The following is a 55,181-nucleotide window of genomic DNA, read 5'->3' as shown; positions in this document are numbered from 1 at the left end:
AACGGCTACGACCCGGACGGGACGGAGTTCTTCGCCGCGGCCTTCGGGGTCTATCCGCACCTGAACATCGCCGACGCGCATTTCTCGGTGATCCGCAACGGCGTCCAGTACTGCCTCCATGCCAGCCGCGTGTTGCATATGGAGCGCATGGACCTCACCTGCGGCCCGATCCGCATCGAGGTCCTCGAGCCGCTGCAGAAGCTGAAGGTGACGGTGGAGCCGTCCAACGGCTTCGCCGCCGAGATCGTCTTCGAGGGCCGCAGCTTCCCGGTCGAGGAGCCGCGCTTCATCCGCCGCAACGGCCCCCGCGCCTTCATGGACTACACCCGCCTGACCCAGAACGTGCGGGCCACGGGCTGGATCGAGATCGACGGGGCGCGCCGGGATCTGGCCGCGGGCACGGTCGGCACCCGGGACCGCTCCTGGGGCGTGCGTCCGGTCGGGGCGCCCGACCCGCAACCCGCCGTGCCGCAGACCATCGGCGGCTTCTTCTGGCAGTGGACCCCGCTCAACTTCGCCGACCGCAGCGTGTTCTTCCACATCAATGCCGACCCGGACGGCAAGGCCTGGAACACCCGGGCGGTGATCGCTCCGGACGGCGCGGGCCCCGACGGCTTCCACGAGACCGAGCACGCGGTGATGGAGGACGTCTCGCTGATCGCCGGGACCCGCCATGCCCGCGGCGGGACCTTGAACGTGCCCCTGGCCCAGGGCTCGGCCAGCATCCGGTTCGAGCCGTTCCTGACCTTCCTGATGCGCGGCATCGGCTATGGCCACCCCGCCTGGCGGCATGGCGGCTACAAGGGTGAACTGGTGGTGGAGCGCGAGGACATCGACCTGGCCACCGTCAACATGGCCGCGCCGGAGAACATCCACATCCAGGCGCTAAGCCGCGTGACCATGAACCTGCCAGGTGAGGCTCAGCAGTCGGGCATGGGCGTGTTCGAACAGCTCATCGCCGGCCCCTACCGGCCCTACGGCCTGGGATAGGGCGGCCTAGAACGACAACCTCAGGGCCGACTGCAGGACCGTCTGGTCCTGGTCGGGCGCCACCCCGCCATAGATGCGCGAGGGCCGGTCGGAGCTGACGTGCAGTCCCTCGAACAGCAGGTCGGCGCGGGGCGAGAGCCTGTGCCGCCAGGCCGCGGTCAGGGCCCAGCCGGTCTCGTCGTTGTTGTCGATGGCCTGCAGGGTGCGGTCGTTGGTCTCGAACCCATCGACGCGCAGGGTCAGGGCGTGGTCGCCAAACCGGCGGACCGCCGAGACATGGGCCGAGGCGTAGCCCATGTCGATCCAGCGGTGCCGCGCCTGGTAGCGGAAGCCCATCAGGGTCTCGCCGCGCAGGACCTGGGCGCGAAGCGTGGTGACCTCGTCCAGGGACCAGACCAGGCCAAGCGTTGTGAACCGCGTCTCCCAGGCCCATTGCAGGGCCTCCACCGAGGTCCGGTCGCCGGCGTTGTCGTAGTAGAAGGCCGAGACTTCGATCGGGACGGGCGGACGCCAGGCCAGGCGGCCGTAATAGCCGGCGCGGTTGTCCAGTTCGCCGACCGGCGTGGAGATCGGCGCCTGGCGCGTGCGCATGAAGGGGCTCAGCGCCGGCAGCGGGAAATCGGTCGAGGCGCCGGTCCGCACGCCATGCAGCGCCCAGCCGCGAAAGCTGAGCAGGGTCCCAGAGGTGTCGTTGGCCCCGAAGGCCGCCGCCGTCGCCGAAACCTCGTGGTCGCCGAGCGCGCGGGTGGCGGTGAGCTCCAGCCCCGCGACCTTCACCTCCTCGCCGATCCAGCTTCCGATGGCCGAGGCGCTCAGCACGTCGGGGGTGGTCCAGCCGACCCCCTCATGCTCCTGGCTGACCGGCGGATAGAAGAGGCCGGCCCGGGCCGAAAACCGCGCCAGGCGGTTGGGCGCCGCCCGCCAGGTCAGATAGGCCTCTCCCAGATCAAAGGCGGGGTCGACGTCGGGCTGCACCTGGGCGCTCACCACGGCGGCGAGCGAGAAGGAAAGCCGGGGCTTCCACTGGATCAGGGCCTGGGACAGATCCGGCCGCGCGGCCCAGTCCGACCCGCCGCCCGAGGCGCCGGTCTTGCCGAAGCCGCCGTCGAGCCAGGACCGCTCGCCGTCCGCCGCGGCCAGCCGCAGCTCCACCAGTCCGGAAAAGGTTTCTGGAGACAACAGGTCGGGCGCGGCCCGCGCCGGACCGGCGCCGAGCGCGAGGAAGAGCGCCGCCAGGCCCGCCCGTCGGATGGACACATTCACCCCCGTCAGCCGTAGCTGCGTTCCGTGTCCCGATCCTCGTTGAGAAACATCAAGAGTTCGTTGAACGGCATGGGTTTGGCGATCAGATAGCCTTGCACATTGTCGCACCCCATCGCCGCCAACAGCTGGAAGGCGTTGGCGGTCTCGACGCCCTCGGCGGTGACCTTCAGGCCCAGACTGTGGGCCAGGTCGATGGTTGAGCGGACGATCAGGGCGTCGCGCTGGCTCTCGGTCAGGTCAGTGATCAGCGAGCGGTCGATCTTCAGTTCGTGACCCTTGATCTGCTTCAGATAGGCCAGGGACGACAGGCCCGATCCGAAGTCGTCTATGGAGATGTTGATGCCCGCCGCGCGGAAGCGGTCGAGGATCTCCAGCGCCATGTCGGGGTTCTCGATGACCGCGGTCTCGGTGATCTCGAAGCACAGCTTGCCGCTCGCCTCGCCCACGGTGCGGTCGACGAAGTCGGCGAAGTCGGTGTCGCCCAGCAGGCGGCCGGAGATGTTGACCGACATCTCCACCTCATGGCCCGCGCGGCGCATCTTGGTCTGGTCGGCGATGGCCTGCTTCAGCACCCAGTCGGTGAGGGTGCGGATATGGCCGGTCTCCTCGGCCATGGGGATGAACAGGTCCGGCCGCAGCATCCCCCGCGTCGGGTGACGCCAACGCACCAGGGCCTCGACGCCGTTCACGCCGCGGGTCCGCAGGTCGTACTTCGGCTGGTGATAGAGTTCGATGTGACCCGACCGCAGGGCCCAGAGCATGCCGCTCATCAGGGCCAGGTTCGACGAGGGGTCGCCATAGGCCTCGGCGTCGAAGAAGGCGAGCTTCCTGCGGGCGGCTCGGGCCTGGTCCAGGCCGATATTGGCACGCTCGATGGCCGCACCGCCAGGCTCGCCCGGCGTGAAGGCCGAGAGCCCCACCGTGAGGGCCACGTCGATGGCGTCGCCGCCGATCTGCAGCGGCTGCTCCAGCTCGCGCAACAGCCGGGCCATCCTGGTCTGGGCCGCGTCGTCGTCGGCCGCCTCGAAGACCATGCCCAGGACGTCGGTGGAGATCCGCGCCACGAAGGCCTGGGGCTGCAGGCCGGCCAGCCGTTCGCCGACCTCGCGGATCGCCTGGGCGGCCAGGGCGTAGCCGATGGCGCCGCGCACGTGGGCGAAGCGGTCGACCCCCAGCAGCGCCGCATAGAGGCCGCCGCCGTCGGTCGCCGCCAGCCCCGCGATCGCCTGCTCCAGGGAGAGGCGGTTGGGCAGGTGGGTCTCGGGGTCGTGCAGGGCCAGGTGGGTGATCCGCCGCTCGCGCTCGCGGATCTCTGTGGCCATGACGTTGAAGCTCTCGGCCAGGTGGCCGATCTCATCCTGGCTCTCGACCGCCACCTGGCCGTACTGGCCTTCGCGCAGGCGGTTGGCCGCGGCGGCCAGGGCCGAGATCGGACGGGTGACGCTGCGCGCCAGGGCCCAGCTTCCCGCCACCACCAGCACCAGGCCCAGCAGGCCGACCCCAGCGATAGTCGCCAGCAGGGGCTTATAGGGCGCCAGCGCCCGGGCCAGCGGATAGCTGAGCACGAGCACGGCGCCCTCTTTGTCGGTAAGATTGGCTATGCCGGTGAGCGCGGGCAGCGATTTGACGAGCGCCAGGGAAGCGCCCTGCGGCGCGTCGAGCGTGCGCGGCGCCTTGGTCTTGGCGGCGAGGGCGCCGTCGATGAACCCGCCAAGCCTGACCTGTTCCGCGCGACCGCCGGCCAGCTCGGAACTCCAGCCCTTGCCGTCGCGGTGCAGGACGCTGGCGTCCAACGGGATGGCCGACAGCTTCTCCAGGGCCGACATCTCGCGCTGGTCCAGGCGAGCGGCGAACACCACCCAGCCCATCAGGTCGGGCGACAGGATCGGCGCGGCGATCATCTGGTAGGGCGTGCCGTCCAGCACGAAGACGCCGCTGGGCTTTTCCTGCGCGTACATGGCCTCGACCAGGGCGTCGGCGTTCGGCTGTAGGGTCGCGGGTTTGGCGGCGGTGATCGTCCCGTCGACGCCCACGATGAAGGCCAGGTCGATCTGCAGCCTCTGGCGCAGGTTCTCCATGGCCGAGACGATGGTGGCGTCGTCGCCGGTGGCCACCGCCTCGCGGAACCCGAAGTCCCGCGACAGCAGCGCCGCGCCCTGCTGGAGTTGTTCGGATCGCAGCGACCAGATGCGGTCGAACACCGTTCCCGAGGCGGTCAGCTCGTCGCGCACCTGGCGCTGGGCCGCGCCGTTGATGGCCGAATAGGCCGCGCCGGACACCAACAGCAGCGCCATGCCGAACAGCGCGGCATAGAGCACGGTCAGCTTGGTGCGCAGACGCCGGAAGCCGGTCAGCCGCCGGGCGATGGGCTCGATCCAGACCATGTCAGTACGGCCCGTGCCGCATCGGCGGGGCGCGCAGGTCGACCACCAGGGCCTGGCGCGCGACGCCGGCGGCCGGGATCGCGATGGTCCGCACGGTCTCGTTCCGCGCGCCTTTCAGATAGGGATGCCAGACGGTCAGGATGGCGGGTCCGGCCGGAAGGCCGGCCAGCACGGCGGCGCCGGCGGCGTCGGTCTTCACCGCATGGGCGGTGTCGACCACCCGGATGAAGGCCGACATGGCGTCATGGATGTTGCAGCCGACAGCCACCACGCCGGCCTTGTCGAAGCGGACACGGCGGCTCTGGTCGCGGCCGTACAGCTTCAGCTCGAACGGCTTGGCGGCCGAGAACGAATAGACGTGGTGCAGCACCGGATCGAAGTTGGGAAAGGCCACGTCGGCCCCCACCGGCACGATCAGGACGAAGGGCTGGAACTGCATGCCCTGCTGCGCCATGCGGTAGGACCCGGCCGACCTCGGCGCGGGGCTTCCGCCCTGGGGCGTGACCATCACCACCGCATCCGTCACCGGCTTGCCGGACGAGGTCTTCAGGCTGACAGCCAGGTCGCCGGCCAGGGCGGGCGTCGCGGCCAGCAGCCCGGCGATAAGGGCCGCGAGAATGCGCATGGCCCGGAATCTAAGGCGAGGGTGTGAACCCCCGGTAAAGCATACCTGCAAGCGCCTTCAGGGGATTGGGGTTGCGTCGGATGGCGCGGGCTTGGCACACTGGCGGGATTGAAGAACGTCCCGGCGCGGTTACGCGCCACATTTGAGAGTTTCAGACTTTGACCATTTCCCCGACCGTGGCGGTCCCCGCCGCGTCCACCGACCACCTCGCCTCGGTGGAGGCACTCATCCAGGGCCTGGCCAGCGTCGGCTATATCGCCTCGCGCCGCATCGCCACCGCCCTCTACATGGCCGTCCACCTGCAGAAGCCCATCCTGGTCGAAGGCTCGGCCGGAGTCGGCAAGACCGAACTGGCGCTGTCGACGGCCACCCTGCTCGGCCTGCCGCTGATCCGCATGCAGTGCTACGAGGGCCTGGACGAGTCCAAGGCCCTGTACGAGTGGAAGTACGGCAAGCAGCTCCTCTACACCCAGATCCTCAAGGACCGGATGGGCGAACAGCTCTCCGACGCCAAGGACATGGACGACGCCATGGACCGGCTGCACGGCATGGGCGACCTGTTCTTTTCCGAGCCCTTCCTGGAGCCGCGCCCGCTGATGAAGGCGCTGCGCGAGGACGACGGCTGCGTCCTGCTGATCGACGAGATCGACAAGTCGGATGAGGCCTTCGAGGCCTTCCTGCTGGAGGTCCTGTCGGCCTATCAGGTCTCCATCCCCGAGCTAGGGGTGATGAAGGCCAAGACTCCGCCGCTGGTGTTCCTGACCTCCAACAATGTCCGCGACCTGGGCGATGCGCTCAAGCGCCGCTGCCTGCACCTGCACATCCCCCTGCCCGACGCGGCCCTGGAGCGGCGGATCGTCGCCAGCCGGGTTCCCGACATCGAAGCCACGCTCACCGCCGAGCTGGTGGCCTTCGTCCAGTCCCTGCGCACGCTGGACCTGCGCAAGTCACCCTCGATCTCCGAGACCGTCGACTGGGCCCGCGCTCTGATCCTGCTCAACGCCTCCAGCCTGGATGGCGAGGTGGTGCGCGACACGCTCAACGTCCTGCTCAAGTTCGAACAGGACATCGCCGCGGTGGAGCCGCAGATCGTCGAGTTGATCCGCCGCCCGGTGGGCTAGGGCCATGCAGGACGCCATGGAGGACTTCTTCCGGGCCCTGCGGGCCGCGGATGTGAAAGTCTCGCCGGCCGAGGCCATCGACGCCCACCGCACGGTGGCCGCCGTCGGCTTCTCCGACCGAGAGCTGTTCAAGGACGCCCTGTGCGCGACCCTGGCCAAGACCTCGGACGAGGTGGTCCGGTTCGACGACGTGTTCGACACCTTCTTCGCCCGCGACGCGCTCACCCCGGCCGAGCCGCCGCCCGAGCGCGGCGACGGCGACCCGATGGAAGGACTGCCGCCGGAGGCCGCAGAGTCCGATCTCACCCGCATGATCATGGAGGGCGACGCCACGGGCCTGGCCCAGGCCATGGAGGAGGCCGCCGAACGCGCCCAGGTCTCGCAGATCCGCCTGACCACCCAGCGCTCGCGCATGAGCCGCCGGTTGCTGGAGGAGATGGGCCTGGCCGAGATCGAGTCGATCATCTCCGCCGCGCGGCGTCTGGAAGGCGGGGGCGATGCGGCCGACCGGCTCGAGGCGGGCAAGCGCCGCCTGGCCGCCGAGGCCCAGCGCTATGTGGAGCGCCAGCACAGCCTTTACGCCTCGGGCTCGGGGCGGATGCTGCGCGAGGAGCTGCTGGCGCGGAAGGCGCTGAACGCCGAGGGCGGCATCGATCCTGTCGACCAGGCCATGATGCAGGCCCTGGTCAAGAAGATGGCCAAGCGCCTGGCCGACCGCTATTCGCGCCGCCGCAACCGGGCCCGCAAGGGCCACATGGACATCCGCAAGACCCTGCGGAAATCCATGCCCTACGGCGGCATGCCCTTCGAGATTCTCTGGAAGACCCAGAAGATCGACAAGCCGTCCATCGTCTGCATCTGCGACGTCTCCAAGTCGGTGGCCGCGGCGGCGCAGTTCCTGCTGACCTTCCTCTATTCGCTGAACGAGGTGGTCGACCGGCTGGAGGCCTACGCCTTCTCAGGCCGCCTGATCAGCGTCAACGACATCCTCGACGACGAGCATGTGGACGTGGCGATCTTCGAGGTGCTGAAGCGCATCGGCTTCCAGCAGACCGACTACGGCAAGTCGCTGGAGGACTTCTGCGAGAACCACCTGGACCATGTCGACCGCCACACCACGGTGATCTTCCTGGGCGACGGCCGGTCTAACTACGCCGACCCGCGCATGGACTTGATGGCCACGATCCACAAGCGCGCCCGGTCGGTGATCTGGCTCAATCCCGAGCCCGAGAGCTACTGGAGCCAGGGCGACAGCGTCATGCACCGCTACGAGCGCTTCTGCCACGTCGCCAAGACCTGCAACACGCTGGGCCAGCTGGAACGGATCATCGAGGACGTGCTGCGGACCTACGTGCCGCACTGACACCTACCAGCTGTCGATCCAGCGCAGCTTCTTCTCGGTCCGCACCGGGACGGGTGGCAGGGCCTTGAGGCCCGAGACGACCCAGCGGCGCGTGTCGGCGGGGTCGATGACGTCGTCCAGCGACGGGCTGGTTGCCTGGGACATGGCCTTGCCCCGCGCATAGGCCGCGGCGACCATCTCGTCGAACTTGGCCTTGCGGGCGGCGGGGTCGGCGATGGCCGCCAGTTCGTTGCGGTAGCCGAGCTTGACCGATCCCTCCAGGCCCATGCCGCCGAATTCGCCGGTGGGCCAGGCGACGCAGAACATCGCGGCCTGGTAGCTGCCGCCGGTCATGGCGATGGCGCCCAGGCCGTAGCTCTTGCGCAGGATCACCGAGAACAGCGGCACGGTCAGGTTGGCCCCGATCACGAACAGCCGCGAGCAGTGGCGGATCAGGCCGGTCTTTTCCGCCTCCGGTCCGACCATGTTGCCAGGCGTATCCGACAGCGACAGGACCGGGATGTCGAAGGCCTCGCAGAGCTGCAGGAAGCGCGCGGCCTTGTCCGAGGCGTCGGCGTCGATGGCCCCGCCGATGTGGTGGGGGTTGTTGGCGAATACGCCCACCGGACGGCCCTCGATGCGGATGAAGGCGGTGACCATGGCCAAGCCGAACTTGGGTCGCAACTCCAGCACCGAACCCGTGTCGGCGATCAGCTCGATCACCTTGCGGATGTCGTAGACCCGCAGGCGGTTTTCGGGGATCGAGCGACGCAGCAGGCGTTGGTCGGCGCACGACCACTCCGCCAACGGGCCCTGGAAATACGAGATGTACTGCTTGGCCAGGCGCACGGCGTCGGCCTCGTCCTCGGCCAGGACGTCGATGGTGCCATTGGCCTGCATGACCTTGATCGGCCCGATCTCCTCGGGCCGGAACACCCCCAGGCCGCCGCCCTCCACCATGGCCGGGCCGCCCATGCCGAGCGCCGAGTCCTTGGTGGCGATGATCACGTCGCAGCAGCCGAGGATGGCGGCGTTGCCGGCGAAGCAGCGTCCGGAACTGATCCCCACCAGCGGCACGGCGCCCGAGAGCCGGCCCCAGAACTCGAAGCCGCGGACGAAGCCGCCGCCCTCGGTGTCGCCCGGCCGCCCGCCGCCGCCCTCGGTGAAGAACACCGTCGGCACCCGCCAGCGCAGGGCGATCTCGCTCATCCGGTCGAGCTTCTCGTGATTGTGCCCGCCCTGGGTGCCGGCCAGGACGGTGTAGTCATAGGCCATGACCGCGACCCGGGCCTTGTCCTCGGCGAACATCGCACCGTTGACCGAACCCAGGCCCATGATCATGCCGTCGGCGGGGGTCTGGGCGATCAGTTCGTCCAGGGTGTTGCGGCGACGGCGCGCGGCCACCACCAGCGACCCGTATTCGGTGAAGCTGCCAGGATCGAGCAGGTCCTCGACGTTCTCCCGCGTGGTCCGCTGGTTGGTCTTGCGGCGGCGGGCCGTGGCCTCCGGGCGGGCGGCGTCCAGGGTCCGCGCGTGACGATCCAGCACCTCGGCAAGGTCGGGGCGGATGAAATCGAGGTCGATCTCCTCCTCCTCCACCCGGCCGCCGCCCTCCATCTCCACCGGCTCCAGGAAGGCCAGGGGGTGGTCCTCGAACACCGTGTCGCCCTCGGCCACCGTGATCTCGCGCACCACGCCGGAGACGTCGGCGGCGATGACGTGCTCCATCTTCATGGCTTCCATGACGAACAGCGGCTGGCCGGCCAGGACCGTGTCGCCCACCGCCACCGACAGGCTGATCACCGTGCCCTGCAGAGGCGCGCGCAGGGCCTGGGTTCCCTCCGGCCCCTCAAGGTCTTCCTCGTCATCCTCGATGGCGGTCTCGGCCTTGCCGTGGTGCAGCACCGCCAGGGGGTCGCTGGCGTCGACAGCCGCCCCAGCGCGTTTGGCGGGGCCGCCCGCCGCGGCGGTCTCGAAATAGAGCCTGGGCGCCTCGGCCGCAGCGGCGAGCTCGCCCATGGCCTCCTCGATGAAGCGGGTGTGGACGTCGCCGGCGGTCACCGACGGATGGGCCAGCAGCCCTTGCAGGAAGCCGATATTGGTGGCCGCGCCGACGATCTTGAATTCCGACAGCGCCCGCCGCGCCTTGGCCGCGGCGACCGGCAGGCCGCCGGAGCCTGCGTGTACGATCAGCTTAGCCAGCAGCGAGTCGAACCGCGCACTGGTGCGGTAGCCGGCATAGCCGAACCCGTCGACGCGGACCCCCGGACCCGAGGGCGGCTCGAACGCCGTGAGCAGCCCGCCCGATGGCTTGGCCGAACCGTCGGGCGACATGGTCTCCAGGTTCACCCGCGCCTGGACGGCGATCCCGCGCGGCCTGGGGACCTCGGCCTGGGTGAGGTTCAGGTCAGCCAGGGAGCGCCCGCGCGCGACCTCGATCTGTATACGGACGAGGTCGAGGCCTGTGACCTCCTCGGTGACCGTGTGCTCGACCTGCAGGCGCGGATTGGCCTCGATGAAGACGATCCGATCGCCCTCGACCAGGAACTCCACGGTGCCGAGATTGCGGTAGTGGGCGGCGCGGCCCAGGGTGACCGCGGCCTCGAACAACCGCTCTCGCGTCTCCATGGGCAGGCCGTCGGCGGGCGCGATCTCGATGACCTTCTGGCGCTGCCGCTGCAGGCTGCACTCGCGGTCCCAGAGGTGGGAGACCACCTGGCCGTCGCCGACGATCTGCACCTCGATATGGCGGGCGCGGGCCATGAAGGCCTCGACATAGAGGGACCCGTCGCCGAACGCGGCCTGAGCCTCCGAGGCGCAGCGTTCGAAGGCCTCGGTCAGTTCGGCGGCCGACCGGGCCGGGCGCATGCCCCGTCCGCCGCCGCCGGAGACGGCCTTGACCATGACCGCCCCGCCCTCGCCGAGGCCGGCCAGGAAGGTCAGGGCCTCGGCCAGGGCGGTCGCGCCCGAGGTGCCGGGCAGGATCGGCACGTCGCAGCGCGTCGCCAGGGCGCGGGCCGCGCCCTTGTCGCCGAACAACTCCAGGGTCTCAGGCGAGGGCCCGACGAAGGTCACGCCGGCCTCGGCGCAGGCGCGCGCGAAGGCGGCGTTCTCCGACAGGAAGCCGTAGCCCGGATGGATGGCGTCGCAGCCGGCCGCCTTGGCCGCGGCGAGGATCTGCGCCCCGTCGAGATAGGCCGCGGGGCCGGAACCTTTGAGGGCGACCGCCTCGTCGGTCTTGCGGGTATGGAGCGAGGCCGCGTCGTCCTGCGAATAGACCGCCATCGTGGCGATCCCCATTTCGGCGGCGGTGCGCGCGATCCGGACGGCGATCTCGCCACGATTGGCGATCAAAAGCTTCTTCACGGATCCATCCCAACAAACGTTTGTTTGATATTGCCCGTGGCCATGGCCCGCGTCTACGGCTTCGAGAGCAGCCCCTCGAACAGGGGGCGGACATAGAGCTCGGCGACCGTGGCCGGGGTGGCGCCTGGAACCCAGTAGTGCAGCTCGGCGGCGGCGTTGATCGCCGCCGTCATCGTCTGGGCGCCGATATTGGCGTCCACAGCCCGGACCGAGCCGTCGGCCACCCCGTCGGAGATCAGGGCGGCGAAGCGGTAGGAGATGCGGTCGAAGCTGGCCAGGAGGTGCGGCTGCAAGGCTTCCGGCGCGGAGGTGAGCGCCGAAGTGCGCAACAGCGGCGCCGCGCCGGTCATCTGGTGTTCGACCAGGGCCGTGGCGACGGTGGACAGGGTCTGCAGGCCGTTGGTGCAGACCGCCTCGGCCTGGTCGATGGCCCGGCGCATGACTTGGAAGGTGCGCTCGAAACAGGCGACGACCAGTTCGTCCTTGGTCTCGTTGTGATGGTAGAAGGCGCCTTTGGTGACATTCAGCCGCGCGGAGATCTTCTCCACCGAGGCGCCCACATAGCCCTCTTCGTTGATGAGCTGGGTGGCCGCGCGCAGGAAGCGTTCGCAGGAGGTCTCGAGCCTGTCGCGCTCGGCGACCAGGGCCGGCAGGGCGACCGGCCTCCAGGCTCGACCGGGGGCGGCCAGGCCGTCGGCGAGAATGGCGCCCAGCCGCCGCGAGACCCGGCCGTAGTCGCCCAGGTCGTGCCGGTCCAGCCACGCCGGCGCCCAGAAGACCTCCGAGACCAGCAGGTGGGCCCGCGCGTTCAGGGCCTGGCGCGACAGGGCGAGCGTCTCGGGTCCCTCGAGCAGACTCCGCACGCCGCGGAACATGTCCACATAGGCCTGGTTCACCGGCTCGCTGCCCAGGGCCCGGACATCGTTGAACATCGCCAGGGGCGGGAATTCGCCCAGCGCCGAGCGGCGCTGGTGGTCGAAATAGGAGTCGAGGAAGGCGCCTAGACGTTCGCGGACGGCCTGGCGGCCGGCGCTTTCGGCCACCAGCCGGTTGAACCGCCCGATCCCATCCAGGAAGGCGGCGGAGGCCAGGGCCTCCTTGTTCCTGAAATAGTAGATCACCCCGGTGGGCACGAGGTTCAGCCGCGCGGCGACGTCGGCCAGGGTCATGCCGTGCACGCCCTTGCGGTTGATCACCTCGATCGCCGAACCGACGATGGCGGCCTTGCGCTCGACGAAGCGCTTGGTCGGGACGGGTGCGGCGGCGGCGGTCATGGCGACCTCATACCGCGCCCTCAATTGCCGCGATAGCGGAGGTCGCGCCTAGACGCTCTTCAGCAGCCCCGTGTCGATCGGCAGTTGGCGGATGCGCTTGCCGGTCGCCGCGAAGATCGCGTTGCAGAGCGCCGGAATCACCGGCGGCATGGCCGGCTCGCCGAGCCCCGTCGGCGAGTTGTCCGACTTCACGAAGTGGGTCTCGATCGGCGGCGCCGAACTGATCCGCATCAGGGGGTAGTCGTTGAAATTCCCCTCCCGAGCGGCGCCGTTCTCGATGGTGACCTTCTGGGTGAGCGCGCCGGAAAGGCCGTCCAGGACAGACCCCTCGATCTGGTTCAGCGCGCCGAACGGATTGATGATCTGGCGGCCCACATCGGCGCCCACCCACACCTTGACCAGTTCGATTGCGCCGTCCGCGGCGACCTTCACCTCGACCACCTCGGCGAAGTAGCCCAGGTGGCTGAAGTGGAAGCCCACGCCCAGGCCCGAGCCCTTGGGCAGCTTGCGGCCCCAGCCGGACTTCTCGGCGACCAGCTTCAGCACGCCCGCCATCCGTCCGGCGTCATAGGCGTCGCGGCCGAGCGTCCCGACCAGGCCCTTGTCGCCCAGCATCTTCAGCCGGAACGCCACCGGGTCCGCGCCCGCGGCGTGGGCCAGCTCGTCGATGAAGCACTGCACCACGAAGGCGATGGCGTTGGAGCCCGGCGCCCTAAGGGGCCCGGTCGGCACGCCGCAGGCCATTAGCGACAGGTCGTAGCGATAGTTGGGCACGAAGCGCGCCGGGAACTCGTGGGCCGCCATCCCGGCGGACCGCGCGACCTGACCGTTCTCGCCCAGCGACACGAAGTGGTTCTTCCAGCCGACGATGTCGCCATTGGCGTCCACGCCGCCTTGCAGGAAGTGCCAGCCGGCCGGGCGGTAGAAGTCGTGGCGCATGTCGTCTTCACGCGTCCACAGCAGCTTCACCGGTGCGCCGACCTGCTTGGCGATCCAGGCGGCCTCGACCATGTAGTCGTTGTTCAGCCGCCGCCCGAACCCGCCGCCGCAGCGGATCATGTGGATGAACACGTCCTTGTCGGCGACGCCCAGGGCCTTGGCCACCAGGTCGCGGCCGGGCTGCGGGTTCTGGGTGGGCGCCCAGATCTCCACCTTGCCGTCCTTGACCTGGGCCGTGCAGTTCTGCGGCTCCAGATTGGCGTGCGAGATGAAGGGATAGGCGTAGGCCGCCTCCACCGTCTTGGCCGCGCCCTTGAGGGCTGCGTCCACGTCGCCGTCATTGCGTTCGGTGCGCAGGGGCGCGCCCTTGGAGAGCTCAACGGCCTTGGCGGCGAAGCTCACCGACGACTGGCTCGAGGTCTGATGTTCTGCCCATTTGATGTCGAGCTTGTCGCGGCCCTTGCGCGCCGCCCACCAGCTGTCGGCCACCACCGCGACCCCGGGCAGCAGGCCGTCCAGCGCGGTCCCGCCCTCGACCACGAAAGCGTGGCGCACGCCCTTCACCGCCTTGGCGGCCTCCAGATTGGCGCTGGCGACCTTGGCGCCGAACACCGGCGCCTTCTCGAAGGTGGCGAACAGCATGCCCGGTACGACCACGTCGATCCCGAACAGCGGCTTGCCAGTCACGATCGAGGGCGTGTCGACCTGGGCGATGGAGCGCCCGATGATCTTGTAGTCCTTGGGATCCTTCAGGATCAGGGTCTTGAGGTCCGGCGCCGGCAGGGTCGCTGCCACAGCCGACAGGGCGCCGTAAGTCGCCTTGCGGCCGGACGCCTTGTGATGGACGACGCCCGAGGCGGTGATGCATTCGCCGGCCGGCACGTTCCAGCCCTTGGCGGCGGCGGCGATCAGCATTGCGCGGCCGGCGGCGCCCACGCGGCGCAGCTCGTCCCAGTGCAGCGGCGTGGCCGCGCTGCCGCCGGCAAACTGGCGGCCATAAAGGGCGGGGTCGGAGGGCGCCTGGACGCTCTTCACCTGGGCCCAGTCGACGTCCAGCTCCTCGGCGATGATCATCGGCAGCGAGGTCTTGATCCCCTGCCCGACCTCCGGGTTCTTGGCCATGATCGACACCGCCCCGTCGGGAGCGATGGAGACATAGGTGTTGAGCTTGGCGCTCGCGGCCTGGGCCGCTGCCTTGCCGGCCATGGCGAAGCCCATCAGCAGGCCGCCGCCGGCGCCCACGCCGGTCCTGAGGACATCGCGCCGCGAGGCGGTGAGGGGAAGGGTTCCGTCAGCCATGATCCTCAAGCCTCCGTCTTCTGGCCGGAGGCCTGTTTGATGGCGGCCCGGATGCGGGTGTAGGTGGCGCAGCGGCAGATGTTGCCGCCCATCGCCGCGTCGATGTCGTCGTTAGCGGGCTTGGCCTTACCCTTCAGCAGGGCCGTGGCCGACATGATCTGGCCGGGCTGGCAGTAGCCGCACTGGGCGACGTCGAGTTCGCTCCAGGCCTGCTGGACCCTCCTGCCGATGGCGGTGGCGCCAACACCCTCGATGGTGGTCACGCGGCCCGAGACGGCGGCCACCGGTGTGACGCAGGAGCGGATCGGCTGGCCATCGACGTGCACGGTGCAGGCGCCGCACTGGGCGACGCCGCACCCGAATTTCGGCCCGAGAACACCGAGCACGTCGCGCAGCGCCCACAGCAGCGGCATTTCCGGATCGACATCGGCCTCGCGGACCGAACCGTTGACGTGAAGCCTGACGGCCATGGATGTCTCCGATCGTGATGCGCAATCGCCACGACCGGATTACAGCCTCCGAAGCTGAGCCGCCAGCTGGCCAGCGCGCCTGTATTCAAAATTCAAATACGACCGAGCTGAGAGCCGATTCGTCGGCATGGGCCGTCATGGAATTCCTGCTCGGCTCCGAGCCAGCCCGGTGACTGGCGTCACGTCGCCGCCGGATCCGAGGAGGAGAAGACCCAGGTCGTTTACCGACGCAGCGGCTTCTGACTTGGGCTGCCGGGCTCCTTGCCCTCGGTCAGATCGGCCAAGATCGGACAGTTTGGCCGATCATCGCCAGTGCAGCAGTGGGAGAGGTGGCGGAGGGTGTCGGCCATGGACTTCATCTCGGCGATGCGGGCGTCGAGGTCGGCGAGGTGATGGTCGGCGATCGCCTTGACCTCCCGGCTCGACCTGTCGCTGTCGCGCCACAGCGACAGCAGCTGGGTGATGTCGCTGACCGAGAAGCCGAGGCTGCGCGCGCGCTTGATGAAGCGCAGCTCGTTGATCTCGCGATCGTCGAACTCCCGGTAGTTGGACTCGGTGCGGCTCGCGGGCCGCACCAAGCCGATCTCATCATAATACCGGATCATCTTGGTCGAGACCCCGGAAGCCTTGGACGCTTGGCCGATGTTCATGCGGCGGATCCTTCAGTGACGTATATCGGCGCGGGCGGCCTGAAAGTGCGAAGGCGTAGCGCATTGGTGAGCACGCTGACGCTGGACAGCGCCATGGCCCCGGCGGCGATCATGGGCGAGAGCAGGATTCCGAAGGTCGGATAGAGCAGGCCGGCCGCTACGGGGATCAGGACGACGTTGTAGCCAAACGCCCAGATCAGGTTCTGGCGGATGTTGCCCAACACCGCCCGGCTCAGCGCGATGGCCGTGGCCACGCCCAGCAGGTCGCTACGCATCAGCACCAGATCGGCGCTCTCGATGGCGATGTCCGTGCCGGCGCCCATGGCGATCCCTACATCGGCCGTCGCCAGGGCCGGCGCGTCGTTGACCCCATCGCCGACGAAGGCGACGCGGCCGTAGCGCGCCTGGAGCGCCTTGACGGTGGCCACCTTGGCGTCGGGTAGGACCTCGGCGACCACGTCGTCAACCCCCAGGACCGCGGCGACGGCTTGCGCCGTGCGGCGGTTGTCGCCGGTGATCATCGCCACCTTCAGGCCCATGGCGTGCAGAGCGCTCAGCGCCTGGGCCGTGGTCGGCTTGATCGGATCGGCGACAGCGATGATCGCCACGAGTTCACCGTCGATGGCCGCGTAGAGTGGGGTCTTGGCCTCGCCGGCCAGGCGCTCGGCCTCGATCGCGAACGGCGCCGTCGATACGCCGAGGCGCTGCAGGAAGCGGTCGGCTCCGACCTGCACCAGCCTGCCCTCGACAGTGGCCTGGGCGCCGAAGCCGGGGACAGCCTCGAAGGCGTCGGCCGTCGCCGCCGCCAGCCCTCGGGCCTTCGCCGTCTCGACGATGGCTTGGGCGATGGGGTGCTCGGACCTGCCCTCGACGGCGGCGACCAGGCGCAGGACGTCCACCTCGTCATGGCCGTCGGCGACCTGCAGGTCGGTGAGAGCAGGACGGCCGAGCGTCAGGGTCCCGGTCTTGTCGAAGGCCACCACCTTCACATCGCGAAGGCTCTGCAGGGCCTCGCCGTTGCGGAACAGCACCCCGAGTTCGGCGGCCTTGCCGGTTCCGACCATGATCGAGGTCGGCGTAGCCAGGCCCATGGCGCAGGGACAGGCGATGATCAACACGGCGACCGCATTGACCAGGGCGAAGCTGAGCGCCGGGCTCGGCCCGAAGACCAGCCAAACGCCGAAGGTGAGGGCGGCTGCGGCGATCACCGCCGGCACGAACCAGGAGGTCACCTGGTCGACCAGGGCCTGGATCGGCAGCTTGGCGCCCTGGGCGGTCTCCACCATGCGGACGATCTGGGCCAGCAGGGTCGCCGAGCCGACCTTGGTGGCGCGGAACCGGAAGGCGCCGGTCTTGTTGACCGTGCCCCCAACGACCCCGTCGCCGGGGCCCTTCGCGGCCGGGATCGGCTCCCCGGTGATCATTGACTCATCGACAAAGGACGCGCCCTCGACCACGTCGCCGTCGACGGCGACGCGTTCCCCCGGACGGACCACGACAATGTCGCCGACGATGACATCGGCCACGGCGATTTCGGCCTCCTCGCCGCCGCGCAGCACGTGGGCGGTCTTCGCCTGCAGGGTCATCAGCCGCTTGATGGCCTCGCTGGTCCGGCCCTTGGCCTGCGCCTCGAACAGCCGGCCGAGCAGGATCAGGGTCACGATGACGGCCGCAGCCTCGTAGTAGACGAAGTCGGCGCTGGCCGGCAGGAGTCGCGGGGCGAAGGTCGCGACCGCCGAATAGGCGAAGGCCGCGCTCGCGCCGAGCACGACCAGGGAGTTCATGTCGGGGGTGCGCCGGATCAGGTTCGGCACGCCCTTGCGATAGAACCGCAGGCCCGGCCCGAACAGGACGAAGCCCGCCAGCGCGAAGCTTATCAGCCGCCAGGGCTGTTCACCGATGGTCGCGGCCAGCCAGTGGTGGGCGCCTGGAATGAAATGACGAGCCATTTCCGCCAGGAACAGCGGCGCTGTCGCCAGGGCGGCGACCAGCACGGCGCGCTTCAGGCCCATGATTTCAGCCTCGCGGGCAGCGCGTTCGCGGTCGGTCAGGTCGGGCGTGGTCTCCCCGACTGGCTTGGCTTCATAGCCTGCGCTCGCAACCGCCGCGGTGAGAGCTAGTGTTCCGGCGGACCCTTCGAGGACGCGGACGCTCGCCCGTTCGGTGGCCAGGTTGACCTCGGCCGCGAGCACGCCCGGAACCCCCCTTAGCGCCCGCTCGACCCGCCCTACACAACTCGCGCAGGTCATTCCGTCGACCTTGAGCTCGACTGTGTGGGCGAGCGGCTCGTAGCCCGCCTTGCGGATCGCCTCGACCACCGCGCGCGTCTGGTCCTCAGCGGTGAACTCCACATGAGCGCGTTCGGCGGTAAGGTTCACCGAGGCCCTGGCCACGCCTGGCACGGCGGCGATGGCCTTCTCGACCCGCCTGACGCAGCTGGCGCAGGTCATGCCGAGCACAGGTATGTCGATGGGCGTCAGCGTCGTAGCGGGCATGAACGGGCCTCCTGGTGGTCGATGCCCGCCCTAGATGGACCTTCCCATGATGGGAGGGTCAAGGGGTTCGTTTCCTGCGGTTTTCGATGTCCGCAATGGGGGCGGCCGAAGGCAATCTGACGACCACCACTGCCGCGGGCAGCGATGTTCTTGGCCGCCGCCCGCCGCGTCGAGCGCCCCTGAGGGTGTCACCTGAGCCGTACCCCGTGGGGGCGGGGGCCGCGTCGCTGGGGGGAGGGTGGTTCCGCGGACAGGCTCAGGTGACGGGGGTACAGGGTATCAACAACTTACTAGTTGTATAATAACTGTATATCGGGAGCAGGGCGCGTGCAAGGCGCGACTCGGGGGCGCGCAGGTCGGTCAGCCGAACGGTTTTTCCAGGCTGGGCTGGGGCGGGGTGAACCAGGCGGCCCCGTCCACCGTGACGTGGAAGTGGTCCTCCAGGCGCACGCCGAACGCATCGGGGATGACGATCATCGGCTCGTTCGAGAAGCACATGCCGGGCGCCAGCGGGGTCTTGTCGCCGCGGACCAGATAGGGCGCCTCATGGATCGACAGTCCGATGCCGTGGCCGGTCCGGTGGGGCAGGCCCGGCAGGTCGTAGTCGGGGCTGAACCCGGCGGCGGCCAGGACCGAGCGAGCGACCGCGTCGATCTCTTCGCAGGGCACGCCGGGTTTCACGGCGGCGAAGGCGGCGGCCTGGGCGCGCTTCTCGACTTCCCAGACCCGGCGATGCTCGGGGGAAGGCTCGCCGAACGCGTAGGTGCGGGTGATGTCGGAATTGTAGCCCTGCACCCGGCAGCCGGTGTCGATCAGGACCAGGTCGCCATCGGCCAGGGCCTGTTCGCCGGGCAGGCCGTGGGGGTAGGCGCTGGCCAGGCCGAACTGCACCGCGCAGAAGGACGACCCGTCGTCGGCGCCCAGCGCCCGGTGCGCCTGGTCGATGAAGCGACGCACCGCCGTGGTGGTGATCCCCGGCGCCAGGATGGCCGCGGCGCGGCGGTGGACCTCCAACGTCATGGCCTTGGCCTGGGACATCAGGGCCAGCTCGGCAGACGACTTGATCATCCGGCAACCGTCGATGACCGGGGCGCCGTCCAGCAGGTCGACGCCCGGCGCGGCCAGCCTCAGGCCGTTGAACACGAAGAAGGGCAGGGCGGGGTCGATTGCCAGGGTCTTGGCGCCAAGGTCGCCCAGGGTGCGGGCGGCCAGCACATAGGGGCTCTCATGTTCCTCCCAGAGCAGCATCTGCGCCTCGATCCCGAGCGAGGCTTCCAACGAGCCCAGCTCGAAGCGCGGGCAGACCATCCGCGGCGGGCCCTCCAGCGGCAGGATCATCGCCACCAGCCGCTCGGTGGCGTTCCAGCCGACGCCGGCGAAATAGCGCAGCGAGGCGCCGGCGCCGACGATCAGGGCGTCCGCGCCGATCTGGCCCATCAGCTCCCGGGCGCGGGCGATCCGGGCCATGCGCTCCTCTCGCGTGATGGCCGGTGCGGGATTGGGCCAGGGCGAGAGTTGCGAAAGCTCGATCTCCGCGGTCGAGCCGCCGATGCCATGGGTCATGCTGAAACTCCGCTGTCAGGCGCTAGCCTCGTGTCCTAACGCCACCTACAACTTGCCGCCATGGCTGGAAGTCAGGATTTCGCCGCCGACCCGCGCAACGCGACGGCGCTCATCTATCTCAACGGCGATCTCGTGCCTCGCGAGGCGGCCAAGGTCTCGATCTTCGACGCTGGCTTCGTGCTGGGCGACGGGGTCTGGGAGGGCCTGCGGCTGCACAAGGGCGCTCTGCTCTTCCTGGGCGCCCACATGGACCGGCTCTACGAGGGCGCGCGGACCATCGACCTCGACATCGGCCTGACCCGCGAGGCGCTGACGGCCGAGATCCGCCGGTTGCTGGCCGCCAACGGCATGGAGGACGGGGCCCACCTGCGGCTGATGGTGACCCGGGGCGAGAAGGCCGCGGCCAACCAGGACCCGCGCAACTGGCTGGGCAGGCCGACCATAGTGGTCACGGCCGAGTACAAGTCGCCCAGCCCGGAGATCGTGACCCGCGGCCTGTCGCTGTTCACCTCCACCATCCGCTGCACCCCGGCCGACATGTTCGACATGCGGCTCAACTCCCACAGCCGGCTGAACCTGATCCAGGCCCTGCTGCAGGCGATCAAGGCCGGGGCCGACGAGGCCCTGATGCTGGACCCGCACGGCTTCGTCTCAAGCTGCAACGCCACCAACTTCTTCTTCGTCCGCGACGGGCGGGTGATGACCTCCTCCGGCGCCTACTGCTTCAACGGCGTCACGCGGGCCAATGTCATCCGGCTGTGCGGCGACCACGGCGTGCCGATCACCCTGGGCGACTTCACCCTGGCCGAGGTCTATTCCGCCGACGAGGCCTTCGTCACCGGCACGTTCGGCGGCCTGACCCCGGTGCGGTCGATCGACGGCCGCGAGCTGCCCGCTACGCGGCCCGGGCCGGTGACCGCCAGGCTGCGCGCGGCCTATGAGGCGCTGAAGGACGCGGAGGCCCGATGAGCCAAACCATCCGGATCGCCATGTGGTCGGGGCCGCGCAACATCTCCACGGCGATGATGCGGGCCTTCGAGAACCGCCCCGACACCGTGGTGGTCGACGAACCCTTCTACGCCGCCTACCTGGCGCAGACAGGCCTGGATCATCCGATGCGCGAGGAGGTTCTGGCCTCCCAGCCGCTGGACTGGCGCGAGGTGGCCAAGGCCATGTCGGGCGAGCCGCCGGCGGGCGAGGCGGTCTTCTACCAGAAGCACATGACCCACCACATGGTCCCGGGCTTCGGCCTCGACTGGGCGGAGACCTGCCGCAACGCCTTCTTGATCCGCGAGCCGGAGGCGGTGCTGGCCTCCTATACGGTCAAGCGCGCTGAGGTCACCCTGGACGATATCGGCGTGGTGCGGCAGCGCGAGCTGTTCGAACGCGAATGCGATCGGCTGGGCGCCGCCCCGCCGGTGGTGCTGGGCGCCGACGTGCTGGCCGATCCGCGCGGGATGCTGAACGCGCTCTGCGCGGCGCTGGCGATCCCGTTCCGCGAGGAGATGCTGAGCTGGCCCGCCGGGCGGCGCGCCAGCGATGGGGTCTGGGCGCCGGCCTGGTACGACGCGGTGGAGCGCTCCACGGGCTTCGAAGCCGCCCCGGCCAAGGCTGCGCCGCCACCGTTGCCAGACGACCTGAGGCGCATCGCCGACCAGGCGCGGCCGCACTACGAGGCCTTGGCCGCCCTGCGGCTGCGTACTATCTGAGCCGGCATGGCCGAAGCCTTCAACGACCTGATCCTCCCCGCCGACAAGGCCGCCCGCTACGCCGCGGTCGCAGAGGAGATCGCCGCCGTCCTGGACGGCGAGCCGAACCTGACCGCGCGGATGGCGACCGTCGCATCCATGCTGGCGGCGACCTTCGACAGCTATTTCTGGACCGGCTTCTATGTGGTCGACCCTGAGCGGCCGCGCGAGCTGGTGGTCGGGCCATATCAGGGCACGCTGGGTTGCCTGCGCATCGCCTATGGACGCGGTGTGTGCGGGGCCGCGGCCGAGACCGGCCAGACCCAGGTGGTGGCCGACGTCCACGCCTTTCCTGGCCACATCGCTTGCGACAGCCGGTCGTCCAGCGAGATCGTGGCGCCGGTGTTCGACAAGGCCGGCGAGCTGATCGCCGTGTTCGACGTCGACTCCACCCAGACCGCGGCCTTCGATGAGACCGACGCCGCCTGGCTGGAGACCATCCTGAAAGACACCTTTGCGGTCTAGGCCTTGCAGCGCCAGGTCCACCTTTCCCTAACCGGGACAAGCTAGACTGGTGTTCTGATGCTGAAGGCCGAAACCTTTCATCCGGTCGACCTGCCGGAGAGCGACGTCGCCGCCTGGCGCGCGCTCTGCGCCTCGCGGCCGGATTTCGCCAACCCCCTGCTGGGCCCCGATTTCGCCCTGGCGGTCGGGGCGGTGCGCGACGATGCGCGGGTGACCGTGTGGCGCTGGCCGGAACGGGTGGCGGGCTTCCTGGCCCATCATCGCCGCCCGGGAGGCCTCGCCCGCCCGATCGGCGCGCCGCTGTCGGACTATCACGCCCTGGTGGCGGCGCCCGGCCTCGACGCCGAGCACGCCCTGACCGTCGCCGGCCTCGCGGCCTACCGGTTCACCGGCCTGATCGACCCCAACCACGCCTTCGGGTCCGGCGTCGTCGCCGAGCACGAGGCCTATCAGATCACCTTGAACGGCTCGGCCGAGGCCTATCTCGAGGCCCTGCGCGTCGAGAGTCCGAAACGGTTCAAGAACTATCGCCGCCTCGACCACAAGATGGACCGCGAGGTGGGCCTGCTCAGCGTCCGCGCGCCGGACCGCGATCCCGCGGCCTTCGACCAGTTGATCGCCTGGAAGCGGGCCCAGCTCGCCCGCACCGGCGCCCACGACTTCCTTCGGCCGGCCTGGACCCAGGCCCTGATGGCCTCGCTGTTCGACCGCGACCGCGGCGATTTTCAGGGGCTGATGATCAACCTCTATGCGGGCGACCGTCTGGTCGCCGGCCATTTCGGCGTCCGCCTGGGCGACGTCTATCATCCGTGGATCGCCTCGACCGATCCGGAGCTCGGCGCCTGGTCGCCCGGGCAGGTCTTCCTGCAGCGCGCGATCGCCGTCATGCCGCTACTGGGCCTGACCACCTACGACCTCGGTCCGGGCCATGACCACTACAAGCGGCCCTACGCGCTCGACACCCGAGTCATCACCGAGGGCGCGGCCGTCAGCGCCGGCTCGCGCGGCCTCATGGCCCTGGCCTCCGAACAGGCCTGGGCCCTGGCCGGCGCCAATCGCGCGGGCCTGGTCGGCAGCCTGCGCCGCCGGCTCGACATGATCTCGGCGACCGAGCTGTCCCTGGCCGATCGCGCCCAGGGCCTTGCCGACGCCCTGAGCGCCAGGGCCCGTCCGCGGGACAACGAGGCGGAGGCCGCCTGATCCCATGCAAGCGCCGCTGGTCAGCCTGATCATCCCGACCCAGCGCCGCCGGGATGGCCTGATCACGGCCGCGCTTTCGACCTTTCGGCAGGTCGGCGTCGATCTGGGCGAGCTGGAGCTGGTCATCGTCGACAACGATGAGGTCGACTCCGCGCGATCGACCGCCCGCGCGCTCGCCGACGAAGCACCGTTCCCGGTGATCTATGTCCACGAACCGGAACCTGGCGTCGCCAATGCCCGCAATGCTGCCATGGCTCAGGCGAAGGGTGAACTGATCGCCTTCCTGGACGATGATGAGGAAGCCCCGGAGGGTTGGCTCGCCGCCCTGCTGGGCGCCATGGCCAGCCATGAGGCCGACGTGGTCTTCGGGCCGGTGCGGGGCCGCGCGCCCGAAAGCGTCGTCGCCCACCGAGCCTATCTGGAGAGGTTCTTCTCCCGCGAAGGGCCGGCTCAGGCCGGCCTGCTCGACTACTATTACGGATGCGGCTGTTCCCTGCTGCGGCGGGCCTCGTTGCCGGACCGGAACCATCCGTTCTCCGCCATCCGCAACCACATCGGCGGTGAGGACGACCTGCTGTTCGGACAGATGAAGCGCGGCGGCGCCCGGTTCGCGTGGGAGCCCGCGGCCTGGGTCTGGGAGGATCCCGTTCCGGCGCGGTTGAGCCTCGCCTACACGATCCCGCGCGCCTTCGCCTATGGCCAGGGGCCGTCCTCGGCCTGCGCGGCGGCCAGCCCGCCCGACCGGCTCGGCGTCGCCCGCTGGATGACCCAGGGCTTGGTCCAGGCCGCGGTGTTCGGCGCCCTGGCCGGCGTCAAGTGTTTGGTCCGCGCGCCCGACTTCGCCCCCACTCTGGACCGCGCGGCGCGGGGCCTGGGCAAGACCCTGTGGTGGGGGCCCTTCAAGATCCACTTCTACGGCCTGAGGGCGGGCGCATGAGCGTGATCACCGACTGGACGCCAGAAAGGGCCGCGACCTTCGGCAAGGCTAACCTGACCTTCGATCATGGCCTGCACGAACGCCCGATGTTCTCCGACGCGGGCCTGGAGGAGCTGCTCGACCGCTTTCCGCGCGAAAAGCTGGGCGTCTTCACCATGGGCGAGGATCCGGTCGCCTGGACCACTTGGCGCAAGGGCGCGGCCAATGGGCTCTCGGGCTCGAAGCTGCTGGAAGCCGCCCAGGCCGGCCGCATCTGGCTGAACCTCCGCCAGACCAACGACCACCTTCCCGAATACGCCCGCCTCGGCGACGAGATCTTCGCCGAGAAGGAGGCGATGAGCCCCGGCCTGAAGACCTTCAAGCGCGACCTGGGCATGCTGATCTCGTCGGCCGACGCCCAGGTCTTCTACCATCTGGACGTGCCGCTAGTGTCGCTCTGGCAGCTCCGCGGACGCAAGCGCGTCTGGGTCTATCCGGTGGCCGATCCCTATGTGGGCGAGGAGACCCTGGAGCGGATCGTGCTCAAGGAGACCGCCGAGCAGTTCACCTTCGACCCGGCCTGGGACGCCGGCGCGGAGGTCCACGACCTGACGCCCGGCAGGATGGTGACCTGGATCCAGAACGCCCCGCACCGGATCGAAAACGGCCCGATGTTGAACGTCTCGCTCTCCATCGAATTCATGACGCCCCAAGCCCTCATGCGCGCCAACGTGATCTACGCCAACGGCGTCCTGCGTCGCCGGCTGGGGGCGCGGCCGACCATCCAAGACGGCTTCACGCCAGCCTCGCTGGGCAAGCTCGCCATCGCCCGCGCGGCCAAGGCGCTGAAGCTCCAGACCCCGCATGAGCGGATCCTGCCCACCAGCTTCCGGCTGGACGGCAAGCGCCCCGGGATGCTGCTCCCCGTGTAGTTGCCGCGCCGTGTTGGCTTACGCCGCGTCGACCGCCTAAATACCCTCCGACGCGCGAACGACGCGCAATCCTTGGGAGCGGAATCATGGGCGAAGCCTATATCGTTGCAGCCACCCGCACGGCCGGCGGCCGCAAGGGCGGCAAGCTGAAGGACTGGCATCCGGTCGACCTGGGCGCCGTGGTGCTCAACGACCTCATGGACCGCACGGGCGCCGATCCGGCCCTGGTCGAGGACGTGGTCATGGGCTGCGTCGGACAGGTGGGCGAACAGGCCATCAACGTGGCGCGCAACGCCGTGCTGGCCTCGCGCCTGCCGGAAAGCGTCCCCGGCACCAGCGTCGACCGCCAGTGCGGCTCCTCGCAGCAGGCCCTGCATTTCGCGGCCCAGGCCGTGATGAGCGGCTCGATGGACGTGGTGATCGCCGCCGGCGTCGAGAGCATGACCCGCGTGCCCATGGGCCTGTCGGCGGCCCTGCCGGCCCAGAACGGCTTCGGCAACTATATGAGCCCGCGGATGCAGGCGCGGTATCCGAACATCCAGTTCAGCCAGTTCATGGGCGCCGAGATGGTCGCCGAGAAGTACGGCCTGACCAAGGATGAGATCGACGAGTACAGCTACCAGTCCCACCAGCGCGCCATCGCCGCGACCCAGGCCGGGGCGTTCAAGAACGAGATCGTCGGCATCGAGATCACCGACGCTGAGGGCAACGTCACCGTCCACAATATCGACGAAGGCATCCGCTTTGACGCCAGCCTGGACGGCATCAAGGGCGTGAAGCTGCTGCGCGAGGGCGGCCGCCTGACTGCGGCCTCGTCCAGCCAGATCTGCGACGGCGCCTCGGGCGTGATGGTGGTCTCGGAGAAGGGGCTGAAGGAACTGGGCGTGAAGCCGCTGGCTCGCATCCACCACCTATCCCTGCTGGGCCACGACCCGGTGATCATGCTGGAGGCCCCGATCCCGGCCACCGAGCGCGCCTTGAAGAAGGCTGGCATGAGCGTGGACGACATCGACCTGTTCGAGGTCAACGAGGCCTTCGGCTCCGTGCCCGTCGCCTTCATCAAGCACCTGAAGGCCGACCGGGAAAAGGTGAACGCCAACGGCGGCGCCATCGCCCTGGGTCACCCGCTGGGCGCCTCGGGCACCAAGCTGATGGCCACCCTGCTGAACGGCCTTGAGGCCCGCGGCGGCAAGTACGGCCTGCAGACCATGTGCGAAGGCGGCGGCATGGCCAACGTCACCATCGTCGAACGCCTCTAGGAAGAGAAACCCATGACCGGGCGCGTCTTTGCAGTCACGGGCGCGTCCGGCGTCCTGGGTTCGGCGGTGGCCAAGGCCGCCGCAGCTCAAGGGGCCCGCGTGGCCCTGATCGATCACGCCAAGCATTCCGACGCCTTGGAGGCCTGCGGGCCCGAGGCGATCATGCTGGGCGGGGTGGACCTGACCGACGCCGTGGCCGCCGGGGCGGCCATTGACGCGGTCGCCGACCGCTTCGGCGGGATCGACGCCGTGATCAACGTGGCCGGCGGCTTCAAGTGGGTGACCCTCGAGGACAGCCTGATGGAAAGCTGGCACCGGCTGTTCCTGATGAACGTCCAGACCGCCGCCAACACCAGCCGCGCCGCCATCCCGCATCTGAAGCGCAGCCTGGCTGGGCGCATCGTCAATGTCGGCGCCAACGGCGCGCTGAAGGCCTCGCTCGGCATGGGCCCCTACGCTGCCTCCAAGGCCGGCGTGCACGCGCTCACCGAGAGCCTCGCCGAGGAGTTGAAGGCCGATGGGGTGACGGTCAACGCCGTCCTGCCCTCGATCATCGACACGCCGACCAACCGCGCCGACATGCCCAAGGCCGACTTCGCAACCTGGGTGTCGCCAGAAGACCTGGCGACGGTGATCCTGTTCCTGGCCTCGCCCGACGCCTGTGCGGTGACCGGCGCCCTGGTTCCCGTAACCGGTCGGGTCTGACACGCCTGTAGCGCCCAAGCCTCAGCACGCACCAAAAAACTCGCTCCGTAGGCGAAGCTTTCTGGTGTTCGGTACGAAACACCGCCAAACCTGGGCTTCGGGGAAGGGGAGCCCCAGTTCAATGAATCCAGCCGGCGTCATCGCCGCCGCGGCGCTCGCGGCGACCATCCTTCCGACGCTGGCCGCCGCCCAGGACGCCCCCGCCGCGAGCGGAGTCATCGCCTATCCGCCCGCCTTCTTCGCCGAGATGGGGACCTCTACGGCCCTCGACATGGTCCAGCGGTTGCCGGGCTTCGCCTTCGACAAGGGCGCTACGGTGCGCGGCCTGGCCGGGGCTGGCGGCAACGTGCTGATCGACGGCGAGCCCCCGGTCTCCAAGAACGACACGCTGGAGGAGGTGCTCAAGCGCATCCCCGTCGGCTCGGTCCTGCGCATCGACGTAATCCGCGGCGGCGCGCCGGGCATCGACATGCAGGGCAAGACCGTGCTCGCCAACGTGGTGCGCAAGCAATCGGCGGGCACGCGGGGCGCGATCAGCGTCTCCAGCCAGCCGCTGGGGGACGGCCGGGTCCTGAACGCCCTGCGCGCCGAGGGCCAGTGGCGCTGGGACGGCAAGCTGGCCGAGCTTTCGATGGTCCACGGCAAGGGAGCCGACGACAGCTACGGCGACGGTCCGCGGGTTCGATACGGCCCGGCCGGCGTGCCGATCATCCGGTCCATCGTCGACGCCGACGCCCAGGGCGAACGGCGCTGGCTGATCGGCGCCTTCGAGACCCCGCTGGCCAAGGGCCGGCTGCGGGTCAACGGCGCCTACATGGACAACGTCTCCGACGTCGAGCTCTACGACCGGCTGAGCTTCCCCACCGCCACCCGCGAGGACGAGCGCATCAGCAACGACCGCCTGCAGGCCGAGTTGGGCGGGCGGTTCACCCGCAGGTTCGGCGCGACCTCGCTGGAGGCCGTCGCCTTCCAGCAGTGGAACAATGTCGACACCCAGGCGCGGTTCACCAGCGCCGCCGTCAATCGCCTGTTCGCCAGCGACAAGAAGGTCACCGAGACCGTGGGCCGCCTGCACCTGCGGCGGCGCTGGTCGGAGGCCTTGTCCCTGGAGGCCGGCGTCGAGGGCGCGTTCAACGGGTTGGACTCCGAGACCAGCCTGAGCGCCAACGGCGCCCGCGTCACCGTGCCGGCGGCCAATGTCCGGGTGGAAGAGAAGCGCGCGGAGGCGTTCGGGGTCGCCACCTGGCGGCCGACGCCGGAGCTGACGGTGGAAGCCGCCGTGCGCCAGGAAACCTCGACCATCACCTCCACGGGCGACGTCCGGCTGGAGAAGTCGCTGTCCTTCACCAAGCCGCGGCTGGCGGTGACCTGGGCGCGGGACGCCGCCAGCCAGGTCCGCCTGCGCCTGGAGCGCGAGGTGAGCCAGCTCAACTTCGACGACTTCGTGGCCTCGTCCTCGGTGGCCAGCACCGGAGTGGTGCTGGCCGGAAATCCGGATCTCTCGCCCCAGCAGGCCTGGGTGGCGGAGGCGGCGTTCGAACGCCGGTTCTGGACCAGCGGGGCGGTGGTGCTGACCCTGCGCCATTGGGAGCTGACCGAGGTCATCGACCGCGCGCCGATCGGCGCGGGCGTCGTGGTCGCCGACGGTCCGGCCAATATCGGTGAGGGAACCAAGGACGAGGCGGTGGTGAGCCTGGCCGTGCCGCTTGCGCGGTTCGGGGTGAAGAACGCCACCTTCCGGGGCCAGCTCGCCTGGCGGGATTCGCAGGTCGTCGACCCGACCACCGGGCGGTCGCGCGAGATCTCCGGCTACAATCCGGTGGTCTGGGACGCCCACCTCACCCAGGACCTGCCACAATGGAAGGCGACTTGGGGCGTCGACGTCTCCGGCGGGTTCCGCGAGACCTTCTATCGGCTGACCGAGATCGAGACCCGCAAGTTCGAGACCTTCGCCACGGTCTTCGCTGAGCTGAAACCCCGATCGGACATCGTCCTGCGCGTCGAGGTGCAGAACATCGGCGCGCGCGACGTGCAGCGCATCCGCGAGGTCCATGCCGGTCCGCGCAGCACGGCCGCCATCGCCTATACCGACGTGCGCGACCTGGAGTGGGGCCGGGCCCTGTTCCTGCGCCTGCGCAAGACCATCGGCTAACCCTGGTCGACCAGGGTGAGGCGCCTGACGACCTCACCCTTGGCCAGAACCGCGCCGGGAGCGATCACCGCGTTTGCGCCGACGCGGACGCCGTCACCGGCCAAGACGCCGAACTTCTCGACACCGGTCTCGATCAGTTGGCCATTCAGGCGGAAACTGATCTGCTTATCGGCCTTCTCGTTCCGATAATTGGCGACGATGGAGCCGGCTTCGAGATTGACGCCTCGGCCCAGGATGCTGTCGCCAACGAAATTGAAGTGCGCCAGCTTGGATCCGCGAAACACGAACGACGATTTCAACTCTGCCCCGGGCCCCAGGATGCAGTCTTCCTCCAGCCAACAACCGTCGCGGACATAGGCGCCGGCGGCCACGAAACACCTCGGCCCGATCACGGCGGGGCCCTTCAGGACGGCTCCGGCCTCCACTGTCGATGAGCGATGGACGGCGACCCCGTCGTCGATCCGATAGGCCGTTGCGTCCAAGCCTAGAATGAGGCGTCGCGTGATCTCCGCCGAGCGGATGGTGATGCGCCAGGGCGCCTCGCCGGCCCAAGGCGACAGGGGCGAACCTGCGAAGCCATCGATGTAGTCGCCGATCGACAGGCTCACCGGGCGATCGTCGTGCTCGGGCGGACCGGCGCCACCCGCCAGACGATGTCGCCGACGTCGTCGGCCACCAAGAGCGCGCCGGTCTTGTCGACGGCCACGCCAACCGGGCGACCTTGTGCCTGGTCCTTCTTGTCCAGGAAGCCGCTCAAGAAGGCCTGCGGCGGACCCGAGGGCTTGCCCCCGGCGAAGGGGATGAACACCACGCGATAGCCGTTCGGCGGGGTGCGGTTCCAGGAGCCGTGCTGGCCGATGAACACCCCGCCCTTGTAGGCGGCCGGGAAGGCGTCGGCCTTGTAGAAGGCCAGGCCCAGCGAGGCCGTGTGCGGTCCGAGCGCGTAGTCGGGGGCGATGGCCTTGGCCACCAGGTCCGGCCGGGGCGGCTTCACCCGGGCGTCGACGTTCTGGCCGTAATAGCTGTAGGGCCAGCCGTAGAAGCCGCCGTCCTTCAGGCTGGTCATATAGTCGGGGACCAGGTCCTGGCCGATCATGTCGCGCTCGTTGACCGCCGTCCAAAGCGCGCCTGTGACCGGCTCCCAGTCCAGGCCGTTGGGGTTGCGCAGGCCCGAGGCGTAGACCCGCGCCTGGCCGGCGGGCAGGGCGTATTCCAGCACGGCGGCGCGGTTGGTCTCGTTCTCCATGCCGTTCTCGCCGATGTTCGAGTTCGAGCCGACGGTGACGTAGAGCTTCGAGCCGTCGGGGCTGGCGATGACGTTCTTGGTCCAGTGGTGGTTGATCGGCCCGCCGGGCAGGTCGAACACCTTCTCGCCGGCGCCCGCCACCGAGATCTGGCCGTGGGCGTAGGGGAATTTCACCACCGCGTTGTCGTTGGCCACATAGAGGGTGTCGCCGACCAGGGTCATGCCGAAGGGCCGCGTCAGGCCGGTGGCGAAGTCGGTCTTCATCTCGGCCACGCCGTCGCCGTCGGCGTCGCGGAGCAGCACGATCTTGTTGGGGCTAGGTCCCGTGGCCCCGGCCTTCTTCTGCAAGGCGTTGGCGATCATGCCCTGGATTCCCTTGGCGGGCTTGGTCTCCGTGGTCGCTTCCGAGACCAGGACGTCGCCGTTCGGCAGCACCAGCAGCCAGCGTGGATGATCCAGCCCCGAGCCGAACCGGGTGACCGTGAAGCCGGCGGGCGCGGTCGGCTGCCCTGTAGCCGTCCAGCCCACCGCCTTGCGGGCGTTCAGCGTCGGCAGGCCGCCGGTCTCGGGCTTTGGCAGGGCGGGGTCGGCGCCGAAGCCGACGAAGGGCTCGGGCGACCCTTGGGAACAGGCGGACAAGGCGAGGGCGGCCAGCCCGGCGGCGATGACGATGGGGCGCATGGAGATACTCCGGTGCAATCGTTCCGTGGAAACGCGCGAGCTCAGGCTCCGGCGCCGGGCGTCGGCTTGAAGCGCCGCCAGAGCCACGCTGCGACCCCCGCGAGCGTCAGGACCAGCATCAAGGGAAGCGAGACCATCGTCGCGGTCATCTTCAGCGCGGTCAACACGCCGGCCGCGGCGTGCAGGGGACCGGCCTCGCCCGCCCCGGTGGCCAGGGCGGCCGCGAGCGCGGCGTTCTCCAGCATGTCGAAGGCGCCGGCCGCCAGCGGCGCCAGGATGACGAAGCGCGCCACCGACCGCTCCCACCTCACCTGCCGCAGCCCGAAGGCCATCAGGGCCCCGACCGACAGGGCAAAGAGCGCGGCGTTGACGAGGTCGAGGCCATAGAAGGTGAAGGCCGCCTGGCGCAGGGCGGCGTCATACCCGCCCAGGACCTGAGCGGCCGTGGCGGGGTCGTAGAAGACCCGCGCCTGCAGCTCGTTGCCGCCCGCCGCAGCGCCCAGCGCCCGCCATTGCGGCAGGGTCTGCAGCATCAACCAGCCGTAGGCGAAGGCCGCCACATTGAGGGCCACGACCCAGGGGCCGCGGACCCGGTCAATAAAGAACCCGACCACTCGTCTTGCCTCCGCTGGCTCGCCAATCCAGGGTGTCTGACATCGGCGGGCGCGATTGCCTAGCTGGCGGCTGCGCCTGATTGACGCCCCCGCTGCCCGCTGGGCGTGCTATTGTGCGCGAAAGGAAACCGGCCGCTCGGCCGGGAAGGGTGCAAACCGCCGCGCGTCGCGCGTCTTGGCGCCCGCTCCTGAAAGCGCCGCATGCCCCTCACCGAACAGCGGATGCCGGCAGAAGGTCATCAGGCGAGCCACCTCGCCGAGATCCTGGCGCTGGAGCCACGCCTGCTCGAATCGGCGAAGAGCCTGACGGGCGACGCTGTCCAGGCCCAGGCCCTGGTGCGCGAGACCCTGATGATCGCCCGCGATCCGGCCTATGGCGCCGGCGAGGTGGTCGATCCGCAGGTCTGGATCTTCCGGCTGCTGCGTCAACGGTTCCATGTGCTGGGCCGCGACCAGGAACGCCGCCGTTCGCGAGTCGGCGCGCTCGCCGTCCCCATCGCCGCAATCGGCGCCTAGACGCCTCAAACCTCAATCCCGCAACAGGAGGCTTCCATGGCCAAGGGTCAGAAGAAGAGCAACAAGGAAACCCGGAAACCCAAGACCGCCAAGGTCAAGGCGACGGACGCGCCAAGGTCGTTCCTGACTCCGCCGCCGACCAAGAAATAGCCTGCCATGGCGCGCGAGACGGTGCACCTGGTCCAGGCCTACACGGCCGGACGAGGCCAGGCCCTGAAGTCCGAACCGGCGGTGGCCTGCGCCACCGCCGAGGACGCCCGGCGCAAGGCCGAGCGCCTTTCAACCCTGCGGCTGGGCGTTGTGGCCTATTCCGCCTCGGCCGACACCGAGATGGGCGACTATGACGAGAACCCGGTGATCCTGTTCAGGTCGGGCCGGCTGCCCCCGCCCTTCGACGAACTGTAGCTTGGCCACGGCCTGGGGAACGGATCGTGGTGCTGCGGAGCTGTGGTTCGCTCCAAGAATCAATGATAAGTAGTGATGAATCTTAAACTACTTATAGGTTGCTTTCGCGTCCCCACCGGAAACGCCACATGTTTGGTCGCTCACGCAAAACTGGCGCCTCGACCGACGCGCTTGATACCAAGCGCCGCCTTGAGGGAATCGTCGCCTCGGCGATGGACGGCATCATCACCGTCAACGACTTGCAGATTGTAATCCTGTTCAACCCCGCAGCTGAGCGAATGTTCAGCCTTCCAGCCGAGCAGGCTCTTGGCGAGCACATCTCCAGGTTCATCCCGGAGCGATTCCGTTCGGTGCACGCGGAACATATCCATCTGTTCGCCAAGACCGGCGTGACCAATCGGCAGATGGGATCGCTCGGCGCCATCAGCGGCATGCGTTCGGACGGCACGGAGTTCCCAATCGAGGCGTCGATTTCGCAGGTCGAAGTCGGCGGCGAGCGTCTGGCGACCGTGATTCTGCGCGACATTACGGAACGCAAGGCCGCCGAGGACGCGCTGTTGGAGAGTCGTCGTCGTATGGAGGGCATCGTCGAGTCGGCGATGGACGCCTTGATCACCGTCGACGAGCAGCAGCGGGTCATGCTGTTCAATCCCGCGGCCGAGTTCATGTTCGGCGTCAAGGCGTCAGAGGCGATCGGGTCGCCGATCGAGACCTTCATTCCCGTGCGATTTCGCGCCGGACATGCCGAACACATTCGTCATTTCAGGGACGCGGGAATGACCAACCGCAGGATGGGCGCGCTGGGCGCCATCAGCGGCATGCGGTCCAATGGCGAGGAATTCCCGATCGAGGCGTCGATCTCACAACTCGATATCGGCGGCGTGAAGATCGCTACCGTGATCCTGCGGGACATCACGGAGCGCAAGGCCAATGAGGAAGCGCGCCAACTGCTCGCCAGGGAGGTCGACCACAGGGCCAAGAACGCGCTGGCCGTTGTGCAGGCCCTGGTCAACCTGACCAAGGCACCAACTAAGGAAGCCTTTGTCGCCGCGGTCTGTGGGCGGGTGGCTGCTCTTGGGCGCGCCCACTCGCTCCTGGCGCAAAACCGCTGGGAAGGCGCCAGCCTCGCCCAAGTCGTGGCCGACGAGACATCACCCTACCACAGACCGGGCCAACTGCGGATGCAAGGACCGAACATTGTCCTCGGCCCGCATGCGGTCCAGCCGGTCAGTCTTCTTTTGCATGAACTTGCGACGAACGCGGTCAAGTACGGTGCGTTGTCGGTCGAAGGGGGCGACGTGCAGATCGGCTGGAGGATCCTCCCGACCGGTGACCTGGAACTGAGCTGGATCGAGGCCGGCGGACCAGAGATCAGCGCGCCCGCGTCGCAGGGGTTCGGGTCGACGCTGGTGGCCGAAGTCTCGAGACGCCAGCTAGGTGGGGTTCTCGACATTCGCTGGCCGAAGGAGGGTTTGCAGCTGTCGGTGACCCTCCCGTCGGCCGTCTATCGCCGTGGCGCAGGTATGGATCACTCAGTCACAGATCAGGCGAAAGCGCCACTGCCGATCGGTGCGGTACGCGGCTGCATCCTCGTTGTCGAAGACGAGACGCTCATTGGGATGGAACTTTGCAACAGCCTGATGTCGATGGGCTGGCAGGTGGTCGGCCCTGCGGCGACAATTGAAGAGGCCACTCGGCTCGTCACCGAGACGCCGCATCTGCACGCGGCCATTCTGGACGTCAATCTCGGCGGTACACCGGTCTATCCCCTGGCCGAGCTGCTGCAGGCCCAGCACGTGCCGGTCGTCTTCTGCACGGGCTACGAGAAGCTTGATCATCAGGATCGCTTCCGAAGCTGCCCCGTCATTCGAAAGCCCATCGACGTAGGATTGCTGGATATTGAACTTCGCCGCGCTCAGCCGGTGGCGGCCTAGGTGTCGTGTCCAGCGCTCACCAGTTCTAACGAACCAGCTTCCGTAGCTGGCCGACCGCCCGCTCGGGCGGCGTCCCGTAGCCGATCGGCTCCACGAAGCCGCCGTCCTTGTCGAACAGATAGATCGCCGCGGAATGGTCGACGGTGTAGCCGCCATCGTCGGTGTCGACCTTCCTGTAATAGACACGGTAGGCCTTGGCCGCGGCGGCGACTGCCTCCGGCGACCCGGTGAAGCCCCGGATGCGCGGGTCGAAGTTCGACAGGTAGGTCTTGAGCTGGGCTGGGGTGTCGCGCTCGGGGTCGACCGAGATGAAGACGACGTTCAGCTGGTCGGCGTGGCGGCCCAGGGCCCTCAGCCAATTCGTCAGCTCCGCCATGGTGGTGGGGCAGACCTCCGGGCAGTAGGTGAAGCCGAAGAAGATCGCCGTGGGCTTGCCCTTCAGCGCCTGCTCCGTCACCGGCCGGCCCTCCGTGTCGATCAGCTGGAAAGGGCCGCCGATCTTAATGGCGGACGTGGTGGACTGGACCGCACTGTCCTGCGCCGGGCCGCATGCGGCCAACCCCAGTACGCCGGCCGCCAGGGCCGCGACGAACGCTGCGCGCATCAGCGGTGATCTCCGCCATGGGCCATGGCCGCGTCAGGCGTACGGATTGGCGCGGCGAGGCTCCGCGGGGGCGCCTTCTGGAACCTCAGGGTCAGGGGCAGGGTCTCGCCGGCGGCCAGGGTCTGCTTGGGGCGGATGATCATCAGGTGCTCGCCGCCCGGCGCCAGGCTCACCGCATCGCCGGCCGGCAGGGCCAGGCCGTCCTTAAGCTGGCGCATCCGCATGACCTCGCCGGTCACGTCCATGGTGTGGATCTCGGCATGGTCGGCGGCGGTGGTCTCGACGGCGACCAGGCGGTCGTCGGCGCTGGCGGTCAGGGTGACGTAGCAGCCGCCGGCCATGGCGCCGACCGGCGCGGCGCGGCACCAGGCGTCGGCGACGGTCACGGTGGAGGGGGCTTCCGGCGCGCGGCCGCAGGCGGCGACGAGGACGAGCGGAAGGAGGGCGTACAGGGTCTTCATGGGTCAGGCTCCGGCCTGTGAAATGACGATGGCGCGCGGACGCGCATGCGGGGTCGAGCGGCCGTGAGGGCCGCCGGCTCAGGTCGTCAAGTCAGGAGGTCCGCGTGCGGGCAGGGGCGGGGCGCTGAGGCCGCGGCCGGGCGCCAGGTCGACGAGGGCCGCGACCCGCGCCGGGCGAAAGACCACGAACTCCACCGCCCCGGACGCCAGCGGGCTGGGTGGGGCCGCCCCCGCCCCATGGCCGGCGAAGGCGCAGGGGCTGTCGTGGTCCGGCTGCTTGTCGGACCCGTGGTCGCCCTCGGAGACGGGCGCCGCGATCAGCTTGGCGCCCTGGGCGGTGCAGAGCACCAGCGACAGCGGTGCGCCCTGGGCGGGCGTCATGAAGCCTACCGGAATCAGCACCTTCAGCGCGACCGCCAGGGCCGCCAGCGCCAGGAAGGCGCCGCGCGCGGAGGGCCGGAAGGGGTTGGTCTTGGGGGTCACGGCCCCGCCATAGGCCAAATTGTGGGCGGTGAGGAGCCCCGCCGCCCGCTTATCCGGGCGTCGGCTCGCCCGCGAGGGCCGCGAAGGCGGCGTAAAACACCTCGTCGGGAACCAGGTCCGGCGTCAGGAACCGCTGGAACAGCAGGCCCTCGGTCATGGCGTGGATCACCACGACCAGAATGTCGGCCGGCATGGGCAGGCCGCCGTCGTCGGCCACGGTCGCCAGCCACGCGGCGCCCGAGCTGAAGCTTCGCCCGGTGACCTCGCGCACCTGGGCGCGCAGCTCCTCGTGATTAAGGGTGTGGGCCATGCCTGTCAGGCGGCCAAAGGCGGCGTCGCGCCGCTCGGGGATCACAGCGATGGTCGCTTCCGCCAGGGCGCGCATCTTCTCGGCGAAGCTCGATCCCCGCCGGATCATCGGCTTGATCGGCGCCCAGTAGGCCGTGGCCAGGGCCATGAACAGGTCGTCGCGGTTCTTGAAGTTGCCGTAGATCGCCCCGCTGGTCATGCCGGCGCGCTGGGCCACGTCCTGCAGGGTGGTGCGCTCATAGCCCTTCTCGCGGATCAGCTCGCGGGCGGCCTCCAGGAGGCTGGCGCGGGTGCGCTGGCGCTTGTCGCCCTTCGGCCGGCGGCGGCCCTCGGTGATCGGTTCGGCTGTCATGACGCGAATCTAGATGATTGCTTATTTTGTAGGAAGTACATTTTATAATGAGATAATATTTAATCGTCTTCAGGAACTGAGATGACCGGCAAGGATCCAATCGCGGCGGCCATCGAGGCCTATGTGGACGCCGAGGAGTTCGCCGGCGCAGCCACCCTGGTCTGGCGGGACGGGAAGGTGGTGCAGACCGCAGCCGTTGGCTGGCGGGAAATGGACGCCACGGCTCTGGTCGAGCGCGACACCATTTTCCGCATCGCCTCGATGACCAAGCCGATCACCTCGGCCGCGGCGATGATGCTGTTCGAGGAGGGCGCCTTCGCGCTCGACGATCCCATCTCACGCTGGGCGCCGGAGTTCGCCGCGATGCGCGTCCTGCGCTCGCCTGATGGTCCGCTGGACGAGACCGATCCGGCGGAACGGGAGATCACCTTCGACGACCTGCTGACCCACCGCTCGGGCGTGACCTATGGCGACTTCCACGCCGGCCCCATCGCCAAGGCCTATTTCGCCGCGCTCGGCAGCGACATCGACAGCCCCCTGGCGCCCGACGACTGGATCGCCGCCCTGGCAGGCCTGCCCCTGGTCGACCAGCCCGGCGCGGGCTTCCACTACGGCCACTCCACCCACCTGCTCGGCCTGCTGATCGCACGCATTGAGGGGGCGCCGCTGGGCGAAGTGCTCCAGCGCCGGATCTTCGCGCCCCTGGGCATGAAGGACACCGGCTTCACCGTCCCGGCCGCCAAGCGCGAGCGGCGCGCGCAGATGTACGGCTTCGATGCGGCCGGCCGCCTGTTCCCTCGCCCGCTGGGGACCAAGGACGCCGGCGCCCTGCTGGCCGAGCGGCCGGACGACATGGCCAATGTCTCCGGCGGCGGGGGGCTGTGGTCGACCCTGGACGACTATCTCGCCTTCGCGCGGATGTTCGTGGGCGAGGGCGCCGTGGACGGCGTGCGGCTGCTGGCGCCGGAAACCCTGGCTCTGATGACCTCCAATCGATTGACCGACGATCAACGCGCCAAGGGGGAGAACTTTGGTCTGCCGCTCTTCACCGCCCACGGATTCGGCCTGGGCGTCGCCGTGGTGATGGACCCTGAAAACGCCGCGGTGACCCGCTGCAGGGGCGGCGTCGGCACGGTGGGCTGGCCGGGCGCCTATGGCGGCTGGTGGCAGGCCGATCCCACCGATGGCTCGGTGATGATCTTCCTGGCCCACAACATCTTCGAGTTGGAGCAACTGGCCCAGGGCGTCGGTCTCGGAGTCTACGGCGCGATCACCCAGTTCCACGCCCTGGCCTCGGCCCCGCAGCGCCGTCGATACTGAGCATGCTAGGGCGAACCTGCGCGCAGCGAGCCCTGGGCGCCTCTAGCGGCCCAGGGCTCTAGCGCGCCGCCATTGGGACCACGGCGCTGCGGCGATGGGCTCGTCCGCCTCTCCACAGCAACAGTTCGTCGATAGGCCGTCCAGCGAACTCACCCGCGGCACGAACGTCGCGCGGGGATGGGCCGGGGGTCTGAGGCGCCGTCCGGTCAGTTCGGGGTCTTCAGCAGCGCTTTGCACCTCGAGGTCAGCTGGCCTCGCTCGCCAGGTCGGGTGTCGAAGTTGCGCCACGACTCCGTCGCAGGAACGAGAGGCCTGCGAGGCCAGCTAGACCCAATCCAACCAGGAGGAGGCTACGGGTGCGATGACGTGGCCGCACGGCGAAACGGTGGAACAGGCGCCCGTCGACCGCCCACCAGGCTCCGGAGGGTTTGTGGAAGCCGTGGCGCGCATACGAGGCCGCGGCGGATCTTCCGAGGTCGGCGGCGTCGGAGGCGCTGCGAGCACTGGCCACCACCTCTGTCAGCGGCTTGGTCGCCTTCGGATCGGTGGCGAGATCCCAGGTCTCGCGCACCAGGCTGTAGCCCAGGCCCAAGGCATGATGCGCCGCGATTGCGGGCCTATGGCGCAGGAAGCGGTCGATCTGCGCCATGCGCGCCTTCCAGTCTCCTCGAGTTGATCCTGGTCTAGCTCGTATCGCCTCGACCCGTCATGCGTGTCGCGATACGTCCCGGGTTCAACGCGTGAGCACCTCATATGGCCTTCATCGACATTTCCGGCGCGTCCGGCGTCAACTACCGCTTTCGGCTCTGGCCGGACGGAACCGCTCATCTCCCCATCGCCGGCAATTTCGTCGTGGTGCTGGGAGGGCCCGACCGGGTCGTGGTGATCGGCATGACCAACGACCTGTCGCAGGCGCGTTCGGCGACCAAGGCCAACGGGGAGGCCCACGTCTACACCCGACTAAACGTGGCGCGGGCGACGCGGGAGGCGGAGCACGCCGACCTGGTGGCGCGCTATCCCAAGGCTCGGGTCGTTGAGGAGGAAGGCTGAGGGCGGGCATGAGGGGAGGTCGCAACTTGATCAATGACAATGCGGAGCGCGCGCCGCCCCCGTAGTCTCAGCCCTAAGATTTGGGGCTTCCGCTGCATGACCGCCGCCGTCCACCTCGCCGGGTTGTCGTTCGGTCCTGCATCAAGCCTCGTGCGCGTGCGGTTCTTTGGCCGAATCTCTGATGTCTGCGGCCCATCGATCGAAGTTGCCATTCTGAGGCCCGGCACGGCGGCTTCCGGGATAACCGGCAGGTAGACCGCCACCCGGTCGCCCTTGCCCACGCGGTGGCCTTTGAGGACGTTGCCCGTCCGGCAGACCTCGGCGTGCAGCTCGGCATAGGTGATCCGGCGCGACAGGGCTGGGTCGTCGGCCTCCCAGATCAGCGCCGTCTGGTCGGCGCGCGCCGGCAGGTGGCGGTCGACGCAGTTGACGCAGGCGTTAACCACCCCATCGGCAAACCAGCAGATGCGGAAGTCCTCGCGGCGGAAGCTGACGTCCTTCACGGTCGTGAACGGGACCATCCAGTCGAGTCGCTGGGCGGCCTCGCCCCAGAAGCGGTCGGGGTTCCTCTCGGGCGGCCAGGACGGCGTGCGCGTAGGCGGCGGGGCCCATGGTCAGAGCGCCGTCTTCAGGGTGGCGACCGCGCGGGACTTGAAGAGGTCGCCGCGACCGTGGACGCCGGTGTCGTGATAGCGCAGGTCGACCACGACGCGGCCGAAGGCCCGGCCCGTGCCCCAGTAGTCCGGCGTCCAGGCGACCGCTGCGCCCAGGCGCGCACCGGCCGCAACCGGGACGCTGGCGCCGGCCTTGAACTCGACGGTGTCGATGTCGATGTGGCGCGACTGATTCACGTAGCCGTAGCGGACCACTCCGAAGTCCAGGTCGACGCCGGCCAGCTTGGGCTTCCAGCCCGCGTAGATGTCGTACTCGGCGTCGATGGAGTTGCCGAAGTCGACGTTCTCCGCCCCGGCGCCGGCGGAGAGCTGGCCAGCGGTCAGGTTCAGGGCGGCGAAGGCGAACGGCTTGGAGTCGGACTGGCTCACGCCGCGGAAGACGTAGTCGCTGGCCCCGCCGACGGTGGCGGAGAGCTTCTGGGCCTGGGCGGTCAGGTCCGCCCAGAGCAGGATCGAGGCGGGGGTCTGCTCGGCCGGCTTCAGCACCACGCAATTGCCGGCGGCCAGGGCTGAGCGATAGCGGCGTCCCTTATTCGACCAGGCGCGCGACCTCGCCGAGCAGGCGAACCAGGCGAAGTCGCCCTTCCTTGCCAACATGAGCCACGAAATTCGCACACCTCTCAACGGTGTGCTGGGCATGGCCCAGGCGATGGCGGCCGAGGCGCTGCCACAAGTGCAGGGCGAACGGCTGGCGGTCAGGGAAGGTGGTCGTGTTCCGGCGTTTGACGGCAATCGCCAAGCCTGAAATGTTTTCCCGCGGGCAAGGGCACAGGCTGCGCCTCTGGGGGAGACACGTGGAAGTCAGTCCAACGAGGGCATGGATACCACTGCTCGCAGGCGTCCGGGGCGCAGGTGCGCTTGTGCTCGGTGGGCTGGATCTGGACACCTTGCTCAGCCGGTCGCTCGTGGCGCCTGATGCGACCCACGTCACCTCCGACCAGCACACCCTGCTGATGCTCAACAGCATCGATATGACCGGGGACGAAGCTCACGCCCTTGGGGCCGGGCGTCTGAACCACGGTTTCGCTTCCCTGGGCCTTCGGACCATGCTCAGCACCTCGGCCCTGGGGCCCGCCCTCGAGGTGCTCGCCCGCTATTTTGCGACCTGTTCTTCGGTGTTCCGTATGCGCATCGAGCCGCGCGGCGATTTCGTGGAAATCTCCCTTCGTGCGGAAGGTCGCGACGAGGCGCGCTGCGAGGTGCTCGAGGAGATTTGGTTCAACGCGCTCTACGCCTTCATGTGCTGGTTCGTAGGGCGACGGCTGCCGGTGATGGCCGCCACCGTCGCTCGGCTCGACGATCCCCTGGTGCAGCGGGTCTACTGGGCCACCAACGCGCCCCTGTCTCGTGGGGAGACGAGCTCTCTCCTGTTGCCCCGCGCCTGTCTCCAGTGGCGGCGGCTGGTGGAGGACGTCGAGGAGCCGGTGTGGGAGGCTCTCCGCTTCTGGATGGACGACGATGTCGGGCCGCATGCTCAGGCGGGCCTTCGCTCCGTCTTCAGCCGGTTCGAGACGCCGGCCAGAACGAGGTTGGATGAGGCCTTCTACGATCATGGCGTCGGCGACCGCCAGATGAGCCGCCGCATCAAGGCCGAGTACGGTGCGACCTTCCGCGACCTTCGGGGCGATGCGCTGGTCGACGTCGCCACGCGGATGCTGCAGACGACTGACGTGCCGATTGATGAGATCGGAGCCCAGCTTGGTTATGCTGAGGAACGCAGTTTCCGGCGCTTCCTGCGCAATCGCGCGGGGCAAACACCTGCTCAGATTCGGCGGGCCGGAGCTCGGGCTCCGCGCACCCCGGATGAGGCGGTGAGATCACGAATTCACGCCCTGACGCGCAAGATGGAGCTCTAGGCCCGGCGCCGATGTCCGAATTGGTCCCCCCTGGGCGTCTTCTCCTGACCTTCTAGTCGGCGGCTCGCGACGGTTAGGTCCCCCCAACGAGAAAACTGGGGAAACGTCGTCGTGCAAGCCAAGTCCACACTCATTCCGCAGGGCGCATGGCGCCCGAGTCTTCACCTGTCGGCGCTGCTGGCCTCGAGCTGCCTCGCCGGCGTGGCCGCGGCCCAGGAGGCGCCCTCGGCGGTCGACGAGGTGATCGTCACCGCGCAGCGCCGCTCGGAGTCCGTGCAGCAGGTCCCGGCTGCGATCACCGCCGTCAACCAGGCGATCATGCAGCAACGCGGCATCACCGATGTCAGCACGCTGCAGTTCGCGGTCCCGAGCCTGACCCTGGGCCGGAGCCTGGGGGTCACCCAGATCGCCATCCGCGGCGTGGGGCGCAGCGTCGGCCAGCCGGGTGTCGCCATCAACATCGACGGGGTCTACCAGCCGCGCAACACCCCCATGGTGGTCGGTCAGTCCGACCTGGACAGGGTCGAGGTGCTCCGAGGGCCGCAGGGAACCCTCTACGGCCGCAACGCCAATGGCGGCGCAGTGAACTTCATCACCCAGGCGCCCACCGCCGAGTTCGGCGGTTACGTCCAAGCCAGCTACGCCACCTATGACGAGTATCGCTTCCAAAGCGCCCTTAACCTGCCGATCAACGATCGGGTTCGTACCCGGTTGGCCGTCGACTATGACCGGCGCGAAACCGGCTTCGTGAAGAATGTCGCCGGCGGAGCCGATCTCGACACCGTCGACACCCTGGCCGGCCGCCTGCGCGTGGGCGTCGACTTGACCGACAACCTCGACCTGGACCTGAACTTCAACGCCTTCCGCGGAGGCGGGGCGGGCGACTATTATGTGCTTACCAGCCCGCCGAGCGCGGCCGGCGTGGCGCTCAATCCCTATATCGTCAACGCCAATGTGCCGCTTCAGTACTGGCGGACCAGCGCCAAGGGGCCCACGGACAGCGAAAGGGATTTCTCCTCCCTCAGCGCCACCCTGAACTGGCGGCTCAACGGATTCGATCTGAAGTCGATTACCGCCTACCAGCGGATGGACAACAAGTGGGACATGGACCGGGATGGTGTGGATCTCGCGGTGGTCGACGCCCACGCCGACGAGAACTCCAGCACCTTTTCCCAGGAGGTCGACATCTCCGGCACGACCGGCCCATTCGATTGGGTGGGCGGGCTCTACTACATGAACGACAAGCATGCTCAGACGACCTACTACGCCTTCAAGCTGGGCTTCACCCCCCTGCCGCCGAACTTCTACCTGGTCCAGAACATGCCCAGGTATCAAACCGAGGCCTATGCCGGTTTCGGCGACGTCACCTGGCGGCTCAGCGATCGGCTCCGCCTGATCGGGGGACTGCGCTACTCGAGTGACAAGACGACGGTCATCCACCGCAACTATGTCGGCAGCATGCTCACGGGGGCGGCGCTTTTGGAGACCTGTCCGATCCAGCGCGACGAGCTGGAATGGGACTCCCTGACCTATCGGCTGGGCGGCCAGTACGAGCTGTCCGACAACAAGAACATCTATGCGACCACCTCAACGGGCTTCAAATCGGGCGGCGTCAACTTCTCGGGCTGCAACAACGCCTTCAATCCGGAGGACATCACCTCCTACGAGGGCGGCTTCAAGGGACGGTTCCTCGACAATCGGCTGACTCTGAACGCCTCGGCGTTCTGGTACGACTATTCCGATTTCCAGCTCTCCCAGGTGGTGGGGATCTCCGGGAGGATCACCAACGCGGCCTCCGCCCGGGTCAAGGGGCTTGAACTGGAGACTGTCTGGAGCCCGGACGATCACTGGTCGCTCAACGGCAGCCTTGCGCTGCTCGAGGCGACGTTCGGCTCCTTCACCAATACCGATTCCCTGAACGCGGCCTTGGGCCCTCAGAACCTCAAGGGTCGCTATCTCGCCAACTCGCCGAAGGTCTCCGGAAACATCGGCGTCGCCTATCGGACCGACGAAACCGAGTCTGGCCGCGTTACAGCGCGCGCGGACATCACGGCGCGATCCAAGATCTACTTCCGGGAGTTCAATCGTCCGGAAGAATCCCAAGCCGCCTATGCGATCGTCAACGCCAACCTGATCTGGGACAGCCCAGACCAAGCCTATCGGGTGAGGGTGTTTGCCAATAATCTGTTCGACAAGGGCTACTGGACCTCGATGCTCGCCGTTGATGGGTTTGGAGCTCGCGCAGGGTCGTTCGGGACCCCGCGTCAGGTGGGCGTCGAGCTGCGGGCGCAATTCTGATGGCACCCGCTAGAGGGCCTTCAGGCCGTGATTGGTTGGGATTTGCAGCCTTCGGTCTGGGCATGTTCCTAGCTGCGGGTGCGTCGGCGGCCTCGCCACCGGCAATCTGCGAGGCTCTGCTGGGGCAAACCGTTGCGGCCGACCAGATCGGCCTGCCCACCAGGGGCGCCCGTGTGATCTCGGCCAAGATGGTCAGGGCCCGCGCCGCGCGTGGTCGGGCGACGCCGGCGTACTGCGAGGTGCGCGGCGCCATTGATCCGGTGGATGACGCCGCGCCGCAGATCCGCTTCGCGCTCGACCTTCCCGTGGCTTGGAACCACAAGGCCCTGATGATGGGCGGCGGCGGCTTCGACGGGGTGATCCCTGACACCGGCGGTCCAATGCTGGGCGAGCCGTTCGACCAGGTGGTTCCGCCATTGCTGCGGGGCTACGCGGTCTTCGCCAGCGACTCCGGACACCAGGCGGTTCCCGGCGCCGCGCCTATTCCCGCCGTCGACGCCGCCTTTGCGGTGAATGACGAGGCCCTGGCCAATTTCGGCGGGGCGGCCCTGAAGAAGACCCGCGATGTCGCCATCAAGCTTATGGCGCGGGCCTACGGCCAGACCCCGGACCGCACCTATTTCGCGGGCGGCTCCAACGGTGGTCGTGAGGGGTTGCTGGTGGCCCAGCGGTGGCCCGATGACTTCGATGGCGTCATCGTCGCCTTTCCCTTCTGGAACGCCGGTACGACGGCCCTGACGTTTGGGTCCGTGATGAACGGCTTCGCCGCGCCCGGCGCCTATCTGCCGCCGGCCGGGCAGGCCCTCCTGTTCGACGCTGTCATGGCCAGGTGCGACGGCCTCGATGGTCTCAAGGACGGCCTGATCGCCAATGTCGACGCGTGCGACTTTGACCCTTCCGTGCTCAGGTGTGCTGGACCGGCGAAAGACACCTGCCTGTCGGATCCACAGATCTTGGCCCTGCGCAGGTACGACGCGAAGATCAGCTACCCGTATCGGACGCGGGGGCGGGAGACGTCCTATCCAGGGTTTCCGGTGTTCGCCGGGGCGGATCTGCGCGGTGACCAGCAGATGGCCTCGACGCTGCCCGCTCACCCCGCCGTCGCCACCATGCCGGTCATCGCCCATTTCTGGGATCAATTCGCACGCTTCGTCATCGCCCGGGATGCCGGTTTCAATCCCTTGGCGCTCGATCCAGAGCACCCCGGACGTCGCGTTGGCCGGATCAACCAGGTGGTCGATCTCCTGGACGCCGATTCGGTGGATCTCACCCGGTTCAAGGCCCGAGGCGGAAGACTGATCCTCTATCATGGTCTTGCCGATCCCATCGTCAGTCCCAGGTCTACGGTGGCCTATTGGAAACGGCTTCAGGCGGCGATGGGGACCGACGCTGTCGGAGGGTTCGCCAGGTTCTACGTCATTCCTGGTTATGGGCACGGCCCGGCCGGCCTGAGTGCCTTCAACCCTGCCTGGGACGCGCTAGGCGTGCTTGAGGCGTGGGCTGAGGAGGGCGTCTCGCCCGGTCCACAGACCATCGCCGATGTCGGCCCCCAGGCCCGGAGCCGGCCGCTCTGCGAATATGGAACATGGCCGCGCTACGATGGGCGGGGCGATCCGATGCTAGCCAGCAGCTTCTCGTGTGTCGTGGGGATGTAGGCGGTCCCGCTCATGGGTCTGAGGATCTGGGGCGCCGTCACACGCGAAGGTCGGCTTGCCGGTGCTGCTGCAATGTCGGCTGCTGGCGCCAAACGGACCCTATGGCGCTGGCCGCCCATCGCTCTCGTTGCCGCCAGGCGGGTTCGGTTCTCGCGCAGCCCGCCGTCGCGCGCCGATCGCGTGCAGGTCCTCCGGCCGGATATGCGTGTAGCGCTGTAGCATCTTCCAGTCCCTGTGACCGGTAACCAGCGAGACCTCGGGGATTTCGTACTCTGCCTCGAACAGCCGGCTGGTCGCCTCGTGCCTCAGGTCGTGGAAGTGGAGGTCGTCGATACGGAGATCCCGGCAGGCCCCGGCGGAAAGAGGTGCCGGCGGAGCGACTGTTGTAGGGGAAGATGCGGCCCTTCCGGTGGCCGAGATGCCGCGCCTGCTCCTCAATGAGTTCCCACGCATCGTAGCCGCTGATGTTGAGGAGCGGGATGTTCTGGTGATTGCCACGCTTGTTGCGCGGGTCCTTGCGGTCGCGGATCAGAAGCATCCTGTGCCGCTCGTCCAGGTCGTCCCAGACTACCCGGCAGATCTCTTCCTGGCGCATGGCGGTCGCGATGGCGAATTTGATGATGCGGCCCATGGGGATCGTCGAGCTGTTCAGGCTGCGGAAGTGCTCAATCAGCCGCTCGATCTCTGTCTTCGTCGGGCGTCGGTCGCGCTCGACGCCCTTACCCACGAGGCCGTACATGCGAAGCGCGATCCGCGCGAGGTCGACCGGCTCAGGCGAGTAAGGTAGGCCATGGACCGCTGCGCCATAGGCCAGCAGCGTCCGGATGTAGCCAAGGTCGATGCCCAGCGTCATGCCGCCGGCGCCCTCTCGCGCCCTGGCCTTGCCGAACGCGATCAGCGTCTCCCGGTCGAGGTCCGCCAGCCGGACCTTGCCCAGCCGCCGCTTGAGGAAGTCCATGCTGTAGGCTTTCGACCGGCCGGGCGCCTTGCCGACAATCTTCATGTCGCTGACATGGAGATTGATCAGGTCGCCGAAGGTCTGGATGCCCTCCAGCTTGCGTGGAATCGGCTTGCGCCCCACGTCCAGATCGCGCTCCACGCGCCGGGCCCAGGCTTCGGCATCTTTGCGCAGGCTAAAGGTCTCGCTTAGGTATCGTCCCTTACGACGGACTTGGACGCGCCAGCGACCGGACTTCTGTTTTACGATGGTGGCCATTTTTTGCGTGCAGAACGGGTGCAGTGAGCGATCGAAGTCTGGCGGATCGGGTCGCAGAAGGTCGTAAAATCGGTGGCCAGCACGTCGAACTAGGATGTTGAAACATAGCGATAATCCATTGAAAACACAACATCATTTACTTAGTATAGCACCCATGATGGACTGGACGGACCGGCATTGCCGGGTCCTGCACCGGACCCTGACGGCCCGCGCCCTGCTCTATACGGAGATGCTCACCACCGGGGCGATCCTGCATGGGGATCGCGCGAGGCTGCTGGCCTATGACGCTGTTGAGCATCCCGTGGCCTTGCAGCTGGGCGGGTCCGATCCGGCCGACCTCGTGGAGGCCGCCCGCATCGGCGAGGCCGAGGGCTATGACGAGATCAACCTCAATGTCGGCTGTCCCTCCGACCGGGTGCAGAGCGGGCGGTTCGGGGCCTGCCTGATGCGCGAGCCCGAGCTGGTGGCTGAGTGCATGGCCGCCATGGGCGCGGCGGTGAAGGTTCCGGTGACCGTCAAATGCCGCATCGGGGTCGACGACCAGTCGCCGGAGCAGAGCCTGTTCGAACTGGTCGACCTCTGCGCCAAGGCCGGGGTGACCACCTTCGTCGTCCATGCCCGCAAGGCCTTGCTCAAGGGCCTGTCGCCCAAGGAGAACCGGGATGTGCCGCCGTTGGACTATCCCCTGGTCCACAGGCTGAAGCGCGAGCGCCCCGCGCTGACCATCGCCATCAATGGCGGGATCGGTTCGCTGGACGAGGCGCTCGGCCACCTGGAGGTCATGGATGGCGTAATGCTGGGCCGCGCGGCCTATCACACGCCCGACCTGCTGGGTCAGGTGGATCGTCGGGTGTTCGGGGTCGGCGAGGATGTCGACGCCTTCCAGGCCGTGGAGCTCTATCGCGGCTATCTGGCGGGGGAGCTGACCAAGGGAACCCACCTGGCGGCCATGACCCGCCACATGCTGGGCCTGTTCCACGGCATGCCGGGCGCGCGGACCTGGCGGCGGATCCTCACCGTCGAGGGCGTCAAACCGGGCGCGGGTCTGGAGGTCGTCGACGCGGCGCTGGCCGCGGTCCTACGGGCGCAGGATGAGCGCCGTCTTCGTGGCCTCGAAACGGGAGAGGCGGCCTAGATAGGTCATGCCCAGCAGCGAGGTCTCGAGACCCTTCTCGATGACCAGGGCGTCGACGTCGGACACCTGGGCGCCGGCGATGGAGACGCTGCCCAGCTTGACGGCCGCGGCGCGGGTCTGGCCCGAGGCGGTGACCACCTTGTAGGCGTAGTCCAGCTTGGCGGTGTCGAAGCCCAGGCGCTTGGCGTCCTCGAGGGTGAGCGCCACGGCGCTGGCGCCGGTGTCGACCAGGAACCGCACACGCGAGCCGTTGACGTCGGCCTCGGCCCAATAGTGGCCGTCGGCGCCCTTGGCGATGGAGGCGGCCGCGCCCTCGGCGGCCATGCTGGGAGCGATGGCCACGGCGGCGCGCAGTTCGGGCACGTCGTTCTTGCGGTCGAACGAAACCAGGGCTTCGGCGGCCCCGACCGCTGAAACCGCGCCTATCAGGGCTAGCACCGCCAGTCTGATCATCTCGAAATCCGCTCTTCGGCCAGTCCGGGCCGTTCTCGGCCAGGGGCGAAGATTAGGCGGGTGGGGTTTGCAAGCCGTGAATCGAACCTTGCCGAATTGCTAACCGTGTTCGGTGAGCCGGCTCAGCCGAACATGGCCAGCTTTTCCGGCCGGATGCGGCTTCGGCGCGATGCCAGCTCGTCCATGATCGCGGCCCGCTCGTCGTCGCTGAGCTTGGCCCAGCCGGCGACCTCCGAGAGCTTGCGGTAGCAGCCCATGCAGAGGCCGCTCTCGCCGTCGACGACGCAGACCTTGATGCAGGGGGTCTTGATGGGGGCGGGGGGGCGGAGCGGCAGGTCGGTCATGTCAGGGAATAGCGTAGGTCACAGTGGCCTGCGCCGCCAGCCGGTCCTGGCTCTCGGTCCAGAGCCGGATGTCGCAGACCGCGCTGCGCCGCCCCAGCCGCAGCAGCAGGGCCTCGGCGTGGATCGGGCCGGGCTTGGCGCCGCGCAGGAAGTTCATCACCAGGCTGCTGGTCACCGCCATCAGCTCGTCGCCCACATGGCAGAGCACCAGGGCGTAGGCGGCGGTGTCGGCCAGGCTCATCAGGTTGGGACCCGAGATCAGGCCGCCGGGACGCAGCATGCCCTCGTGATAGGGCGCGACCGTGTGGACTCGACCGGGCTCGACTTCGGTGACCGTCGGGAAGACCAGGTCGGAGGCCTGCGGGAAGGCCCGCCGCAGCAGGGCGTTCACGGCGGCGGCGTCGAGCTTGATTTCAGGGATCATACCTAAATGATTGCGTCTGCGTCGGTCCGTTGCAACCGTTTCGTGTTACTTTGGTTACTATACTGTATCATTACTAATATTTTATCGGACATTACTGAATATGTACAGAATTTCATTTGAGGATATCCGGGTCGGAGAACAGATTTCCCGCAGAGTTCATTGGGAGTTTCGCCATGCGACTGATCACGATCGCCTTCGTTGCCACCTGCGTCCTCGGCGCGGCCGGGACGGCCGCCGCTTCCGTCAGCGACGTGGAGTATCTGAAGGCCAACCGATGCCGCGGCCTGGCGGCCGGGGAGCTGGCCAGTGTGGACACCACCGCCTTGGACGCCTTTCTGAAGGCCGAGAAGCGCTCCCGCGCCGCCTACATCGTCGATCGCGGCCGCACCGAGATGGAAAAGGCCAAGGGTGAGACCAAGACCCAGAACGAGGAGCGCAAGGCGCGCCTCACCGCCGAACTCACCGGACCCTGCCAGGTCTACAAGGGCTGACCGCCCCCGGCCCGGCCCTGTCGACATCCCCCTTGAAGCGCCCGGTCCCCCACCGGGCGCTCTTTTTTCGTCATTTGCCGCTGGCCTTGGCGCGGTCCGGAACCCACCTTGGCCATGCGCTTTGAGTGAGCGTTGTTGACTGGGAGGACGCTGCGTCGGCCATGAGCGTTCTGAGACCCGGCGAGACCTGTTGGCGCAAGGCCCACGCCGGGCGCGCGGCCTTCCTGATCGACACCGAGGCCTATTTCACCGCCGTCTACGAAGCCCTGCGCAAGGCGAAGCGCTCGGTGCTGCTGCTCGGCTGGGGGTTCGATCCGCGGACACGGCTGTTCCCGGACGGCAAGGAGGGGCATGATGATCCCGACGAGGTGGGGCGCACCCTGGTGGAACTGGCCCGCGCGCGGCCCGACCTCGACATCCGCCTGCTGATCTGGAAGTCGGCCCTGCCCGTCGCCATCAGCCAGGAATTCTTCCCCCACAAGGCCCGCAAGTGGTTCGAGGGCACGGGAGTCAAGTTCGAGCTGGACGATCAGGTGCCCTTCGGCGCCTGCCATCACCAGAAGGTGCTGGTGATCGACGACGCCCTGGCCTTCTGTGGCGGCGGTGACATCGGCGTCGACCGCTGGGACACGGCGGGCCATCTCGACATCGAGCCACGCCGGATCATGCCCGACCAGGAATGCCACGCCCCGCGCCACGAGGTGATGGCCATGGTCGACGGTGAGGCGGCCGCGGCGTTCGGCGACCTGGCCCGGGCGCGCTGGTGGCGCGCCACCGGCGAGGTGCTCGCCCCGCCGGCGGGTGCGGCGGAGTCGGATCCCTGGCCGGTCCACATCCCGGCCCATCTGCGCGACGTCCAGGTCGCCATCGCCCGCACCGAGCCTGGCTGGAAGGGCCGGCCGGCGGTCGAGGAGATCCGCAGCCTGACCCTGCTGTCCATCGCCGCGGCGAAGTCCACGATCTATCTGGAGAACCAGTACTTCACCGCCCCCTCCATCGCCGAGGCCCTGGCCGTGCGGCTGGCCGAGCCCGACGGCCCCGAGGTGGTGCTGATCTCCACCGGCCAGAGCCCCAGCTGGTTCGACCAGCTCACCATGGACCGCGCGCGGTCCAGCATGCTCTGGCGGCTGCAGGCGGCCGACATCTTCGGACGGTTCCGGGCCTGGTATCCGACCACCCGGGCGGGGACCAAGATCATCGTCCACTCCAAGGTCACGGTGATCGACGACACCCTGGTGCGGATCGGTTCGGCCAACCTCAACAACCGCTCGGGCGGTTTCGACACCGAGGCGGAGCTCGGCGTCGAGGTCGACCAGGACCACGACCGGCTGGTGGTCAGCGCCTTCCGTGACCGGCTGGTCGGCCATTTCCTTGGCCACACCGGCGACGCCGTGGCCAAGGCCCGCGCCGAACGCGGGAGCCTGATCGGCGCCGTGGAGTCCCTGAACAAGGAAGGCCGGCTGACCCCCATCGCGCCCAAGAGGCTGTCGACCCTGGGGGAGGTGATCGCCACCTATCACCTGGGCGACCCGGCCAATGTCAGCGACAGTTGGCGCGCGTCCCGCCGCCGCGACCGGCTCTACGCCACCATCCGCTCCGAGCCGCGGATCAAACTAGGCTGAAATCCATCACCAGGGGCAGGTGGTCGGAGGCGGTTCGGGTCAGGGGCTCGAACGGCGCGGTCACGCTCTCCACCAAGATTTCAGGGCTCACGAAGATGTGGTCGATGCGCAGCACCGGCAGGCCGGAGGGGAAGGTGGAGGTCGACGCCTTGCGCCGCGCCAGCCGCCGCGCCGGCTCCAGCTTGGCGTGCAGGGTGCGGTAGACCACCGAGGTCGCCGTGGCGTTGAAGTCCCCCAGCAGGATGGTCGGCCCTTGGCGTTCCGGATGGTCCAGCCAGCCGGGGCCGGCCAGGGCGCGGGCCTGGATCTGCTGCTCCTTGGGCACCAGACCCAGGTGGGTGTTGAGGATGTGCACCTCGCGGCCCTCGATCTCCACCGCCAGCCACAGGGCGCCCCGCGGCTCGAGCCGCGGGATCGCCGGATGGCCGGGCAGGGGGCCGGAGCGCACCAGTCGCTCGGGATAGGCGGTCAGGATCGCGTCGCCGTACAGCTCCTCCTCCACGCGCAGGGCCGGGTGGAAATGGAAGGCCATCTTCAGGCGCCGAGCGATCTCATGAGCCTGGTCGACCCCGCCGGTCCGCGCGCGGCCGACGTCCAGCTCCTGCAGGGCGACGATGTCGGGCTCCAGCCGGGCGATCACCTCGGCGACCCGCCCGACATCCAGCCGGCGGTCGGTGCCGACGCAGCGATGGACGTTGTAGGTGAGGATGCGCGGCATGGATCGCCAGGGATGCACGCCTCGCGTCACCGGCGCAATCGCTCCAACGGCTGGCGCGGGCGGAAGGTTCGCGGCAAAGTCGGCGAAACGATGAGGAGTTCGCGATGTTCTTGGCTCTGACGATGGCGGCGGCGCTGCAGGCTACGGCGCCGGTTCCGATGCAGGCGGTCCAGGTCTCCGTGGCGGGCAGCGTCAACGGGCGCGTGGTGCTCGACTGCGAACGGCGGGCGGAAGGCGTGCTGGACCAATGCGTCGCCACCAGCGAGCTGCCGGCCAAGCGTGGCTTCGGCAAGGCGGCGCTCGGCCTGGTGGCCAAGATGAAGCTGGCCGCCGGCAGCCCCGGGCGGGTCAGCATCCCGATCACCTTCACCGCCGAGGAGGAGCCGGAGGACCTGCTGCGCCACCCGGAATGGATCACCAAGCCGGTGGGCGACGACTATTCGCTCGCCTTCCCACCCCAGGCCAAGACCGGCGGGCAGGGCGACCTCAACTGCATCGCCGCCGACGACGGCCGCCTGAAGGACTGCATCGTCACCGACGTCGCGCCCCTGGGGGTCGGCTACGCCGAAGGCATCCTCATGCTGGCCCCCCGCTACCGCATGGCGCTTGAGGACAAGGACGGCGAGCCCGTCGCCGGCCGCCCGATCAAGATCCCCGTCCGCTTCGTCCTGGAATGAGGCCGTCGCCAGGTCTGACGGCGCTCGCCCTGTCGGCGATGCTGATCGCGGCCACGCCGGCCCCGGCGCAGCAGGGCCACGCGACCGTGGACTGCAAGGTCGGCGAGGGCGGCCGGCTCACCGGCTGCGTGCTCGTGTCGGAAACGCCGATGGGCCGGGGTGTCGGCGCCTTCGCCCTGCGGCTGGTGAAGAACTATCGTGTCCCGCCCAACGACCGGAGGATCCGGAAGGGCCGGATCGTCATCCCGATGACGTTCAAAATGCCCGGCTGAGCCACTATCGGATGACGCTTACCTAAGGGTCATCTTCACATCGTCGCACGGCGCGCGTATGGTCGCGCCAACGCAATACACTGTAAATGTTCGAGCCGGAGCGTGACAGCCTGAAGTGGATACCGGTTCAGGCAGCCGTCACGCTCTAAACTTTTGAAGATAGACCATTTTCATCCGGGCAGATTCTATCTGACCCGGAAAGGGTCTAGGGAGCCGCGCCATGGACCTCGACTTTTCCCCCGAAGACGCCGCCTTCCGTCAGGAGGCCCGCACCTTCATCGCCGAGAACTACCCCAAGGCCCTGCGCGAGAAACAGGAACGCGGCGAGGACCTGGGCAAGGAGGACTTCCTGTCCTGGCACCGCATCCTGGCCTCCAAGGGCTGGTCGGCCCCGTCCTGGCCCAAGGAGTTCGGCGGCACCGAGTGGACCCCCACCCAGAAGTACATCTGGTCCGAGGAACAGGCCCGCGCCGACACCATCGGCATCCTGCCGTTCGGCGTCGCCATGCTGGCGCCGGTGATCTACACCTTCGGCACCCAGGAGCAGAAAGAGAAGTTCCTGCCGGGCATCCGCGACGGCAAGGTGTGGTGGTGCCAGGGCTATTCCGAGCCCGGCGCCGGCTCCGACCTGGCCAGCCTCAAGTGCAAGGCCGAGCGCATCACCGGCGACGACGGCAAGGAATACTACCTGGTCAACGGCCAAAAGACGTGGACGACGCTCGGCCAGCACGCCGACTGGGGCTTCTTCCTGGTCCGCACCGACCCCAATTCCAAGCCGCAGGCCGGCATCTCCTTCCTGCTGATCGACATGACGTCCCCGGGCATCGAGGTCCGCCGGATCACGACGCTGGAGGGCGGTCACGAGGTCAACGACGTCTTCCTCGACAATGTGAAGGTCCCGGTCGAGAACCGCATCTTCCACGAGAACCAGGGCTGGACCTGCGCCAAGGCGCTGCTGGCCCACGAGCGCTCGGGCATCGCCGGGGTGGCGCGCTCCAAGCGCGGCCTGGAGCGGGTGCGCGAGATCGCCTCCACCGAGCTGTCGGACACCGGCGGCCCGCTGCTGGCCGACCCCTTCTTCAAGCGCAAGGTGGCCGAGCTCGAGATCGACCTGACGGCGCTGGAGTTCACCGAGCTGCGCACCCTGGCCGGCGAGCACAGCGGCAAGGGCCCCGGCCTGGAGACCTCGATTCTGTAGATCATGGGCACCGAGTTCCAGCACCGCCTGCACGAGCTGGCCCTGGAAGCCGTGGGCCATTACGGCGCGCCCTATCTGCGCGACCTGGGCCACAACGCCAACGTCGGCCCCGGCTACGCCGACGGCCTGGCCGGCGACTATTTCAACGGCCGCAAGACCTCGATCTACGGCGGCTCCAACGAAATCCAGCGCAACATCATCGCCAAGATGGTGCTGGGCCTCTAAGCCACATTCTGAATAATTGTCTTAAGCCCGCTCCGGCCTGCAGCCGGGGCGGGAAACGTCACGGGGAAACCAGATGGATTTCAGCTTCACCGAAGAACAGTCGATGCTGCGCGACACCGTCGCGAGCTATCTGGCCGACCATTACAGCTTCGAACAGCGCCGCGACGCGCTGAAGACCGAGGCCGGCTGGCGGCCCGCGGTCTGGAAGGCCTTCGCCGAGGAACTCGGCATCCTGGGCGCGCCGTTCTCGGAAGAGCTGGGCGGCCTGGGCGGCGGCTCCACCGACAACATGGTCGTCATGGAAGAGTTCGGCAAAACCCTGGTGGTCGAGCCCTATCTCGGCACCGTAGTGATCGGCGGCGGCTTCCTGAAGCACTCCGGCCACTCCGGCGCGGCCGACATCATCGCCCAGATCATCGCCGGGACCACCACCATCGCCTTCGCCGCGGCCGAGCCGCAGGCGCGCTATAGCTGGCAGGACCTGAAGACCACCGCCAAGAAGGACGGCTCCGGCTGGACGCTCAACGGCGCCAAGGCCGTGGTCATCGGCGCCCCCTGGGCCACCCACCTGATCGTCACCGCCCGCACCGGCGGCGGCCAGCGCGACGAGAGCGGCGTCTCGGTGTTCATCGTCGAGAAGGGCGCCAAGGGCGTGGTCACCCGTGACTATCCCACGGTCGACGGCCAACGCGCCTCGGAAGTCTATTTCGAGAACGTCTCGGTCGGCGCCGACGCGCTGATCGGCGCGGAAGGCGCGGGCCTGCCGCTGGTCAACAAGGTGCTCGACGAG

52 protein-coding genes and 4 pseudogenes (1 of these 56 running past the window's edge) are annotated in these 55,181 nt (G+C 68.5%); 29 read left to right on the top strand and 27 right to left on the bottom strand.

Annotated elements, in window-relative coordinates; genetic code table 11:
• A protein-coding gene (locus tag Q8Q77_RS14620) for a hypothetical protein (protein ID WP_305584351.1) crosses the window boundary here: on the top strand, positions 1-990 show its 3' portion. 96 nt of this gene lie to the left of the window's left edge; 990 of the gene's 1,086 nt are visible here — the last part of the coding sequence; its start codon lies beyond the left edge, outside the window; its stop codon occupies positions 988-990.
• A 6-nt stretch (positions 991-996) separates the two neighbouring features.
• On the opposite strand, the gene Q8Q77_RS14615 is transcribed toward Q8Q77_RS14620, so the two are convergent.
• The 3 genes from Q8Q77_RS14615 to Q8Q77_RS14605 are packed head-to-tail and all read right to left on the bottom strand — an operon-like array spanning position 997 to position 5,262.
• Positions 997-2,247 carry a hypothetical protein gene (locus tag Q8Q77_RS14615; RefSeq protein WP_305584350.1) on the bottom strand — a complete coding sequence of 417 codons (1,251 nt, stop codon included), beginning with the start codon at positions 2,245-2,247 and terminating at the stop codon, positions 997-999.
• Between the two features lie 11 nt (positions 2,248-2,258).
• Positions 2,259-4,637, bottom strand: a complete 2,379-nt coding sequence (locus Q8Q77_RS14610; protein ID WP_305584349.1) for an EAL domain-containing protein — start codon at positions 4,635-4,637, stop codon at positions 2,259-2,261.
• A 1-nt stretch (position 4,638) separates the two neighbouring features.
• On the bottom strand, positions 4,639-5,262 hold the full coding sequence (locus Q8Q77_RS14605; RefSeq protein ID WP_305584348.1) for a methylamine utilization protein: 624 nt from the start codon (positions 5,260-5,262) through the stop codon (positions 4,639-4,641).
• A gap of 158 nt (positions 5,263-5,420) precedes the next feature.
• Between Q8Q77_RS14605 and Q8Q77_RS14600 the strand changes: the two genes are divergently transcribed.
• The gene (locus Q8Q77_RS14600; protein ID WP_305584347.1) at positions 5,421-6,383 is read left to right on the top strand and encodes a MoxR family ATPase; all 963 of its coding nucleotides are present in this window, start codon (positions 5,421-5,423) and stop codon (positions 6,381-6,383) included.
• A gap of 4 nt (positions 6,384-6,387) precedes the next feature.
• Positions 6,388-7,746 carry a VWA domain-containing protein gene (locus tag Q8Q77_RS14595; protein ID WP_305584346.1) on the top strand — a complete coding sequence of 453 codons (1,359 nt, stop codon included), beginning with the start codon at positions 6,388-6,390 and terminating at the stop codon, positions 7,744-7,746.
• Between the two features lie 3 nt (positions 7,747-7,749).
• Here the strand turns inward: Q8Q77_RS14595 and Q8Q77_RS14590 are convergent, their stop codons facing one another.
• The 7 genes from Q8Q77_RS14590 to Q8Q77_RS14560 all read right to left on the bottom strand — a co-directional run bounded on the left by Q8Q77_RS14590 (position 7,750) and on the right by Q8Q77_RS14560 (position 19,781).
• Positions 7,750-11,091, bottom strand: coding sequence for a carboxyl transferase domain-containing protein (locus tag Q8Q77_RS14590; protein WP_305584345.1), 3,342 nt, complete (start codon positions 11,089-11,091; stop codon positions 7,750-7,752).
• A gap of 53 nt (positions 11,092-11,144) precedes the next feature.
• Positions 11,145-12,365, bottom strand: a complete 1,221-nt coding sequence (locus Q8Q77_RS14585) for a TetR/AcrR family transcriptional regulator (protein WP_305584344.1) — start codon at positions 12,363-12,365, stop codon at positions 11,145-11,147.
• A 48-nt stretch (positions 12,366-12,413) separates the two neighbouring features.
• Positions 12,414-14,603 carry a xanthine dehydrogenase family protein molybdopterin-binding subunit gene (locus Q8Q77_RS14580; protein ID WP_305584343.1) on the bottom strand — a complete coding sequence of 730 codons (2,190 nt, stop codon included), beginning with the start codon at positions 14,601-14,603 and terminating at the stop codon, positions 12,414-12,416.
• A 5-nt stretch (positions 14,604-14,608) separates the two neighbouring features.
• Positions 14,609-15,073, bottom strand: a complete 465-nt coding sequence (locus tag Q8Q77_RS14575) for a (2Fe-2S)-binding protein (protein ID WP_305584342.1) — start codon at positions 15,071-15,073, stop codon at positions 14,609-14,611.
• A 221-nt stretch (positions 15,074-15,294) separates the two neighbouring features.
• On the bottom strand, positions 15,295-15,723 hold the full coding sequence (gene cueR / locus Q8Q77_RS14570) for a Cu(I)-responsive transcriptional regulator (protein ID WP_305584341.1): 429 nt from the start codon (positions 15,721-15,723) through the stop codon (positions 15,295-15,297).
• Positions 15,720-18,218, bottom strand: a complete 2,499-nt coding sequence (locus tag Q8Q77_RS14565; RefSeq protein WP_305584340.1) for a heavy metal translocating P-type ATPase — start codon at positions 18,216-18,218, stop codon at positions 15,720-15,722. The genes cueR and Q8Q77_RS14565 overlap by 4 nt, the downstream gene beginning before the upstream one ends.
• Positions 18,219-18,578: 360 nt before the next feature.
• Positions 18,579-19,781 (bottom strand): Xaa-Pro peptidase family protein, encoded by a 1,203-nt coding sequence (locus tag Q8Q77_RS14560; RefSeq protein WP_305584339.1) that lies wholly within the window; start codon positions 19,779-19,781, stop codon positions 18,579-18,581.
• 60 nt (positions 19,782-19,841) lie between these two features.
• Here Q8Q77_RS14560 and Q8Q77_RS14555 point away from each other — a divergent pair, with 60 nt between their 5' ends.
• The 9 genes from Q8Q77_RS14555 (at position 19,842) to Q8Q77_RS14515 (ending at position 29,158) form a co-directional block, all read left to right on the top strand.
• Positions 19,842-20,750: an aminotransferase class IV gene (locus Q8Q77_RS14555; RefSeq protein ID WP_305584338.1), complete on the top strand. Its 909-nt coding sequence runs from the start codon at positions 19,842-19,844 to the stop codon at positions 20,748-20,750.
• The gene (locus Q8Q77_RS14550) at positions 20,747-21,490 is read left to right on the top strand and encodes a hypothetical protein (protein WP_305584337.1); all 744 of its coding nucleotides are present in this window, start codon (positions 20,747-20,749) and stop codon (positions 21,488-21,490) included. Before Q8Q77_RS14555 ends, Q8Q77_RS14550 begins: the two co-directional genes overlap by 4 nt.
• 6 nt (positions 21,491-21,496) lie before the next feature.
• Positions 21,497-21,994: a GAF domain-containing protein gene (locus Q8Q77_RS14545; RefSeq protein WP_305584336.1), complete on the top strand. Its 498-nt coding sequence runs from the start codon at positions 21,497-21,499 to the stop codon at positions 21,992-21,994.
• Positions 21,995-22,051: 57 nt separating this feature from the next.
• On the top strand, positions 22,052-23,194 hold the full coding sequence (locus Q8Q77_RS14540) for a GNAT family N-acetyltransferase (protein WP_305584335.1): 1,143 nt from the start codon (positions 22,052-22,054) through the stop codon (positions 23,192-23,194).
• A 4-nt stretch (positions 23,195-23,198) separates the two neighbouring features.
• The gene (locus Q8Q77_RS14535) at positions 23,199-24,131 is read left to right on the top strand and encodes a glycosyltransferase family 2 protein (RefSeq protein WP_305584334.1); all 933 of its coding nucleotides are present in this window, start codon (positions 23,199-23,201) and stop codon (positions 24,129-24,131) included.
• A complete protein-coding gene (locus tag Q8Q77_RS14530; RefSeq protein ID WP_305584333.1) occupies positions 24,128-25,042 on the top strand; it encodes a hypothetical protein in 915 nt (304 codons plus the stop codon). The genes Q8Q77_RS14535 and Q8Q77_RS14530 overlap by 4 nt, the downstream gene beginning before the upstream one ends.
• An 86-nt stretch (positions 25,043-25,128) precedes the next feature.
• Positions 25,129-26,301 carry an acetyl-CoA C-acetyltransferase gene (locus Q8Q77_RS14525; protein ID WP_305584332.1) on the top strand — a complete coding sequence of 391 codons (1,173 nt, stop codon included), beginning with the start codon at positions 25,129-25,131 and terminating at the stop codon, positions 26,299-26,301.
• 12 nt (positions 26,302-26,313) lie between these two features.
• Entirely contained in the window at positions 26,314-27,006 is a 693-nt protein-coding gene (locus Q8Q77_RS14520; protein WP_305584331.1) for an SDR family NAD(P)-dependent oxidoreductase, read from the top strand.
• Between the two features lie 121 nt (positions 27,007-27,127).
• Positions 27,128-29,158 (top strand): TonB-dependent siderophore receptor, encoded by a 2,031-nt coding sequence (locus Q8Q77_RS14515; RefSeq protein WP_305584330.1) that lies wholly within the window; start codon positions 27,128-27,130, stop codon positions 29,156-29,158.
• On the opposite strand, the gene Q8Q77_RS14510 is transcribed toward Q8Q77_RS14515, so the two are convergent.
• From Q8Q77_RS14510 to Q8Q77_RS14500, 3 genes are read right to left on the bottom strand one after another with little or no spacing between them, the layout of a single operon-like run.
• Positions 29,155-29,766, bottom strand: coding sequence for a hypothetical protein (locus tag Q8Q77_RS14510; RefSeq protein WP_305584329.1), 612 nt, complete (start codon positions 29,764-29,766; stop codon positions 29,155-29,157). The genes Q8Q77_RS14515 and Q8Q77_RS14510 overlap by 4 nt on opposite strands.
• On the bottom strand, positions 29,763-31,085 hold the full coding sequence (locus Q8Q77_RS14505) for a sorbosone dehydrogenase family protein (RefSeq protein ID WP_305584328.1): 1,323 nt from the start codon (positions 31,083-31,085) through the stop codon (positions 29,763-29,765). The genes Q8Q77_RS14510 and Q8Q77_RS14505 overlap by 4 nt, the downstream gene beginning before the upstream one ends.
• Before the next feature lie 41 nt (positions 31,086-31,126).
• Entirely contained in the window at positions 31,127-31,699 is a 573-nt protein-coding gene (locus Q8Q77_RS14500) for a hypothetical protein (RefSeq protein WP_305584327.1), read from the bottom strand.
• A gap of 201 nt (positions 31,700-31,900) precedes the next feature.
• On the opposite strand from Q8Q77_RS14500, the gene Q8Q77_RS14495 reads away from it, so the two are divergent.
• From Q8Q77_RS14495 to Q8Q77_RS14485, 4 genes are all read left to right on the top strand, one after another.
• Positions 31,901-32,215: a hypothetical protein gene (locus Q8Q77_RS14495; protein ID WP_305584326.1), complete on the top strand. Its 315-nt coding sequence runs from the start codon at positions 31,901-31,903 to the stop codon at positions 32,213-32,215.
• Between the two features lie 36 nt (positions 32,216-32,251).
• Complete coding sequence (locus Q8Q77_RS20735) at positions 32,252-32,365, top strand: hypothetical protein (RefSeq protein ID WP_371130460.1); 114 nt, start codon at positions 32,252-32,254, stop codon at positions 32,363-32,365.
• A gap of 6 nt (positions 32,366-32,371) precedes the next feature.
• Positions 32,372-32,620 carry a hypothetical protein gene (locus tag Q8Q77_RS14490; protein ID WP_254833970.1) on the top strand — a complete coding sequence of 83 codons (249 nt, stop codon included), beginning with the start codon at positions 32,372-32,374 and terminating at the stop codon, positions 32,618-32,620.
• 128 nt (positions 32,621-32,748) lie between these two features.
• Positions 32,749-34,554 (top strand): PAS domain S-box protein, encoded by a 1,806-nt coding sequence (locus Q8Q77_RS14485; protein ID WP_305584325.1) that lies wholly within the window; start codon positions 32,749-32,751, stop codon positions 34,552-34,554.
• A gap of 25 nt (positions 34,555-34,579) precedes the next feature.
• Here the strand turns inward: Q8Q77_RS14485 and Q8Q77_RS14480 are convergent, their stop codons facing one another.
• The 4 genes from Q8Q77_RS14480 to Q8Q77_RS14465 form a co-directional block, all read right to left on the bottom strand.
• A complete protein-coding gene (locus tag Q8Q77_RS14480; protein ID WP_305584324.1) occupies positions 34,580-35,158 on the bottom strand; it encodes an SCO family protein in 579 nt (192 codons plus the stop codon).
• Entirely contained in the window at positions 35,158-35,619 is a 462-nt protein-coding gene (locus Q8Q77_RS14475) for a copper chaperone PCu(A)C (RefSeq protein ID WP_305584323.1), read from the bottom strand. Before Q8Q77_RS14475 ends, Q8Q77_RS14480 begins: the two co-directional genes overlap by 1 nt.
• Positions 35,620-35,697: 78 nt before the next feature.
• Positions 35,698-36,102, bottom strand: a complete 405-nt coding sequence (locus Q8Q77_RS14470) for a hypothetical protein (protein WP_305584322.1) — start codon at positions 36,100-36,102, stop codon at positions 35,698-35,700.
• Positions 36,103-36,151: 49 nt separating this feature from the next.
• A complete protein-coding gene (locus tag Q8Q77_RS14465; protein WP_305584321.1) occupies positions 36,152-36,763 on the bottom strand; it encodes a TetR/AcrR family transcriptional regulator in 612 nt (203 codons plus the stop codon).
• Positions 36,764-36,844: 81 nt separating this feature from the next.
• Here Q8Q77_RS14465 and Q8Q77_RS14460 point away from each other — a divergent pair, with 81 nt between their 5' ends.
• The gene (locus Q8Q77_RS14460) at positions 36,845-38,083 is read left to right on the top strand and encodes a serine hydrolase (protein WP_305584320.1); all 1,239 of its coding nucleotides are present in this window, start codon (positions 36,845-36,847) and stop codon (positions 38,081-38,083) included.
• A 244-nt stretch (positions 38,084-38,327) separates the two neighbouring features.
• On the opposite strand, the gene Q8Q77_RS14455 is transcribed toward Q8Q77_RS14460, so the two are convergent.
• Entirely contained in the window at positions 38,328-38,732 is a 405-nt protein-coding gene (locus tag Q8Q77_RS14455; RefSeq protein ID WP_305584319.1) for a hypothetical protein, read from the bottom strand.
• A 104-nt stretch (positions 38,733-38,836) separates the two neighbouring features.
• Here Q8Q77_RS14455 and Q8Q77_RS14450 point away from each other — a divergent pair, with 104 nt between their 5' ends.
• Positions 38,837-39,133 carry a hypothetical protein gene (locus Q8Q77_RS14450; RefSeq protein ID WP_305584318.1) on the top strand — a complete coding sequence of 99 codons (297 nt, stop codon included), beginning with the start codon at positions 38,837-38,839 and terminating at the stop codon, positions 39,131-39,133.
• On the opposite strand, the gene Q8Q77_RS14445 is transcribed toward Q8Q77_RS14450, so the two are convergent.
• The 3 genes and pseudogenes from Q8Q77_RS14445 to Q8Q77_RS14435 form a co-directional block, all read right to left on the bottom strand.
• A complete protein-coding gene (locus Q8Q77_RS14445; RefSeq protein ID WP_305584317.1) occupies positions 39,097-39,654 on the bottom strand; it encodes an AMP-binding protein in 558 nt (185 codons plus the stop codon). The two genes, Q8Q77_RS14450 and Q8Q77_RS14445, sit on opposite strands and share 37 nt — an antisense overlap.
• Positions 39,655-39,747: 93 nt before the next feature.
• On the bottom strand, positions 39,748-40,242 hold the full coding sequence (locus Q8Q77_RS14440; RefSeq protein ID WP_305584396.1) for a TorF family putative porin: 495 nt from the start codon (positions 40,240-40,242) through the stop codon (positions 39,748-39,750).
• Positions 40,240-40,317, bottom strand: a pseudogene (locus Q8Q77_RS14435) (aldehyde dehydrogenase family protein); the annotation flags it as partial. The pseudogene Q8Q77_RS14435 and the gene Q8Q77_RS14440, both read right to left, overlap by 3 nt.
• 28 nt (positions 40,318-40,345) lie before the next feature.
• Here Q8Q77_RS14435 and Q8Q77_RS14430 point away from each other — a divergent pair.
• From Q8Q77_RS14430 to Q8Q77_RS14415, 4 genes and pseudogenes are all read left to right on the top strand, one after another.
• Positions 40,346-40,510: pseudogene (locus Q8Q77_RS14430) on the top strand (histidine kinase dimerization/phospho-acceptor domain-containing protein); the annotation flags it as partial.
• Between the two features lie 157 nt (positions 40,511-40,667).
• Positions 40,668-41,663: an AraC family transcriptional regulator gene (locus tag Q8Q77_RS14425; RefSeq protein WP_305584316.1), complete on the top strand. Its 996-nt coding sequence runs from the start codon at positions 40,668-40,670 to the stop codon at positions 41,661-41,663.
• Positions 41,664-41,774: 111 nt separating this feature from the next.
• Positions 41,775-43,961 (top strand): TonB-dependent receptor, encoded by a 2,187-nt coding sequence (locus Q8Q77_RS14420; protein WP_305584314.1) that lies wholly within the window; start codon positions 41,775-41,777, stop codon positions 43,959-43,961.
• Positions 43,962-44,023: 62 nt separating this feature from the next.
• Entirely contained in the window at positions 44,024-45,616 is a 1,593-nt protein-coding gene (locus Q8Q77_RS14415; RefSeq protein WP_305584313.1) for a tannase/feruloyl esterase family alpha/beta hydrolase, read from the top strand.
• A 99-nt stretch (positions 45,617-45,715) separates the two neighbouring features.
• Here Q8Q77_RS14415 and Q8Q77_RS14410 read toward each other — a convergent pair whose 3' ends face one another.
• Positions 45,716-46,069, bottom strand: coding sequence for a tyrosine-type recombinase/integrase (locus tag Q8Q77_RS14410; protein ID WP_305584395.1), 354 nt, complete (start codon positions 46,067-46,069; stop codon positions 45,716-45,718).
• A 34-nt stretch (positions 46,070-46,103) separates the two neighbouring features.
• Positions 46,104-46,355, bottom strand: a pseudogene (locus Q8Q77_RS14405) (tyrosine-type recombinase/integrase); the annotation flags it as partial.
• 571 nt (positions 46,356-46,926) lie between these two features.
• Here Q8Q77_RS14405 and dusA point away from each other — a divergent pair.
• Positions 46,927-47,967, top strand: a complete 1,041-nt coding sequence (gene dusA, locus Q8Q77_RS14400; protein WP_305584312.1) for a tRNA dihydrouridine(20/20a) synthase DusA — start codon at positions 46,927-46,929, stop codon at positions 47,965-47,967.
• Here the strand turns inward: dusA and Q8Q77_RS14395 are convergent.
• The 3 genes from Q8Q77_RS14395 to Q8Q77_RS14385 form a co-directional block, all read right to left on the bottom strand.
• Complete coding sequence (locus Q8Q77_RS14395) at positions 47,911-48,420, bottom strand: TIGR02281 family clan AA aspartic protease (RefSeq protein WP_305584311.1); 510 nt, start codon at positions 48,418-48,420, stop codon at positions 47,911-47,913. The genes dusA and Q8Q77_RS14395 overlap by 57 nt on opposite strands.
• A gap of 122 nt (positions 48,421-48,542) precedes the next feature.
• Positions 48,543-48,764, bottom strand: coding sequence for a DUF1289 domain-containing protein (locus Q8Q77_RS14390; protein ID WP_305584310.1), 222 nt, complete (start codon positions 48,762-48,764; stop codon positions 48,543-48,545).
• A 1-nt stretch (position 48,765) separates the two neighbouring features.
• On the bottom strand, positions 48,766-49,188 hold the full coding sequence (locus tag Q8Q77_RS14385; RefSeq protein WP_305584309.1) for a PaaI family thioesterase: 423 nt from the start codon (positions 49,186-49,188) through the stop codon (positions 48,766-48,768).
• Between the two features lie 173 nt (positions 49,189-49,361).
• Here Q8Q77_RS14385 and Q8Q77_RS14380 point away from each other — a divergent pair, with 173 nt between their 5' ends.
• Together Q8Q77_RS14380 and Q8Q77_RS14375 are read left to right on the top strand one after the other, a co-directional pair.
• Positions 49,362-49,679, top strand: coding sequence for a hypothetical protein (locus tag Q8Q77_RS14380; protein ID WP_305584308.1), 318 nt, complete (start codon positions 49,362-49,364; stop codon positions 49,677-49,679).
• A gap of 161 nt (positions 49,680-49,840) precedes the next feature.
• Positions 49,841-51,301: a phospholipase D-like domain-containing protein gene (locus tag Q8Q77_RS14375; RefSeq protein WP_305584307.1), complete on the top strand. Its 1,461-nt coding sequence runs from the start codon at positions 49,841-49,843 to the stop codon at positions 51,299-51,301.
• Here the strand turns inward: Q8Q77_RS14375 and Q8Q77_RS14370 are convergent.
• Positions 51,288-52,019 carry an endonuclease/exonuclease/phosphatase family protein gene (locus tag Q8Q77_RS14370; RefSeq protein ID WP_305584306.1) on the bottom strand — a complete coding sequence of 244 codons (732 nt, stop codon included), beginning with the start codon at positions 52,017-52,019 and terminating at the stop codon, positions 51,288-51,290. The genes Q8Q77_RS14375 and Q8Q77_RS14370 overlap by 14 nt on opposite strands.
• A gap of 104 nt (positions 52,020-52,123) precedes the next feature.
• Between Q8Q77_RS14370 and Q8Q77_RS14365 the strand changes: the two genes are divergently transcribed.
• The 4 genes and pseudogenes from Q8Q77_RS14365 to Q8Q77_RS14350 form a co-directional block, all read left to right on the top strand.
• Positions 52,124-52,696: a hypothetical protein gene (locus Q8Q77_RS14365; RefSeq protein WP_305584305.1), complete on the top strand. Its 573-nt coding sequence runs from the start codon at positions 52,124-52,126 to the stop codon at positions 52,694-52,696.
• A complete protein-coding gene (locus Q8Q77_RS14360) occupies positions 52,693-52,968 on the top strand; it encodes a TonB family protein (RefSeq protein WP_305584304.1) in 276 nt (91 codons plus the stop codon). The genes Q8Q77_RS14365 and Q8Q77_RS14360 overlap by 4 nt, the downstream gene beginning before the upstream one ends.
• A 220-nt stretch (positions 52,969-53,188) precedes the next feature.
• A pseudogene (locus tag Q8Q77_RS14355) lies at positions 53,189-54,391 on the top strand (acyl-CoA dehydrogenase family protein).
• 73 nt (positions 54,392-54,464) lie between these two features.
• Positions 54,465-55,181, top strand: a 717-nt coding sequence (locus Q8Q77_RS14350) for an acyl-CoA dehydrogenase family protein (RefSeq protein WP_305584303.1), incomplete at its 3' end; no start/stop codon positions are given.

Origin of the sequence: Phenylobacterium sp. (assembly GCF_030698145.1) — a bacterium.
Taxonomy (GTDB): Bacteria; Pseudomonadota; Alphaproteobacteria; order Caulobacterales; family Caulobacteraceae; genus Phenylobacterium.
The sequence above is the reverse complement of the archived record's forward strand: the minus strand, read 5'-3'. Positions and strand labels throughout refer to the sequence as shown.

What these genes read in the sequence shown, in the direction of transcription:
- Q8Q77_RS14540 (WP_305584335.1), top strand. Translation starts at nt 22,052, where the DNA reads ATGCTGAAGGCCGAAACCTTTCATCCGGTCGACCTGCCGGAGAGCGAC.
- Q8Q77_RS14555 (WP_305584338.1), top strand. Translation starts at nt 19,842, where the DNA reads ATGGCTGGAAGTCAGGATTTCGCCGCCGACCCGCGCAACGCGACGGCG.
- Q8Q77_RS14465 (WP_305584321.1), bottom strand. Translation starts at nt 36,763, where the DNA reads ATGACAGCCGAACCGATCACCGAGGGCCGCCGCCGGCCGAAGGGCGAC.
- Q8Q77_RS14565 (WP_305584340.1), bottom strand. Translation starts at nt 18,218, where the DNA reads ATGCCCGCTACGACGCTGACGCCCATCGACATACCTGTGCTCGGCATG.
- Q8Q77_RS14410 (WP_305584395.1), bottom strand. Translation starts at nt 46,069, where the DNA reads ATGCGTGGGAACTCATTGAGGAGCAGGCGCGGCATCTCGGCCACCGGA.
- dusA (WP_305584312.1), top strand. Translation starts at nt 46,927, where the DNA reads ATGTTGAAACATAGCGATAATCCATTGAAAACACAACATCATTTACTT.
- Q8Q77_RS14380 (WP_305584308.1), top strand. Translation starts at nt 49,362, where the DNA reads ATGCGACTGATCACGATCGCCTTCGTTGCCACCTGCGTCCTCGGCGCG.
- Q8Q77_RS14525 (WP_305584332.1), top strand. Translation starts at nt 25,129, where the DNA reads ATGGGCGAAGCCTATATCGTTGCAGCCACCCGCACGGCCGGCGGCCGC.
- Q8Q77_RS14445 (WP_305584317.1), bottom strand. Translation starts at nt 39,654, where the DNA reads ATGGTCCCGTTCACGACCGTGAAGGACGTCAGCTTCCGCCGCGAGGAC.
- Q8Q77_RS14575 (WP_305584342.1), bottom strand. Translation starts at nt 15,073, where the DNA reads ATGGCCGTCAGGCTTCACGTCAACGGTTCGGTCCGCGAGGCCGATGTC.
- Q8Q77_RS14595 (WP_305584346.1), top strand. Translation starts at nt 6,388, where the DNA reads ATGCAGGACGCCATGGAGGACTTCTTCCGGGCCCTGCGGGCCGCGGAT.
- Q8Q77_RS14545 (WP_305584336.1), top strand. Translation starts at nt 21,497, where the DNA reads ATGGCCGAAGCCTTCAACGACCTGATCCTCCCCGCCGACAAGGCCGCC.
- Q8Q77_RS14480 (WP_305584324.1), bottom strand. Translation starts at nt 35,158, where the DNA reads ATGCGCGCAGCGTTCGTCGCGGCCCTGGCGGCCGGCGTACTGGGGTTG.
- Q8Q77_RS14455 (WP_305584319.1), bottom strand. Translation starts at nt 38,732, where the DNA reads ATGGCGCAGATCGACCGCTTCCTGCGCCATAGGCCCGCAATCGCGGCG.
- Q8Q77_RS14360 (WP_305584304.1), top strand. Translation starts at nt 52,693, where the DNA reads ATGAGGCCGTCGCCAGGTCTGACGGCGCTCGCCCTGTCGGCGATGCTG.
- Q8Q77_RS14390 (WP_305584310.1), bottom strand. Translation starts at nt 48,764, where the DNA reads ATGACCGACCTGCCGCTCCGCCCCCCCGCCCCCATCAAGACCCCCTGC.
- Q8Q77_RS14550 (WP_305584337.1), top strand. Translation starts at nt 20,747, where the DNA reads ATGAGCCAAACCATCCGGATCGCCATGTGGTCGGGGCCGCGCAACATC.
- Q8Q77_RS14605 (WP_305584348.1), bottom strand. Translation starts at nt 5,262, where the DNA reads ATGCGCATTCTCGCGGCCCTTATCGCCGGGCTGCTGGCCGCGACGCCC.
- Q8Q77_RS14375 (WP_305584307.1), top strand. Translation starts at nt 49,841, where the DNA reads ATGAGCGTTCTGAGACCCGGCGAGACCTGTTGGCGCAAGGCCCACGCC.
- Q8Q77_RS14610 (WP_305584349.1), bottom strand. Translation starts at nt 4,637, where the DNA reads ATGGTCTGGATCGAGCCCATCGCCCGGCGGCTGACCGGCTTCCGGCGT.
- Q8Q77_RS14460 (WP_305584320.1), top strand. Translation starts at nt 36,845, where the DNA reads ATGACCGGCAAGGATCCAATCGCGGCGGCCATCGAGGCCTATGTGGAC.
- Q8Q77_RS14490 (WP_254833970.1), top strand. Translation starts at nt 32,372, where the DNA reads ATGGCGCGCGAGACGGTGCACCTGGTCCAGGCCTACACGGCCGGACGA.
- Q8Q77_RS14450 (WP_305584318.1), top strand. Translation starts at nt 38,837, where the DNA reads ATGGCCTTCATCGACATTTCCGGCGCGTCCGGCGTCAACTACCGCTTT.
- Q8Q77_RS14535 (WP_305584334.1), top strand. Translation starts at nt 23,199, where the DNA reads ATGCAAGCGCCGCTGGTCAGCCTGATCATCCCGACCCAGCGCCGCCGG.
- Q8Q77_RS14530 (WP_305584333.1), top strand. Translation starts at nt 24,128, where the DNA reads ATGAGCGTGATCACCGACTGGACGCCAGAAAGGGCCGCGACCTTCGGC.
- Q8Q77_RS14485 (WP_305584325.1), top strand. Translation starts at nt 32,749, where the DNA reads ATGTTTGGTCGCTCACGCAAAACTGGCGCCTCGACCGACGCGCTTGAT.
- Q8Q77_RS14515 (WP_305584330.1), top strand. Translation starts at nt 27,128, where the DNA reads ATGAATCCAGCCGGCGTCATCGCCGCCGCGGCGCTCGCGGCGACCATC.
- Q8Q77_RS14395 (WP_305584311.1), bottom strand. Translation starts at nt 48,420, where the DNA reads ATGATCAGACTGGCGGTGCTAGCCCTGATAGGCGCGGTTTCAGCGGTC.
- Q8Q77_RS14475 (WP_305584323.1), bottom strand. Translation starts at nt 35,619, where the DNA reads ATGAAGACCCTGTACGCCCTCCTTCCGCTCGTCCTCGTCGCCGCCTGC.
- Q8Q77_RS14415 (WP_305584313.1), top strand. Translation starts at nt 44,024, where the DNA reads ATGTTCCTAGCTGCGGGTGCGTCGGCGGCCTCGCCACCGGCAATCTGC.
- Q8Q77_RS14495 (WP_305584326.1), top strand. Translation starts at nt 31,901, where the DNA reads ATGCCCCTCACCGAACAGCGGATGCCGGCAGAAGGTCATCAGGCGAGC.
- Q8Q77_RS14365 (WP_305584305.1), top strand. Translation starts at nt 52,124, where the DNA reads ATGTTCTTGGCTCTGACGATGGCGGCGGCGCTGCAGGCTACGGCGCCG.
- Q8Q77_RS14580 (WP_305584343.1), bottom strand. Translation starts at nt 14,603, where the DNA reads ATGGCTGACGGAACCCTTCCCCTCACCGCCTCGCGGCGCGATGTCCTC.
- Q8Q77_RS20735 (WP_371130460.1), top strand. Translation starts at nt 32,252, where the DNA reads ATGGCCAAGGGTCAGAAGAAGAGCAACAAGGAAACCCGGAAACCCAAG.
- Q8Q77_RS14585 (WP_305584344.1), bottom strand. Translation starts at nt 12,365, where the DNA reads ATGACCGCCGCCGCCGCACCCGTCCCGACCAAGCGCTTCGTCGAGCGC.
- cueR (WP_305584341.1), bottom strand. Translation starts at nt 15,723, where the DNA reads ATGAACATCGGCCAAGCGTCCAAGGCTTCCGGGGTCTCGACCAAGATG.
- Q8Q77_RS14520 (WP_305584331.1), top strand. Translation starts at nt 26,314, where the DNA reads ATGACCGGGCGCGTCTTTGCAGTCACGGGCGCGTCCGGCGTCCTGGGT.
- Q8Q77_RS14560 (WP_305584339.1), bottom strand. Translation starts at nt 19,781, where the DNA reads ATGACCCATGGCATCGGCGGCTCGACCGCGGAGATCGAGCTTTCGCAA.
- Q8Q77_RS14505 (WP_305584328.1), bottom strand. Translation starts at nt 31,085, where the DNA reads ATGCGCCCCATCGTCATCGCCGCCGGGCTGGCCGCCCTCGCCTTGTCC.
- Q8Q77_RS14370 (WP_305584306.1), bottom strand. Translation starts at nt 52,019, where the DNA reads ATGCCGCGCATCCTCACCTACAACGTCCATCGCTGCGTCGGCACCGAC.
- Q8Q77_RS14385 (WP_305584309.1), bottom strand. Translation starts at nt 49,188, where the DNA reads ATGATCCCTGAAATCAAGCTCGACGCCGCCGCCGTGAACGCCCTGCTG.